Genomic DNA, 56,411 nt, shown 5'->3' on the forward strand with positions numbered 1-56,411 from the left:
GGAACCGAAGGCCGGGCTGGACGTGCCCGCTGTCTGTCAGCTGCAGAGGAATGGTTTCCCCGACAGCTTCATCGAATTTTTGGGAGGGATCTCCGTTGACTGAACTGGAAAAGAAATTGAAGGCCAAGATCCCTGGGGAGGATACTGGGATCGAGATCCGTCATTCCCTCTGCGCCATCTGTAGCCCCGGCCACCACTGTGGCGTGGACTGCTATGTGAAGGACGGGAAGATCGTCCGCGTGGAGGGCACGCCGGAGCACCCTTATAACCATGGCAAGCTCTGCACCAAGGGTTCCAGCCTGCGCAATTATATCTACCGGGAGGACCGGATCCGGACCCCGCTGCGCCGGGTAGGCGAGCGGGGCGAGGGCAAGTTCGAGCCCATCAGCTGGGACGAGGCCTATCGGATCATCGCGGAGGAGCTGAACAAGGTGAAGGAGCGGTATTCTCCCCATGCGGTGACCTTCACCAGCGGCTACTGCAAGTGGTACCGGCCGATCTTCCACCGCTTCGCCCATGTGTTCGGCAGCGTGAACTTCAGCACCGATGACTGTTGTTGCAGCGCCTCCAAGGTCATCGCGGACAAGGTCACCGCCGGCTGCGGCGCGGGTCCTGACATGGGGCACGCCAACACCTTCCTGGGGTGGAACTATGAGGGCTATTACTCCGGCCACCTGTCCGTGGGCGGCGTCCAGAAGCTGAAGGAGCGGGGCGGCAAGGTCATCATCATCGACATCCGCTACACGCCCGCCGCCAAGAACCTGGCGGACATCTATCTCCAGATCCGCCCCGGTACGGACGGCGCGCTGGCCCTCGGCATGGCGAAGCTGATCATCGACAACGGCTGGGCCGACATGGACTATGTGGAGAAGTACACCTATGGCTTCGAGCAGTACAAGGCTCTGGTGGACCAGTATCCTTTGGACAAGGTGAGCCAGATCACCGGTCTGGACCCGGACGATATCTATGCGGCCACCAAGCTCTATGCCACCAACGGTCCCGCCTGCTGCAACTATTCCGCCTCGGCTCTGGTCCACCATATCAACGGCTTCAACAGCCACCGGGCCATCCTGTGTCTCTCCGCTCTGACCGGCAACTTCGACCGGGCGGGCGGTAACGTGCCCAATCCCCCCAGCTACATCCATAAGCCCGCCGGCTTCAAGACCAAGGAGCATGAGTTCCGGTCCGAGCGCTATCCCGGCGGTCAGGAGCGGATCGGCGCCCGCCGCTTCCCCCTGTGGGACCAACAGTTCGACGAGTTCCAGGGCATGGACCTCCTGCGTCAGCTGGAGACCGACGATCCCTATCCCGTCCGGGCCATCTTCGGCATGGGCATGAACGCCAAGATGTATCCTCAGACGGACCGTCTGCTCAGAGCCATGAAGGAGAAGCTGGACTTCTTCGTGGAAGTGGATATGTTCATGACCTATACGGCCAAGTACGCCGACATCGTCCTGCCAGCCTGCTCCTCCCTGGAGCGGAGCGAGCTGAAGGCTTATCAGGGCGGCTATCTGGTCTACACCCAGCCTGCGATCCAGCCCCTCTATGAGTCCCGCTCCGATGTGGACATCCTCTGCGATCTGGCCCGGGTCATGGATCTGGACGACGCGTACCTGAAGGCCGGATATGAGGCCTGCATGGATCACATCATCGAGGGCTGCGGCCTCACTGTGGCGGACCTGAAGAAGAACGACAGCCTGCCCATGAAGGTCCCCACTGCCAAGTGGCCCGCCCAGCCCGGCGGCTGTCTGAAGAACGGCTTCAAGACCGCCACCGGCAAGTTCGAGTTCTACTCCACGGCCATCGCCAAGATCGACCCCAAGTATGGCCTGGACCCTCTGCCGAGCTACTACGACTCCCTGGCCGACCAGAACGACCCGGAGACCAAGGCGGCCTATCCCTTCTACCTGTGTACCGGTGCCCGTCTGGCCCACGCCCTCCATTCCCGCACCCATGAGACGCCCTGGCTCCGGAGCCTGTGCCCCGAGCCTCTGTGTGAGCTCAATGTGGAGGATGCCGCCCGTCTGGGCATCCAGGAGGGAAATCTGGTGGCGCTGTCCAGTCCTTATGGCGAGATCCACGCCAAGGCCACGCTGACCCACAAGACCCAGCCCGGCGTGGTGCTGATGCTCCACGGCTATACCAAGGCCAATGTGAACGAGCTCATCGGCATGGATCATCTGGATCCCTACTCCGGCTACCCCGGCTTCAAGGGGATGCGCTGTGCGGTCCGTAAATGTCAGGAGGTCCAGTGATGAAACATATCTTCGAATTCGATCCCAACAAATGCTGTGCCTGCTCGGCCTGCATGATCGGCTGTATGGATCAGAACGACATCGACCTGAGCGATGAGACCTGCTTCCGCAAGACCTTCCACAACGAGATCGAGCAGAAGGACGGAGACGTCTATTTCGCCTATCTCTCCGTGGCCTGTATGCACTGCGCCGACGCGCCCTGCATCGAGGCCTGTCCCGTGGGATGCATCCGCAAGGACCCGGAGACCGGCTTCACCATCTATGACAACACCAACTGCATCGGGTGCAGGAGCTGTGCCATGGCCTGCCCCTTCGGCGCGCCCCGTTACCGGAAGAGCGATGGCAAGATGGTCAAGTGCGACGGCTGCAACACCCGTGTGAAGAACGGGCTCCAGCCCGCCTGCGTCCGGGCCTGCTCCTTCGGAGCCCTCACCTGTGTCACCGAGGAGGAGTATCAGGCCAGCGGCAGCGATAAGGCGTGCAGTGCCCTGATCGACTCTCTGGGCCTGCGCCGGAAATAACGTCCAAGACCTGCAAAAAGGCCCCCGCCTGGGCGGGGGCCTTTTTGGATCGAGACGGCAAAGGAGGAACATCCATGACAGAGATCCGGGAGGAGCTCCTGCTCCTGAGCGAAGACGACGTACGGGCCTTGCTGACGCCGGCGGACGCGATCGCGGCGGCGGAGGACACCTTTTATCACATCGGCACCGGGGACATCACCGTGGGGCAGATGGCCCTCATGTATGCCGACCCCGCTGAGAAGAACAATTTCCACTCCATGCCGGCCATCCTCCACCACCGCGGGACGGCGGGGGTGAAGTGGATCGACACCTATTCCGCGCCTCTGCCGGGCTATCCGTTCAGCCATGGGAATCTGGTGGTCCTCAGCGACACGGACAGCGGCTCGCCGATCGCGATCGTGGGCGCGACCGCGATCACCACCATGCGCACCGCCGGAGGCCACGGGGTGGTCCAGGCCCAAAGACTGTGCCTGCCCGGGCCGGAGGTGCTGACGGTGATCGGATGCGGGGCCCAGGCTCAGGCGGGCATCCGGGGCTTTTTGACCGGCTTCCCCAGCCTGAAGCAGGTCCGGCTGTTCAGCCGAAGCCGGGAGCCCATGGAGCGGGTCCGGGCGGAGCACCGGGACCGGGCCGAGGTGGTCCTGTGCGGCAGTCCCGCCGAGGCCGTGGAGGGGAGCCGTCTGATCCTGATGGCCTCCGGCGCGCGGGAGCCGCTGGTGACCTGGGAGATGCTCCGGCCCGGTGCCACAGTGATCGGCATCGAGGGGTTCCGGGATCTGGACCCCGCGGTCGGCAAGCGGGCGGACAAGTGGTACCTAGGCTATAAGGACCCGGACGCCTATATCCTGAAGAGCCCCCGCTTGAACCCCGGCCACAGTCTGGGCTGGGACGATGTGTTCGGGGATATGACCGAGCTCCTCACCGACAGGATCCCAGGCCGGGAGCGGGAGGACGAGATCATCGTCTCCACCCACATGGGCATGGGGGCCCACGATGTGAGCTGTGCCCGGACCGTCTACGACCGGGCCAAAGCGGCCGGACGGGGGATCCGGTTCCGCTTGGCCTGACCTGAACATATCCCCGTCGAACAGAAGTGAGCCCGCCTCCTGATCGGAGGCGGGCTCACTGGCATATAGCTTGGATATCACTGGTCATCGACGGGCGCTTTGGGCCCGTGATAGCGCAGGTCCAGCATGGTGATGTCGTCGAACTGGGGCGCTTTGCCCACGAAGGCGTCGATGTCGGCCTTCATCAGAGGGAGCAGTTCCTCGGGAGCGGCGTCCGGGTGGCTGTTGAGGGCTTGGATCATCCGGTCGGTGCCGAAGAGCTCCTCGTGGGTGTCCGTGGCCTCGGCCACACCGTCGGTATAGACGAAGATCTCATCGCCGGGGGCCAGGTCCAGCTCATACTCCCGGTAGCGGCTGCCGTCCATGCCGGCCAGCACGAAGCCGTGCTTGTCCTTGAGGAGCTCATAGCCGCCGCCCGCCCGGCGGATGGCGGGGTACTCATGGCCGGCGTTGGCGCAGATCAGCTTGCCGGTGGAGAGCTCCAGGATGCCGATCCACACGGTGACGAACATATCCACCGGGTTGTTGGCGCAGAGCTGGCTGTTGACCTCCTCCAGCACCTCCTTGGGGGATCTGCCGGTCTGGGCGCTGTTCTTCAGCAGGACCTTGGCGATGACCATGAACAGAGCCGCCGGCACGCCCTTGCCGGACACGTCGGCGATGATCGTGGCCAGATGGTCGTCATCCACCAGGAAGAAGTCGTAGAAGTCGCCGCCCACCTCCTTGGCGGGGGTCATGGTGGCGTAGATGCTGAACTCCGGACGGTCGGGGTAGGGCGGGAAGATGCAGGGGAGCATACTGCTCTGGATTTCCGTGGCCACGGAGAGCTCGGCGCCGATACGCTCCTTCTCTGCCGTGATGGCCGTGATGTCGTCGATGTAGGCGCAGATATCCTGCTCCATCTGGCGGATGGACCGGTAGAGCCGCTCCACCTCGTCTCCGGTCTCCATGCCGGGGAGGTCCATGATGGCGTCCTCGGCGGGGAGGCCGTCCTGCTGGCGGCGGACGAAGGAGCCGGTGGCCTCGGCCAGACGGTCGATCGGCTTGACCAGCACCTGCCGGGCCGCCAGGATGGACAGGACCACCAGCACCATGGAGACGGCGGCCAGCAGGACGATCGACCGGAGCAGGAAGGCACGCTGCATCTGGATGATCTCGTTCATGGACATATCCACGTCCACATAGCCCCGCATATGGCCGTCCGCGTCCTTGATCGGGACCAGCGCGGACAGGAGCCAGCCGAACTCCTCGTTGCTGATGATGGGCGGGATCTCGCCGCCGGCCAGAAAGTCGGCTTTGTGGTCCAGGAAGGCGCCCTCGTAATAGGGGCCCAGATGACCCAGCTGGATGGCGTCCTCACTCTCATCGGTGTCGTAGATGTAATAGAAGCCCTCCTCTGTGGGCTTGGTGACCACCGCATAGACGATATCGTTGTTCTTCTGGATGGTCCGGAGCTGGGAGAGGGTCTCTTCATAGGCGGCGTCCCGCTCTCCGGTCTCCAGATAGTGGTCGATAGAGTCCGGGTCCACCTGAGCGGCCATGGTCTGGCCCACGTTGGTGGCAGTGTGGATCAGCTGTTCCTCCAGGCTGGCCTTATAGGTATGGTAGCTGAACGCCACCGCCGTGCCGCCAAGGATCAGCGCGATCAGCACGATGGCCAGAGCGGCCTTGGCCCCAAGGGAGCGGCAGACATTGGATATTTCCTTCAATGGGATCACCTCTTCAAAGTTTCACCACCAGGGTATTGAAGCCGAGACTGCGGCGGTACAGGAAGCTCCGGGCCTTCTTCTTGACGATGGAGATGCCCAGGACGTTGACCTCGCCCGCCTCGTCCTCCTGGATGGCGAAGGGATCGAATTCATAGGAATTGTCCCGCAGATGGAGGGTCAGGCCCTCGGGCCCCAGGATCACGGTGGATTTGATCAGCACGTCGGGGCGGCGCTCCCGGCGGGCGTCATCCAGGATCGCGGCGCAGAGCTCCTCCAGCACCAGCGTCCCATAGTAGGACTGCTGAGGGGAACAGCCCCAGCCGTCGCAGATCTCCTGGAACTCCGCCACCTGCTGGCCCAGGTCGCTGTCCGGATCGGTGAAGGCGGTATAGACCCGCTCGCTGGTCTGGGTCCAGTCCTCCCGGAGCCGGGCCCGGAGGCCCAGGAGCACATAGAGCAGACAGCCAAGCTCCGACAGCGGGAACACCAGCCAGAAGGCCTGGATGCCCGCCCGGGTCAGCAGAAGGGCCAGGGGGAGCCAGCACAGGAGCATCCGCAGGGACTCCGCCAGGAAGGCGCTCCGCTCCCGACCCGCCGACTGGTCGTAGTAGATCATGCACTGGTCCCAGCAGGCGGGGAGGATGCTCAGGGCATAGATCCGCAGGGCCAGGACGCCCAGCTGCCCGCTCTCACCGGACAGGCCGAACAGGGCGCACAGGGGCCCCGCGCCCAGGACGATCCCCGCTGTCGCCAGCAGGGCCAGGAGAGAGCTGTACCGGAAGGCCAGCCCCATGGTCCGCCGGACCGCGTTGGCGTCCCGCTCGGCCCGGTAGGTGCTGACCATGGGCTGGAGGGTCATGCCGATGCCGTCCGCCACGGCGGCGGTGAGGAGCGAGAAATTGTACACCACGTCGAAGACCGCCACGCCCACCGCGCCGCTCATGGACATCAGGAGCTGGTTGGCCGCCAGCACCGTGATGAACTGATAGATATACTGGACGGCGGAGGAGGCTCCGGTCCGGAAGCTCTCGGTCAGGTCCCGGCGGAGGAAGGGGGCGCGGGCGAAGCGCAGGGCCCCCCGGCGGCGGAGGATATGTTCTCCGCAGGACCCCAGACAGAAGAAGGCGCCGATCAGCGTAGACCAGACCGAGCCCTCCGCGCCCATGTCCATCCGGATCACAAAGACATAGTTGAGGAGGATGTCCACGGCGTTGGAGGTCACCAACGCGGCGGCGGCCCGTTTGGGGGCGTCGTCACAGTGGACGAAGTAATAGAAAGGTCCCTGACAGTACAGCACCGGGACACAGATCAGCTGGGCCCGCACATAGCGCTCCGCGATGGCGTATACCTCCGGGAAGGCGGGATCGGCGCCCAGCAGGGCCAGAAGCTGGGGCAGGAACAGGAGCCCCAGAGCCGCCGTCACCAGATAGACCGCCAGCAGGAAGCGGAGCACGTTGTTGAAGAGCCGTACGCCGTCCTCCACCCGGCCGTCGGCCAGCGCAGAGGCATAGTGGATGGAACCACCGATCGAGAAGCCGTAGCTGAGCACGTTGTAGAACAGGTAGACCGGGATGCCCAGCGAGATCGCAGAGAGCCCTGCCGCCCCCATCTTGGAGCCCACCACCAGACAGTCTACCATGCCGCCCAGAGCCAGACCGAGGCTGGACAGGAAGGCAGGGAGGAAGAAGCGCTGGAAGGACCGGTCCACGAAATAGCGCTCTTTCGCGCGGCTCATGGGGCGGCCGCCGCTGCCCCCGCTCATGCCCCGATGTCCAGCAGATCGGAGGAGCCGGTCACGTCAAAGACCTCCAGGATGGTCTCGTTGGGGCGGCGGACCATCATGTGTCCCAGCTCGTTCATCTGCTTTTGTCCGAAGAGGATCGCCCGCAGGCCGGTGGAGGACAGGCGCTCCAGATCGGTCCGATCCAGCACTAGCTCCGTCACGCCGGACAGAGAGCCTTTCAGGACCTCCTCCGGCTGAGTGGCGGTGATGGTGTCCGGACGGCCTGTCAGACGCGGGGGAAGGGGGGAGCCCTCCAGCGTTTTGCCGATGGTCATAGTATGATCCCTTTCCGGCCTCACTCGGCCTTTTTCATGATGGCGATGGAGAACTCGCTGGAGCGGAGGCCCACCTGGATATCGTCGGACAGGCAGCTGAGGACGGAGCGCTCCAGCTCGTCCCACTGCTGGGCCTTCTCTTCCCGCTGGAGGCCCTGGCGGTCTCCGCACTGCCGGACACGCCCTGGTAGAAGGCGCTGGTGTCGGCGGACGAAGATGGAGGGTCTGCTTTTTTCCGAGGTCCAAGAGGTCGCCAAAATACTCGGCTTCTTTGAGCGCGAGGGCCAGAGACTGCCGGGTGCCGTCCAGCGCGCATTCGACAGATCACATCGATCGGACCTGCGTTCTGTTCAGGATAGTGTCTTGCGGATGGTGAGGATGTTCTTCCCATCCTCATGGGCGTAGGTCGTCTGGTCCATGAGCCTTTTGACCAGATGGATGCCCAGACCGCCGATCCGCCGGGACTCGGCAGAGGCGGTCACATCCACCTCCGGACGGGCCAGAGGGTCGAAGGGCTTCCCGCTGTCCAGGAAGCGGATCGTGACCGAGGGGGGATCGCCGCCCGCCTCCACCTGGATCTCGGCTTCGCCGGTGCCGGGAGGATAGGCGTAGCTGGCGATGTTCACGAAGATCTCCTCCACGGCCAGCTCGATCTCCATCTGGGTCTTAGAGGAACAGCCATACTGCGCCAGTACGGCGCCGATGCTGTCGTTGATGCTGGAGAGCTGACCGGTCTCCGCGGGGACACGGATCGTTTTCATCCAAGGCTCCTTTCTGCGGCGGCCGATCAGCTGTTGCCAGTGGGGAGGAAGGGCTGGATCGAGGAGGCCACGCTGGAGATCGGCATGGTCTGGAGCCAGATCTTGCCGGGGCCGGTGAGGACGGTGTTGAAGAAGCCCTCACCGCCCAGGAGCTTGTTCTTCAGGCCCTTGACCTGCTGGATGTCGATGGAGACGGACTCCTCGAAGCCCAGCACGTTGCCGGTGTCGATCACCATCTGCTGGCCGGCGGCCAGGTCGTACTCCACCAGCTCGCCGTCCACCTCGGCGAAGGCGATGCCGGAGCCGGAGAGCTTCTGCATGATGAAGCCCTCGCCGCCAAAGAAGCCGGCGCCGGCCTTCTTATTGAAGTGGATGGACAGCTTCACGCCGGTCTCGGAGGCCAGGAAGGCAGTCTTTTGGAGGATGATCTCCCGGCCGGGCTGGATCTCCAGAGGGAGGATCCGGCCGGGAAAGCTGGAGCCGAACGCGATCATGCCGTCGCCCCTGGCGGTGTAGATGTTCTGGAACATGCTCTCACCGGAGAAGGCCTTGGAGAACATCTTTCCCAGGCCGCCGCCGGAGGTCCCCATCTCCATGTTGGGGGACATCCAGACCATGGAGCCCTTTTCCGTGACCATCTGCTCTCCATCGGTCAGCTGACAGACCACCACAGGGAACGCGCCGCCTTTGAGTTCGTATTTCATATCATCCATTCCTTTCCGGGGGACAGGCCCCCGCACAGACTGGTATCGTATCTCCATCATACCACAGGTTCGCGGGTCATGGAACCTCGAACAGAGGACTATATTGGCAAAATGCCGAAAAAATGTCTCCCCACAGGACCGAGGGGAGACATTACAGCGGATATGATGATGTGTTAGGATATGAAGTTCCGTGCGGAACGCATCGTCAAGGTGTATGGCGAACGGGAGCAGTCCCCGGAGGAGCGCCTGCGGGACAAGGACAAGCGCCGGGCCGCCTATCATCGCTTCTACACCAACATGAACATGAAGTGGGGCTACGCCCAGAACTATCACCTGACGCTGGACAGCGGCGTGTTGGGGATCGATAAGTGCGTGGATATCATCGCAGAACTGTTTTGACAGACTGGGAAATGGCCGGACGCGGAGAGCGTCCGGCCATTTCGGCTGTCTATGCGTTTTTGGGAGGATATGGCTCACTCCACCACTACCAGGCGGATCTTGCCGCCCTGCTCGGGGGACTGGTCGAACCAGACCGTCAGGCTGTCGGAGTAGGCCCGGACCTGCTCGAAGCGGTCATAGCCGGTCTCGCCGGTGAACCAGTGGCCGGTGGTCTTGTTGTAGCACCACACCTCCTGCGAGATCGGGAAGGTCTGGTCGCCCACCCGGAGGGTGTGGTCATCGGGGTCGTAGGCCGAGCGCTTCACGCCGGACGCCGACCGCAGGTCGGTGACGGATCCGGCCAGCTTATGGGCCCCGTCCAGCGTCTCGATGGAGGCGGCGATGCCGATCACCTGTCCGTTGCGGAAGGAGGAGCCGGTGACCAGCCGGTCCGCCGTGCCGGGCACGCCGGAGCCGTCCTTCACGGTGCGGCCGTTCTTCACGGCGATGGTGGCGTTGCTGTAGGACATGGAGTCCCCGTCGTCCTTGGCGGCGCTCACATAGAAGGCGTAGCCGTAGTCGTACTGGTCGCCGGTCACGTCATCGAAGACCAGGATATCATACTTGCCGGCATAGTCCTTCCGGGCGTAGAGGATCTTGGAGGCGGGCACGGTGGTCCGGGTGAGTTGGTCGAAGTCGATCTCCTTGGGCTCGCCATTGCCCACCCGCTCGAACATCCGCACGTTCTCGGACAGCGGCGTGCCGCCGATGGTCCGGCCGGCCACGTCCATGGAGCCGGAGACGCTGCTCCCGCCATTGACGGTCAGGCGGCTCAGGCTGATGCGGCCCTCCTTGCCGGAGGAGATCGTCACCAGCTGGCCCACCATCTTGGCGGCGGAGCTCTCGCTCAGGCCCGGGTCACCGGAGAAGGTGACCTTCTCGCCCTTGGCGTTGTAGAAGTCCAGGAGAGGCTTGATCTTCGCGCTCCCGGCAGAGCACGCCTCCACCACGCCTACAGTAGTGGACCTGGCCACGTCGGGGGACAGGGCCCCGGCCACCCGGCCATCGCTGGTGAAGAGGAGCGTGATCCGGTCGCCGGGTCGGAAGGAGGTCAGATCGTCGATCGCGCCGGGCAGGACGGTGAACTCCTGGCCCAGCACGGTGATCTTGGAGGGCGCCGTGGGATTGGGAGAGGCATTTTCGTAGATCGCGGTGAGCCGCAGGTCAGAGACCCGGATGATGTTGGCCCCGCTGTCGTAGGTAGCCACGTCGTACTGCCGCAGGTCGGAGACCGAGGCAGGCACGCCGTTCTTGTAGATCTGGTAGTCGGTGCGGCCCTTGGCCAGCGCCGCGAAGGGATCCGAGGTGCCGTTGGGCTTGGTCCGGGCCACCAGCACGTCGTCACTGGCCTCTGAGGCGGAGGAGAGGTACACATAGTCCAGATCGCCGGAAGGACCGTAGCACAACGTCACCGGCGCGCCGCTGTAGAGATAGGACCAGACCTTTTCGAAGGTGGTGGCCTCGCCGTCTTTCCATACTACCGTGTCGGGGTCCACCGTGATCTTCTCCCCGGAGGCGGTGATGTAGTTGGCGTCCACCGTGCCGGAGACCGTCACCCGGCGGATCGTGTCCTCCTCGTTGGGGCGCAGGGTCAGGAACTTGCCGTCCTTGTCCTGGACCATCTGGCCCCGGACGCCCAGCAGGGAGGTGGACAGGCCGCCGCGGCTGGTCTTGGGGGTGCGGGTGTCGGTGCCGCTGGCCACGGTGACGGTGTGGGTGCCGGACTTCTTGTTGCTGTCCAGACTGATCAGCACGGTGTCGTCGGTGAGGGTACCGCCCAGGTCACTCTCCAGATAGGTCTTGTCCCCGCCCTTCCGGTCGGTGAAAAGCAGGTTGCGGAAGAGCTCCGCCGCCTGTCCACGGGTGAGGGTGGCCTTCCCACCGAGGGAGAGGCCGTCCGTGAGGCCGCTCTGGGCGGCCACGGCCAGATAGCCGTCGTACCACTCGGCGCCGGCGGCCACGTCGCCGGTGGTCCAGCCCAGGATCCGGGTCAGGATGGCCACGGCCTCGCCGTAGGTGATGGGGCGGTCGGGCTCGAAGCAGCCGTTGCCCACGCCCATGATCAGCCGGTCGGCGGCCTTGTCGCCGCCGTTCTGATCCGAAGCACCGGAGGAGGTCCCCGCCAGCTCTCCGGTAGTGGTCAGAGAGGAGGCCAGGTTCACATAGCCCCGTGCCCAGTGCCGGGCGCCCACGTCCAGGAAGATCGTGCGGCCCCGCTGGGCGGGCTCCAGACCGCCCTTGTCCATGACGTCGACCGCCATCTTGCAGAACTCGGCCCGGGTCAGAGTGCCGTTGGGGCGGTAGGACATGCCGCCGGTGCCGTCCACCACGCCCAGCAGACGGAGGAGCTCAGCGGCCTCGGCGGTATCCGAGTCGCGGATGTCGGTGAAGGCGGAGCTCCCCGCCGCCGCGGAGGGCAGGACCAGCAGGCCCGCCAGGATGGCCGTGGACAGGGCCCCGGCCAGGATACGTTCCCGTTTCATTCATTTCTCTCCTTTTTCTTGGGTCACTCCGCCCGGAGGGCTTCCACCGGCTGGAGACCGCTGGCCTTGATGGCGGGATACATGCCGAACAGGACGCCCAGCACCACCGAGAACAGGAAAGCGCCCACGGCGATGGGGGTGCTGGGCAGGAGCATGGACTCGCCCAGCAGGAATTTTCCGGCGATCAGGGTACCGACGTACCCCATGCCGATGCCCAGCAGACCGCCGATGCCGCAGATGACCGCCGCTTCGATCAGGAACTGGGCGATGATGCTCCGCCGTTCGGCGCCGATGGCCTTGCGGATGCCGATCTCCCGGGTGCGCTCAGTGACGGTGACCAGCATGATGTTCATGATGCCGATGCCGCCGACCAGCAGGGAGATGGCGGCGATGCCGCCCAGGACCATGGCCTGCATGGTGTTCTGTTGTTGGATGTCGTTGGCGCTGGAGTTGTCGCTGCTCACGTTGGAGTAGCCGTTGTTGTCGTTGATGAAGCCCTTCAGATAGGCGTCCAGCCGGGTCATGGCCTCCACAGTGGCGGTAGCGCTCTTGGCCTTGACCACATAGGAGTCGATGGTGCTGTTGCTGTTCAGCGTCCGGTTGAAGGTGTAGGGCAGGAGGACGATGTTGTCCAGCTCCGGCCAGCCGTCCAGATCCTTGCGCTGATACCAGCCCACCACCTGGAAGGGACGGCCGTTGACGGTGATCTCCCGCCCCACCGGGTCGATGAAGTTGAAGAGCGTCTCTTTGATCTTGCCGCCCAGGATACAGACGTTGTTGGTGTCCTGGATGTCCAGATAGGACAGGTCACGGCCGCCGCCCAGCTCGTAGTTGTTGCACACGCCATACTGGTCGGAGCCCAGGACCACCTGGATCATGTCCTCCCAGTTGTCCCAGTTGTTGGTGGAGAGCGTCTGGGCGCCGTACTTGATGGTCATGTCCTGCCCCACCTGGATGTTGGGAGTCACGCCGTCCACCAGTTCGGGCATGCTCAGACAATAGTCATAGAGCAGGGTGGACACGTCCTGCCCGTTCCAGACATAGGCGGAGACGTTGATCTTATTGCTGCCCATCTTCTCGAAATACTCGAGATTTTTGGCGTTCTGCCCCTGGACCACCGAGACCATGATCACCACCGACGCCACGCCGATGATGATGCCGAGCATAGTGAGGAAGGAGCGCATCTTCTTGCAGGCGATGGACTTGAAGGCCATCTTGAAGGCTTGCAGCAGGTTCATTCCCAGTCCACCTCCTGTGCCGCGTCGGAGACGATCACGCCGTCGGAGAGGCGCACCACCCGCCGGGCCGTGGCGGCGATGCCGTCGTCATGGGTGATGAGGAGCACGGTGGTGCCCTCCCGGTAGAGCTCCCGCAGGATCTCCAGCACGTGCTTGCCAGTCCTGGAGTCCAGAGCGCCAGTGGGCTCGTCGGCCATGATGACCGGCGGCCGGGCCGCGATGGCCCGGGCGATGGCCACCCGCTGCTGCTGGCCGCCGGACATCTCGCTGGGACGGTGGTGGGCCCGCTCATCCATACCGACCCGGGCCAGAGCCTCCAGAGCCAGCTCCTCCCGCTCGTGGGCGGGGACGCCCCGGTAGATCAGGGGCAGGCACACGTTCTCCAACGCGTCCAGCTCCTGGATCAGATTGTAGCCCTGGAAGATGAACCCAATCTCCCGGTTGCGGATCCGGGCCAGCTGGCGGTCGTTGAGCGAGGTGATATCGGTGCCGTCCAGGAAGTACTCTCCATAGGTGGGCACGTCCAGACAACCCAGCACGTTCATGAGGGTGGACTTTCCGGAGCCGGACTGGCCCACGATGGCCACGAATTCCCCCTTGTCGATCTGGAGCGATACGCCATCCAGGGCCCGGACTTCGCTCTCCTTCCCCTCATTATAGATCTTATAGATATCTTTGATGTCGATCAGCATAGCGCCACCTCGTCAGTTGTAGCTGGAGTCGGTGACCGTATAGTTGACGAAGACCTCCTGACCGTCCTCCACGCCGGACTTGATCTCCACGTTGTTGGTGTCGGAGATGCCGATCTCCACCGGAACGGGCCAGTAGCCCTCGGCCTCGGTGGGGTAGGTGCGGCGCTCGCCCTCCTGGACCTCGGGCAGATCCAGGTCGATGGCGTTCTCCGGACGCTCGTCAGCGTGGACGAACACCACGGTCTGAGCATTGCCGTCGGTATCCATGACGCTCTTCACGGCGCTGCCGGGGATGAGCACGCAGTCGTCGGACTGACTGGTGACGAAGGAGTACTGGAGGTAGGAGCCCTCGATCAGCGAGCCGTCCATATTGTCCACCGTCAGGATCACCGGGTAGTTGGTCATGCCATTGTTGCTCTCGGCCTTGCTCATGTCGATGGAGGTGACAGTGCCCATGAACAGGTTGTCGTTGTAGTCGGTCAGGTCCACCATGTCGCCGGGCTTGATGAAGGAGATGTTCCGGTCGTCCACGTCGATTGTGACCAGCATGGTAGAGGTGTTGGAGATCATGATCACGGTGTCGCCGCTCTTGACCTCCTGGCCCTCCACCAAGTTGCAGGAGGTGACGGTGCCGTCGATGGGGGAGACGGCGTTGAAGTTGGCCAGAGCCTTCTGGGCGTCGGTCAGCGCGGACTGGGCGTCGGCGATCTCCTCCTGCTTGGCCTGGATGTCGTCGTTCAGGCTGTCAGACCCCAGCGTCACCAGGGGGGTGCCGGCGGTGACGTTGGCGTAGTTCAGCAGACTGGAGGACACGAGGGGGCCGCTGGCCTTGGTGGTGATGGTACGGGTCTCATAGTACTCCGTCTTGGCGGAGGCATAGGGATAGGCCGTGGAGCCGTCGGCCAGAGACACAGAGGCGGAGGCGTCCATCCCGGCGGTGAGAGTGCCGGGGTTGTCGAAGACCACCACCACCTCGAAGTGGACGGCACCCTCTGGGGAGATGTAGCTGACCTTGTTGATCTTCTCCACCTTGCCGGTGAAGTCCTTCATGACGGCGGGGATGCTGACGTTGACGGTCTGCCCCACGGAGATCTTGCCGTCATAGGCGTAGCTGAAATAGAGGGAGAGCTTCAGCTTGGTGTCGTTGACCAGGGTGCAGATCTCCGTGCCGCTGGACACGTCCTCGTCAGAGGTGAACTCCTTCACGTTGGTGAGCTTGCCGGAGAAGGGGGCCTTGACCACCAGGTCGGCCACCTGCTCCTGGAGCTTCCGCAGGTCCTTGTTCAGGCTGTCCACTTTGTCCCGGGCGGTGGTGACGGCCTTCTCAGCGGCCTCGCTGTAGATGGTGTAGAGGGGCTGTCCGGCGGTGACGGTCTCACCGGCGGAGACGAAGACCTCCCGCACCTCGCCGCCCTCGGTGAGGGTGATGGTGGCGGCCTCCTTGGCCTTGGCGTTGCCGCTGCCCTGGACGGTGCTCTGGATCGAGCCGATGTAGGCGGGCTGGGAGTAGATGTCCCCCTGGTCCACCGGCGCGGGGCTCAGGACGAACTTCCAAAGGGCCCAGCCGCCTCCGCCCAGGACGGCCAGGATGAGGACCAGGGCGAGGAGACTCTTCCAACGGCCCTTCTTCCGCTTCTTGATGGGCTTTTTGGCCGGACCGGCGGGCTTGGGAGCCTCCGGGGACGGCGTCATCTGGGGAGCGCTGTTCTCCTCCGGCACGAGCGCGGGGGCGTTCTGTTCCGTCATGTTCGTGTTCCTCCTATCGGCGGGATCGGTCCCGTACAGGTCTATGTCTACATTGTAGCATGGCGGACGGCAGGAAGTATTTGCAAAAGGATGACAGATCCTTAACGAAATCTTAAATCTCGACTTGCCGACGGCCTCTTTCTCTTTTAGACGCCCAAACGAGGAAAAAGTTCTCAGGACGGAGGATATTTTTTGCGGGGACCGACAGGCCGTCTGCACGGGCGGGAGGCGCTATGCTATAATGATGGCGGAGAAAACGCGCGCGGAGCGGGATGGAGGCATGAGAGATGGAGATCAAGAACCCGGAGTATATCCTGACGATCGCGGACGAGGGGAGCCTGACCCGGGCGGCAGAAAAACTTTATGTCACACAGTCGGCCCTGAGCCAGTACCTGCTGAAGATCGAGAACGATCTGGGGGTGACGCTTTTCCATCGGAGGAAGGGGCGATGGATCCCAACAGAGGCAGGGGAGGTCTATCTGCGGGGCGCGGAGGCGGTCTACCGCGCGCAGGCGGCCACAGAGGAGGAACTAGCCGCGCTGAGGGGATGTGAGACACTGCACCTGGCTGTGTCAGCCTGGGGGTCGGAACTGATGATCCATATCCTGCCGAGGCTGAAGGAACGTTTCCCTGGGATCACGCTGGATCTGGTGGAGCAGACCTATGATGAGATGCGTCCGATGATGCGGGAGGGAAGGGTCGATCTGGCCATCAGCGCCCTGACCGATGATGACGATCCGCCGGGACAGGGATATACCAGTCTGTATCAGGAACGGGCGGTACTGATCCTGCCGCCGGACCATCCGTATTGTGCGGCGCATCCGGAGGATGCGTCGATCGCGTGGAGGGAGATCGGCCGGGCCCTTCGGAACACGGGGTTCCTCTTTTCCGACCGGGGATCCACCATTCGGAAGATGGAGGAACGCCTCTTCCAGACGATCTTGTTTCGTCCGCAGGTGGTCTGTGAGCTGGACCGGAAAGACTATATGCGCCGGATGGTCTCGATCGGAGTAGGGGCCGCACTGGTGCCCGCGTCGGCAGCCGGAGAGGGAGGAGACGTACGGATCTTCGATTTGGACCCGCCGATGGTGCGCCGGGAACTGCTGATCGCCCGCCGGGATCTCCAGCGGACACCGGCCCATGCCTGCCTGGAGCGCCTCATCTGTGAAGAAGCCGCGAAAAGGACGGGACAGTGCTGAGACCGGAGCGGAACATGGGGAACGCCCCGGACCCGTGATGTCATCCACAGGGTCCGGGGCGTCCTTTTTATGCGTTTAGCTGTTGGTAAAGCTGCTGATAGGCTTGGATCAGAAGGAAAATGTCAGCGCCTGCGGCCACAGAGTCGAATCCCATATCGAGGAAGGACCGGGCGGTCTGAGCGTCTCCGGCAAAGATCATAGAGAGCTTCCCGCTGACTTTGCAGGCGGCGAGGATACGCGCGATGGCCTGCCGGACGACGGGGGCGTCCAGCTGGAGGGGACAGCCCAGGGAGATGGAGAGATCCATCGGCCCGACGAAGATCCCATCCACGCCCTCCAGGGCGGCGATCGTCTCGATCTGTGCCAGACACTCTGCCGTTTCACATTGAGGGAACAGCAGGGTCTTGCGGTTCGCCTCTGCCATATAGGCGGTGGGGGAAAAGTCGGCGGCGGTGCCCCATCGGCAGTCCCGTGTAGGCAGGTAGCCCCGGTCCCCCAGCGGTGCGAATTTCGCGTATCGGATCAGTGTCTGCACCTCATCTACTGTTTTGACGGCGGGTATGATCAGTCCGGCCGCCCCGGCATCCAGCGGATGGAGCACAGACCGGCGGGAGATCTCGCCGATCCGCACGAAGGGCGCCAGTCCGGCCCCCTCGGCGGCGGCGACAGCGGAGGTCATCAGGTCCGTGCCGATCTCCTGATGTTCGGAGTCGATGATTACGAAATCGAAGGGGACACAGGCGATGTTCTCGATGGCGGCAGTGCTCTTCAACTGTGTAAAGGTCCCATAGGCGGGGAGACCCTGCTGCCGCTTTGTTGATAAGATATCATCCATGGAGGAGCCTCTCTCCCTTATTCCAGTCCGCCGCCCTGCATAGCGCTCCGGGCGTGGGTGGTATACATCTTGTAAAAGCCTTTGCGGGGCTCACGGGGGATGATGCCTTTCTTGGAACGCTCCCCAAGGACCTTGGCGGCCTCTTCGATGGAGCAGGGCACGCCGTGGATGCCGGTCACGTTGATGGTGCGGTCCTTGACGCTGTAAGAGATCAGGTCGCCCTCTTCGATGAAGGCGATGGGGCCGCCGGCGGCCGCCTCAGGGGAGACGTGGCCGATGGCCGCGCCGCGGGTGGCGCCGGAGAACCGGCCGTCGGTGATCAGGGCCACAGAGCCGTTGATCCGCTCGTCACAGCAGATGGCCTCAGTGGTGGCGACCATCTCAGGCATGCCGCAGCCACGGGGACCCTCGTAGCGGATGATGATGACCTCGCCGGGCTCGATCCGTTTTTTGGCGACGGCATCGTAGGCGTCCTCCTCGCAGTTGAACACACGGGCCTTGGCGTTGATGACCTCGCGCTGGTCCTCTGCGCAGGCGGCGTATTTCAGAACGGAGCCCTCGGGCGCGAGATTTCCTTTCAGGATCGCGATAGAACCCTTCTCATGGGCCTTTTCTACGGGGAAGATGACCTGATCGCGCTCCAGGCCGTAGTTGTGCAGGTAGCCCAGGTTGCGCTCGAACCAGTTGTCCTTGTGCAGGTCCTCCAGGTTCTCGCCAAGGGTCTTGCCGGTGACGGTCATCACGTCCAGATCCAGCATGTCCCGCAGGCGCCACTGGACCATGGGGATGCCGCCGGCGAACCAGAAGGCCTCGGTCAACTGAGTTCCGGAAGGATAGACATTGCCGATATGCGGTACTTTGTGATTGATCTCATCGAAGAGCTCGATAGGAAGCTCGATGCCGGCTTCTCGGGCGATGGAGGGCAGATGGAGGGTGGCATTGGTGGAGCCGCCCATTGCAGAGTGGATGATGATCGCGTTCCGGAAAGCGGACTCGGTCAGGATCTGACTGGGCGTGATCCCGTTTTCGGCCAGCTCCATGATCTTTCGGCCAGCGTAGCGGGCATACTGGAGGATGTCACGCATGGTGGCGGGCACCAGAGCGGCGCCGGGCAGGGTCATGCCAAGAGCCTCTGCCAGACACTGCATGGTAGAGGCGGTGCCCAGGAAGGCGCAGGCGCCCACAGAGGGACAGCCGGTCAGCTTATAGTCCCGGATCTCCTGCTCGGTGATGGCGCCGTCACGCTTTTCACGCAGGGAGATGTCACCGGCAACGATAGAGGTGGTCATATTGGGACCGGGCCGCATGGAGCCGCCGGGCATGAAGATGGCGGGGATGTCCATCCGGGCGATGGCCTTCAGATGGGCGGGGATGGACTTGTCACAGCTGGAGGACAGGATCATGCCGTCCCAGGGGACGGCAGAGCCGTGGAGTTCGACCATGTTGGCGATGCCCTCGCGGGAGGCCAGGACGAAGTTCATGCCGTCGTGTCCCTCCGTACAGCCGTCGCAGATGTCGGTGGCGTAGTACTTCGCAGGCTTGCCGCCCTTCTCATACACACCATAGACAGCTTGTTCTACCAACTGGTTCAGATGGGCGGAGCCGGGGTGGGAGTCGCCATAGACGCTCTCGATCATGATCTGGGGCTTCACGATGTCGGTGTCGTCCCAGCCGGTCCCCATCTCCAACGCATCGAACTGTGCCCAGAATTTCCTCTGCGGAGCACTCTTTTGCTGCATAACAACGATCTCCTTTTCGTTTTTTTGCCATTGTAGCAGGTGATCGGACAAAAGGACAGACCGCATTTCTTATGGATGGATCACAAAAAATAATACTGGATCGGGAAGCGCTGAAAAAGGGACGACCGGTCGGAAAACAGGTGGAAAAATATGAAAAAATGGAAAGAATCTCCCACACCAGCCGGTGCGGGAGACCCTTGGAGCGCGGATATTGGAGCGCGGCAGTCAGGACGCGCTCAAAAAACCGGCGGCCACAGTGGCAGCGGTGGCGGCGTCCGGAGTATAGGCATCGGCGCCGATGTCGTTGCAGAAGCGCTCCGTGACGGGCGCGCCGCCCACCATGATCTTCACCTTGTCACGGATGCCGGCGGCCTTTGCGGCTTCTACCACCGCGCCCATGGAGGGCATGGAGGTGGTGAGCAGAGCGGAGCAGGCGATGATGGAGCAGTCCTTCTCGATGGCGGTCTGGACGAAGGTCTCAGGCGCCACGTCCACGCCAAGATCCACCACCTCGATGCCCTGGCCCTCGAACATCATGCGGACCAGGTTCTTGCCGATGTCGTGGAGGTCGCCCTTCACGGTGCCCAGACAGGCCCGGCCCAGAGGCTCGGAGTTCTCGCTGGTGAGGTGGGGCTTGAGGATCTCCGTGCCGGCGTTCATGCACTTGGCGGCCATCAGGACCTGCGGGACGAACATGGCGCCGGACTTGAATTTTTCACCGACCACGTTCATGCCGGCCAGAAGGCCGTCCTCCAGGATGGCGCGAGGGGCGATCCCCTCCTCCAGAGCCTTGGGGACAAGCTCTTTGACCAGCTTGGCGCGTCCCTTCTGGAGCGCCTCGGATATCTCGTTCAGTGTGCTCATAATGATCGGATCCCCCTCATAAAAATGCAGGATGCATGGATATTATGTATCATCATAGCAGAGAATGGACGAAATAGGAAGGGGCGGAGCGCAAAAAACTTCTTTTTGACAAAATGACAAAAACGACCTCCCTAAACAGGGGAAAGTGAGCCCTGTTGCATGAAGGGCATCCCTCCCATCCCAAAGGTGTCACCCATTGCCAGACCGGCGCGGGAGTGCGCGGCGGCATTCCGGCCATATTGGATAGTGCGCGGCGATCCCGCGCGGGACATGTTTCGATGTTTTTTTGACGGAAAGGGGGATGACAGATGCAGGGGACGCAGGAAGAGAAGCAGGGCCATCCGGCGTGGGCCGTCCGGCTCCTGACGGCGGCCGGCGCGCTGGTCCTGCTGTTCGCGCTGGCGGCAGGCCCCGCGCTGGCGGCAGGAGGACACACGGTGGGGCGCACGGTGATCCCGGTGGGCCGGGCCGTGGGGATCAAGCTCTTCTCGGACGGCGTGCTGGTGGTGGGCTTGTCCGGTGTGGAGACCGGCGGCGGGAGCGCAGATCCGGCCAAGGCCTGCGGTCTGAAGGAGGGCGACATCATCACGCACATCAACAGCGCGGAGGTGGATACGATCGAAGAGGTCCGTTCGATCCTCCAGGATCTGAGCGGGGAGAGGATGAGCCTGCGGGTCCGGCGGGACGGGAAGGAGGTCCAGATGACGGCCCAGGCGGTGAAGTGCGCCGCTGACGGCAGTTATAAGCTGGGGGCCTGGATCCGGGACTCGATGGCGGGGATCGGGACCATCACGTTCTACGACCCGGCCTCTGGAGTGTTCGGCGCTCTGGGACATGGGGTCAGCGATGTGGACACGGCCCAGCTCATGCCGCTCCAGTCCGGCTCGATCATGTACGCGGAGGTCAGCGATGTGCGCCGCGGGGCGGCCGGGACACCGGGTGAGCTCCACGGGACGTTCCAGGTGGAGCGGGACTTGGGGGAACTCTATGCCAACACGTCCAGTGGGCTGTTCGGCACCACGGACGGCTCCGGCCTGCTGGATGGGCAGGAGCCGGTGCCAGTGGCATCCCGGGCGCAGGTCAGGACCGGAAAGGCGACGATCCTCTCCAATGTGACCGGAGACCGGGTCGAGGAATATGAGATCGAGATCGTCCGGATCTATCCGGAAGGGGAGGGCCGGGACATGACGATCCGGGTGACGGATCCCCGCCTGCTGGAGCGCACCGGCGGGATCGTCCAGGGGATGTCCGGTAGTCCGATCCTCCAGGACGGCCGCCTGGCGGGAGCAGTCACCCATGTACTGGTGAACGATCCTGTCCAGGGCTATGGCATCCTGGCGGAACACATGACCGCGGCGGCGGAGTGAGCCATCCGTCCCCGGAGACGCGTGGGGGAGCGTCTCCGGGGAGACTTTTTGAGGACCTTCTGCGGCACAAGGCCTCCGGCGTGAGCGACAGGATCCGGCTTCGTATCTGTAAAAAACAGGAGATCTTGCGAAATGGATCGAATATGATCGAACAGTGTCGAAAGAAAGACAGGCAAAAAATGGTAAAAATCTCTTGCGTTCGCTGTCTGATCATGGTACATTAAGATCGATCGTAAGGATCGCCCTGGCCAGGCATCAAGCGTCACGGCGACAGGCCGTGTGAGAGGAGTCGACATGGATAAAAAGAAACGCATTTTGATCGCTGACGCCAGCGTAGAGTTTCGGAAGCTACTATGCGACGCCATCGAAGGGGAGACGGACCTGGAGTCCGTAGGTGCCACGGCCGATGGACAGGAGGCTGTACAGATGGTCCGGGATCTGGCGCCCGACGTACTCGTCATGGATCTGGTCCTCAAGACGGAGGACGGACTGGGCGTCCTCCGCCAGCTCAAGACCATGGAGCGCCGTCCCAAGATCCTGATCCTGTCCGCCTTCGTCCGGGGGAACACCGCGGACCTGGCGGCGCAGGAGGGAGCGGATTACTATTTGATGAAGCCCTGCCGCATGACGACGGTGCTGGAGCGGATCCGGGAGCTGGCGGTGCCATGCCTGGCCGGACTGGGGAAGGGCGAGTCCGTGGAGGATCTGGAGACCGTCGTCACCGGCATCATCCACGAGATCGGCGTCCCCGCCCACATCAAAGGCTACCAGTATCTGCGGGAGGCGATCGTCATCGCCGTGGGGGACATCGAAGTCATCAACGCGGTGACGAAGGTGCTGTACCCGGATGTGGCCAAGCGCTTCGGCACCACGCCCAGCCGGGTGGAGCGGGCCATCCGCCATGCCATCGAGGTAGCCTGGGACCGGGGCGACCTGGAGACCCTGCAAAAATACTTTGGCTATACTGTCAGCAATACCAAGGGCAAACCCACCAACAGCGAGTTCATCGCTATGATCGCCGACCGCCTCCAGCTCCAGAGACGGGGCGATGGGCATGAGAAGAAGTGAGGGGGAGCTTTGGCTGTGACAGGCTGATCTGCGCCGCTGTGCGGGGATGGCTGTTTGGAAGGACCGTGTGGGATAGGGAGGAGCTGGAGGTGATACCGGCTTCTTTGACCATGCGTGACCCGCCGTAAAAGTGCCTATTAGAACAGGGTCATACCCGAGCAGCACGTCATAGGCAAGCCACCGGCGGGGCCTCTGCAAGAGCATAGCGGCTGCATATCCAAGGTTTGCAGTATACGAGCATACATTAGTCTTCTAGGATGCAGATGCCAGGCGATGCTTGGCATCTGCTCTTATTATTCCGTGTCTTTAAGTCAGGAGCGTCGTTGATGTACCCGCTTGTCCTTAGACATCCAGAGCGGATCGCCCGATCATAGGGGCATGAGAAAAAATTTTGGAGAAAATGTGGACATCCTCTTGACGAACGAGCAAAAACGTGGTAAAGTATGACCTGTAAATAAGAATCATTACTGATTGAGTTTACAAATGTTTGGAGAACATAGTCAAGGATACGATATTAGGATATTTAGGAGGAAAGTCATTATGAAGAAGTTCGTTTGTTCTGTCTGTGGTTATGTCTACGAGGGCGAGTCTGCGCCCGACATCTGCCCCATCTGCAAGGCCCCGAAGGAGAAGTTCATCGAGCAGGGCGCCGACCGCACCTGGGCCGCCGAGCATGTGGTGGGCGTGGCCAAGGGCGCGCCTGAGGACATCATGGCGGACCTGCGCGCCAACTTCGAGGGCGAGTGCTCTGAGGTCGGTATGTATCTGGCCATGGCCCGTGTGGCCCATCGTGAGGGCTATCCCGAGATCGGCCTGTACTGGGAGAAGGCCGCCTATGAGGAGGCTGAGCACGCCGCGAAGTTCGCCGAGCTGCTGGGCGAGGTCGTGACCGACTCTACGGAGAAGAACCTGCAGATGCGGGTCGAGGCCGAGAACGGCGCCACCGCCGGCAAGTTCGACCTGGCCAAGCGCGCCAAGGCCCTGAATCTGGACGCGATCCACGATACCGTCCATGAGATGGCCCGTGACGAGGCCCGCCACGGCAAGGCTTTCGAGGGCCTGCTGAAGCGTTACTTCAACAAGTAAACTTTTCCGAAATAAGATCGGCGGGCCTTAGGGGCGGCTGGTGACACAGAGGCGATGCCGGACGGGAAAGCTCGTCCGGCATCGTCATAAACAGGGGAGGAGTCAGCATGGATAAAAAGGCGCTTCACCATATGACATATGGGATGTTCCTGCTCACTGCACGGGAAAACGAGCGGGACAACGGCTGTATCATCAACACTGCGCTCCAAGTGGCCAGCGAGCCTACACGCATTTCTATCTCGGTCATCCGGACGAATGAGACCTGTGATATGGTCCGGCGTACCGGCCTGTTCAACCTGTCCGCTCTGTCCATCGACGTGGAGTTCGGCCTCATCCGGCATTTCGGGATGCAGTCGGGGCGGGACGTTGATAAATTCGCGGACGCCGCAGACGTGGCCCGGAGCCGGAATGGACTTTACTATCTGACAAAGCAGGCCAATATGTACCTGTCCGCCAAAGTGGTGGAGGAGATGGATCTGGGAAGCCATATCCTGTTCATCGCCGAGGTGGTAGATGGGGTCCGCATGTCAGAGACGCCCTCCTGTACCTACAGCTACTACCAGAGCGACATCAAGCCCAAGCCTCAGAAGTCGGTCAGGAAGCAGTGGGTCTGTTCAGTCTGCGGCTATGTCTATGAAGGTGATACCGTACCGGATGACTTCATCTGTCCTCTGTGTAGCCATGGAAAAGAGGACTTTGTCCTGGCCGGCGGAGAGTCCGCTCCGGGAAAAACTCTGTCTTCTGTCCCGAAAGCGAAGCGTTGGGTCTGTTCGGTCTGCGGTCATGTCTACGAGGGCGAATCTGCGCCCGACATCTGCCCCATCTGCAAGGCCCCGAAGGAGAAGTTCATCGAGCAGGGCGCCGACCGCACCTGGGCCGCCGAGCATATGGTGGGCGTGGCCAAGGGTGCGCCTGAGGACATCATGGCGGACCTGCACGCCAACTTCGAGGGCGAGTGCTCTGAGGTCGGTATGTATCTGGCCATGGCCCGTGTGGCCCATCGTGAGGGCTATCCCGAGATTAGCCTGTACTGGGAGAAGGCCGCCTATGAGGAGGCTGAGCACGCCGCGAAGTTCGCCGAGTTGCTGGGCGAGGTCGTGACCGACTCTACGGAGAAGAACCTGCAGATGCGGGTCGAGGCTGAGAACGGTGCCACCGCCGGCAAGTTCGACCTGGCCAAGCGCGCCAAGGCCCTGAATCTGGACGCGATCCACGATACCGTCCATGAGATGGCCCGTGACGAGGCCCGTCACGGCAAGGCTTTCGAGGGCCTGCTGAAGCGCTACTTCAACAAGTAAAAAAGTCTGTATATCCGCGCTGGAGCCAGTCTCGGTAATGGCGAAAAGCCAGTGATCCCAGCGGTTTTCAGCACAAAAGATACGCAGTAACAGAAATGCGGTTCACAGTAAAGTGTGAGCCGCATTTTTGCGTCTATATGCTGGCTTGGGAAAATCCGTGAGCTGTTTGTGGGCTGTCCGCTCCGCTTAAGGGTATTTTCTGCCCACAGCCCACAAAAATGCCGAAAAAACCAGACGCCATGCGGGTTTGCGGGCGCTTCGCCTTGCTAAAATCTGTGGGCTGTTTTTTACCGTCCCTCTTTTAGGCTGTTATACTCTGCTTAGAAAACAATACAAAGGAGAGAAAACAGAATGAAAGGGGAAGATACCGTTAGAGTATCTACCTCTTTTTGCTTACTACTGATATGTAAATTTAGAAGTTGTTTTTTCTGTACTCAATAGGAGAAATTCCGTAAACCGCTTTAAATTTACGGCAAAAATAAGGCGCACTGTGAAAGCCGCATTGTTCTGATATAGCTGTAACCTTCATTTCCGTGGTTTCCAACAGTTTTGCGGCTTTTTCCAGCCTGTATTGTATCAGATAAGAAATGGGAGATCGGCGGATACCGTTCTTGAATATTTGCATACAAGTGTTCTTACTAACATGGGCAAAATCTGCGATGCCGTCAAGCTGGATCTGGTCGGCATAATGACTGTGAATAAAACTCATCATCATTTGAAGGCGAGACATATCACTGTTTCTTTTAACGGTTTGTCTTTGCAGAAACATGGATCCCATATTTCCGTACAGCAGCTCCCAAATGGATGTCAACGATCGTATGATCGTCAACTCCTTGAAATTTGCCTGCTCCTGTGCCTCAAATACTTGATTTAGTAAAGAAAGGATCTCCTTATGCCATTGAGTATACGGCTCAAAAACTAAAAAGCCAACATCTGAAGTAAGCACCGGCTTAATATATTGCTGATATATAAGACTCTCCTCTGAAGCCAGCAGTAAAGGGGAAAAAACAATATTGGGAACCAATGTGGGTCGTTTCGCTGCTAATTGATGGATCATTTTCGTATTGATAAATAAACCGCTGCCTGCCGGTAACGAGAAATTATCTTTTCCGATACAACATTGCACTTCGCCGCTTTGCACATATATAAATTCAATTTCCTGATGCCAATGCCAACCGATCGTGTGGAAGTCGAAGTCCCAGATATCCTCCAGATAATATTGAAACGGAAATGCTGATCGCCCGTGGGTTCGTTTTTCCATAAGAGTTTCATCTGTAATGATTTTTGATCCATTGGTGTCTGTCAATGATGCCACCTCCTTCTCCTTTGCATTGTGATATTGTACAATAAAAATGTGATAAAATCAATTGATACCTAAATAAAAATATGATATCCTTCAATGCAACTGCGAAAGGAGAGCTTTGTACGATGAAGAACTATAAAAAAACATTAAGAGCCTGTTATCTCGGATTTATCACGCAGGCAATTGCAGCTAATTTTGCGCCATTGCTTTTTTGGGTGTTTCATTCAGATTTCAACATCTCACTGGGACAGATCGCCTTGATTCCCGCAGTGTTCTATGTAACGCAATTGGGCGTAGATTTAATTTGTGCAAAATATGTAGATTCTATCGGATACCGAAAATCCATCGTGACTTCTCAGCTGTTTGCAGGTCTGGGGCTGATCGAACTTGCAGTTTTGCCCGATCTAATGTCTCCGTATATCGGGATCCTGATCGGGGTGTTTTTTTATGCCGTAGGAAGTGGTCTTGTTGAGGTGTTGTGTAGCCCTATTGTGGAAGCCTGTCCCTTTGAACATAAGGAAAAAGTGATGAGTCTGCTTCATTCTTTTTACTGCTGGGGCAGTGTGAGCGTGATTTTACTTTCTACACTTTTCTTTGCTATTTTTGGTATTGACAGCTGGAGAATTTTAGCCTATTTGTGGTCAATGATTCCTTTGTACAACATTTATAATTTTGCCACCTGCCCTATTGAGCGTCTGGTAGAGGGTGGCCAGGGAATGTCGTTTCGTCAATTACTGAAGACACCTATTTTCAAAGTTGCAATTATCCTAATGATTTGCGCTGGAGCTTCTGAAATGTCCATGGCTCAGTGGGCGTCGGCTTTTGCCGAATCCGCATTAGGACTAACCAAATCCGTTGGCGATTTGGCGGGTCCGTGTTTGTTTGCGATCACGATGGGGATCGCTCGTGTGCTGTACGGCAAATTTGGTGAGAAGATAGATTTGACAAAGTTCATGCTGGTATCGGGAGTTCTTTGTGTATTGAGCTACCTTTTGGCTGGTCTATCTACAATGCCGGTTTTGGGTTTGATCGGATGTATCATATGTGGCTTCTCAGTTGGTATTATGTGGCCCGGAAGCATCAGTATTGCCGCTCCGAGGATTCCAAAAGGAGGTACAGCCTTGTTTGCACTGTTGGCTGTAGCCGGAGATATGGGCGGTGCTTTGGGGCCGAGCATGGTGGGATATTTTTCGCAACAAGCAGGAGATGATCTTCAGGCGGGTTTGTTGATAGGATGCATATTCCCCTTGATCATGCTTGTAGCTTTGATCGCAATGCGAAAAATGGCAAGAAGAGATAGATACTAGGGTCACGCCAAGGCGATTTCACTGTAGGTAAGTTATACAAAGCAGTCTTTATGACCTTGTACAGAGCAGAATGGTGTTATAATATCGTAGATAGAATAAAGGGTGCTAGGGCTCGTCGCTTTATTGTTAGTTGGTGAAGAAAAAGACGGAAAAATGAGACAAACCACATAAAATGTATTATCATTCAGAAACGAAGTGAGAAACGCCTACGTCGTAGAACCTATTACTGACGCGTTGCTGAAGCCACCTCGGGAGAAGTCTGTTGCGGATATATCGTTTTGTGAACTGTGTGAGATCGCTAGTATTGGCAGGGCTCCCTTTTATCGGAATTTTGAGAGCAAAGAGGATATCCTGCGGGGATATATAAAAGAAATTTTCAAGGGGGAGATAGAGCAAGCGGAGAAAAAAGAAGGCAGGCCGATAAACGAACTGCACGAAATGTATAGACGGATACGAGATTTGCGGAAGGATACAACGCTCCAGCGTCGAAGAGCCGGACGCAGGGGGCGGGATGAGAAAGGCCCCGAAAAGCAGACCTGCTTTTCGGGGCCTCGTTCTGTCGCCCGGCCGGCCGCGGATCACTTCCGGCCGGTCTTGGGCTTGGCGTTCTTCTTGGCCTTGGGCTTGGCCCATCCGGCCTTGCGGTGCTTGGGGGACTCGTTGTGCTCCACCCGGAGGCCGGCCTGCTTGAGCTTGGGCTTGCTGCTGCGGCCGGAGCCGTTCTTCCGGTCCTGGCTGTCCCGCTCCGCGCCGCGGCCCCCGGGACCGCCCTTGGAACCGCTGGGACCGCCCTTTCGGCCGTCGCCGGAGCGCCGTCCGCTGTCCTTGTCGTCCCGCCTGCCCCACCAGCCGCCGTCGGCGGGGCGGCTGGGCCGGAGGAGACATTCCTTCCCATAGCCGATCAGGTCTTCCCGGCCCGCCTTGCGGAGGGCCTCCAATACCAGAGGCCGCTTGTCCGGCCGCTTCCACTGCATGAGGGCCCGCTGCATGGCCTTGTCGTGGGGATCGGTGGGGACATAGACCGGCTCCATGGTCCGGGGGTCGATGCCGGTGTAGTACATACAGGTGGACAGAGTGCCGGGGGTGGGATAGAAGTCCTGCACCTGCTCCGGCTGGCGGCCAGTCCGGTTGAGCCACTCTGCCAGCTTCACCGCGTCCTGGAGGGTACAGCCCGGGTGGGAGGACATGAGGTAGGGGACCAGATACTGCTCCTTGCCGTACTTCTGGTTCAGCCGGTCATACTTTTCCTTAAAGCGCTCATAGACCTCGATGTGGGGCTTGCCCATATAGTCCAGCACGCTGTTGACGCAGTGCTCCGGGGCCACCTTGAGCTGGCCGGAGATGTGGTATTTCACCAGGTCGGCGAAGAACTCGCCGCTCTTGTCCTGGAGCATATAGTCGAACCGGATGCCGGAACGGATGAAGATCTTCTTGATGCCGGGGATGGCCCGGAGCTCCCGCAGGAGCTTCAGATAGTCGCTGTGGTCCGCATCCATGTTGGGACAGGGCGTGGGTGCCAGACAGGCCCGGCCTTTGCACATGCCCTGCTTGAGCTGCTTCTGACAGGAGGGATGGCGGAAGTTGGCGGTGGGGCCGCCCACGTCGTGGATATAGCCCTTGAAGCCGGGATGCTGGGTGAGCATCTTGACCTCCCGGATCACGCTCTCATGACTGCGGCAGCTGATCGTCCGGCCCTGATGGAAGGCCAGAGAGCAGAAGTTGCAGGCGCCGAAGCACCCCCGGTTGTGGGCTACGGAGAAGCGGACCTCTTCGATTGCGGGCACGCCGCCCATGGAGTCATACATGGGGTGGGGCTCCCGCATATAGGGCAGCTCTGCCACCGCGTCCAGCTCCGGAGTGCTGAGGGGGAAGGCCGGAGGGTTGACTACCAGCAGCTTGTTCCCGTGGGGCTGGAGGATCGCCCGCCCCCGGAAAGCGTCGTGCTCGTCATACTCTACCTTGTTGGCCAAGGCATAGGCCCGCTTGTCCCGGGCGACCTCTTCGAAGGAGGCCACCTCCACCTTGGGGTAGGCGCAGGCCCCAGCGTCGTCTGCCAGGAAGCAGGTGCCCCGCACGTCCCGGATCTCCTTCACGGGGGTGCCGGAGGCCAGCCGGGCGGCGATCTCCCGGGTGGCCCGCTCGCCCATGCCGTAGGTGAGCAGGTCGGCCTGGCTGTCCAGCAGGATGGAGCGGCGGACCTTGTCCTCCCAGTAGTCATAGTGGGCGAACCGCCGGAGGGAGGCCTCCAGACCGCCGATGATCAGGGGGATGTCCCCGAACACCTCCCGGATGCGGTTGGAGTAGACGATGGTGGCCCGGTCCGGACGGAGACCGGCCTTGTTGCCGGGGGAGTAGGCGTCGTCGTGCCGGCGCCTCCGGGCGGCAGTGTAGTGGGCCACCATAGAGTCGATGTTGCCCGCGGAGAGCATCACGCCCAGACGGGGCCGGCCCAGAGCGGTGAAAGCGGCGGGGTCCCGCCAGTCCGGCTGGGCCAGGATGGCCACCCGGAAGCCCTCCGCCTCCAGCACCCGGGAGATGATCGCGGGACCGAAGGTAGGGTGGTCCACATAGGCGTCGCCAGTGATGATCAGGAAATCATACCACCACCAGCCGCGCTCTTCCATATCCTGCTTGGATACGGGCAAAAATCCTTCCATAAGACCTCCATGCGCCCAAAGGCGCGTATGTTCATGACACAGAATGATGACAGAGCGGACGCCTCATCTGGAACCAGAGAGGCGTCCGGAAAAGAGCGGGAGCATCCCCCCTCTTCACAGAGGATCGTGGGGCGGCTCGTGCTCCGGGTGATAGCCGATGTATTTCTCCAGCTGATGGAGCGGGCCCCAGCGGCCGGGGACGGTGCCGATGGGATAGAAGCCGTGGCGGCCATAGAACCGCAGGGCGGCCCCGTTCTCCGGGGAGCAGAGGAGCCGGAGCCGGTCCCGGCCCATAGGGCGGCAGACCGACACGGCCTGTCCCAGAAGCTGGGGGGCCAGCCCTCTGCCCCGGTACTCCGGAGCCAGAGCGAAGAAGCGGATGTGGCCCGCTTTCTGTGCCCGGTCCCGTTCCAGGTCCAGATGGACCATGCCCACAGGCGCGTCGCCCAGCATGGCCACGCTGACGGCCTGGCGGTCCTCCCGGACTTGCCGCAGAGCGTCCTGGAAAAAGGCGGCGTCGTCATAGGACGGATCGGCCCCGTAGAGGTCGGTCCAGGTGCCCCGGTGGAGGGCGCGGTAGAAGCCCTCATCCTCTGCGGTCAGGGGACGGAACCAGCAGTTGGCGTCAGCCATGGTGTTGCGGACCTCTTTCCACCAGCGCTGGCGGCCCATGGTGGACAGCTCCGGCGGCAGGTGGGAGGCATCGTTGCGGAACACCGGCTCGAAGCGGCCCTCTGTCACCCGGAAGCAGCTGACGCCGGTGTTGTCGCAGGGGGTCAGCTCGGTCATCTGCTCCACCGGGATGCCCAGGACCTCGGCGTGGAGACAGCGGATGATGTCCCCGTGGCAGAACACGGCCACGGTCTGGCCGGGATGATGGGCGGCGATGTCGCCCATGGCGGCCATGATCCGGACACGGGCCTCCTGCCGGGACTCGCCACCCCTGTTCTTCCAGTGGGGGTCGCAGGTGCTGTACCGCAGATACTGGGCGGGCTGGAAGCGGGCCACCTCGCCCCAGGTCCGGTCCTCCCACTCGCCCATGGACACCTCCCGCAGGTCGGGCCGGGCGGTGAGCGTGAGCCCGTGGGAGGGATAGACCGCCCGGGCGGTGGTCTTGGTCCGGAACAGGTCGCTGGAGTAGACCGCATCGATGTGGATCGGGCGGAAGCGTTCCTCCAGCGCGGCGATCTGCCGATAGCCGTTCTCGGTGATCAGCGCGTCATACCAGCCGTGGATCCGGCGGTAGAGGTTGCCCTCCGCCTCGGCGTGGCGGACGACGTAGAGCGTGGTGGTCTGTTCCATGGCGTCGTTTCGATCCCTTCTCTGTGTTCTCATTCGGTCCGGTATCCAGCGAGGGCGTCGCGGATCACATCCTCGAAGCGGTCGGCCGCGCCCCAGTCGAAGCGGAAAAAGCCCTCGCCGCCGCCTCCGCCCACGCAGTGGACCCGGGTGCGCCCCGGACCGGCGAAGTCGTCCAACGTCACCGTGAGGGTCAGCCGGTTTCCGGCCCGATAGTAGTGCTTTTCATAGACCAGCACCATGCACGCTCCACCCTGTGGATGAGAGAGGTCATAGCGGTCGATGAGCGTCCCAGTGAGACTGTCGGTGACGGCGTCGTGGACGGCCTGTTTACAGGCATCCAGGTCCAGAGAGACGAAGAATTCGGTCATGAGCGCGCTCCTTTCCGGCGGGGACGAGTCTTACCAGGGCTTCACGCCGCCGGTGAGCTGGGATACGGCGGAGAGGCCCTGCCGCAGGGCGATGGCCTCCAGACCATCCCGGACCTTCAGGGGCGCGAAGGGGTCGGCGAAGCAGGCAGTGCCCACCGCCACGGCGGCGGCGCCGGCCAGCATCATCTGGGCCGCGTCCTCGCCCTTGGAGACACCGCCCATGCCCAGCACGGGGATCTTCACGGCGTTGGAGACCTCCCACACCATGCGCACCGCCACGGGGAGCACGGCAGGGCCGGACAGGCCGCCGGTGTTCATCTTCAGGATGGGACGGCGGCTGTCGATGTCGATCCGCATGCCGCGGAGGGTATTGATCAGAGAGAGGGCGTCGGCCCCGGCGGACTCCACCGCCCGGGCGATCTCTGTGATATCGGTGACGTTGGGGGAGAGCTTCACCATCACGGGGACGGGACCGGAGTGCACCTTGGCCACCTCGGTGACCTCGGCGGCCAGCTCGGGCCGGGTGCCGTAGGCCAGACCGCCGGCCTTCACGTTGGGGCAGGAGATGTTCACTTCGATCATGTCCACCCCGGCCCCGGCCAGCTTCTCGCACATGACGCCGTACTCCTCCGGGGAATTGCCGGAGATATTGGCGATGACCTTCGTGTCATACTGCCGCAGGAAGGGCAGCTCGTGGGCGATGAAGGCATCCACGCCCGGGTTCTGGAGGCCCACGGAGTTCAGGATGCCCATGGGGGTCTCAGCGATCCGGGGACCGGGATTGCCCTCCCGGCCGTGGAGGGTCAGGCCTTTGGCACAGATGCCTCCCAGCTCGGACAGGTCGTAGAACTCACTGTACTCCCGACCGAAGCCGAAGGTGCCGGAGGCCACCACCACCGGGTTCTTCATGGTCATCCCGGCCAGACAGACCGACATATCCAGATCACGCATCCCAATCCACCTCCTTGGAGTCGAACACCGGGCCATCCTTGCAGGCGTGCTTCCGGGTGCCGTCCTTCATGTCGCAGGTACACACAAGACAGGCGCCCACGCCGCACCCCATCCGCTCCTCCATGGAGACCTGACAGGGCACGCCGGCCGCCTCGGCCACCCGGGCCACGGAGCGGAGCATGGGCTTGGGGCCGCAGCACAGCACGGATGTGAAGCCGCCCTCCGCCAGCTTCTCCCGGGCCACGGCGTCTACGAAGCCGTGATAGCCCAGCGAGCCGTCATCGCTGGCCACGGAGACGCTCTTGCAGACGGCCGTGAACGTGTCCAGCAGCATGGCCCGGTCGGCAGAGCGGAAGCCCAGCACCGCGTGGACCTCTCCGGCGGCCTTTTTGGCGGTGTAGAGCATGGGGGGCACGCCGATGCCGCCGCCCACCACCAGGATCTTGGCGGAGCTGGCGTCGAAGCCGTGGCCCAGAGGGCCCAGCACATCCAATGTGGCACCGGGGCGGCGGTGGGAGAGCCACTCGGTGCCCTCGCCCCGGACCTCGAACACGATCTTCAGGCGGGTGCCGTCCACATCACAGATGGAGATGGGGCGGCGCAGGAGGCGGCTGTGGCCGCACTTGATATGGACGAACTGGCCGCATCGGGCCTGTTCCGCCATGGGCCCGGCCTCCAGGGTCAGGGCGCAGGCATAGGGGTTCAGACGTTCTGCCGCCACCACGGGGCAGAGCTGCTGCATAGGCATAGATCCATTCCTCCAAACAGGTGTTGTCTCAGTCTCAGGCGCATCTCCGGGCGGACATCCGCCGGAGCATCAGTCGAAGTGGACGAAGCGGGCGATATCGTCCCGCATGGCGATGGCGGCGTTCCGGGCGGCTTCCTGGTAGTCCTGGCCGTCCCTGCCGGTCTTTTTCCAGGCGCAGATGATGCCGCGGGAGGAATTGACGATGGCGCCCCGGCCGCCCTCGTGGAAGGCATGCTGGACGTCCTCGGCGGTGCCGCCCTGGGCGCCATAGCCGGGCACCAGCAGGAAGGTGTGGGGCATCCGGGCCCGGAGCTCCTCCAGCTCCTTGGGATAAGTGGCGCCGGTGACCGCGCCCACCCGGCTGTAGCCCTGAGCGCCCACATCGTCCGCGCCCCACCGCTCGATGAGGTCGGCCATCAGGCCATAGACCGTGCTGCCCTCGCCGGCGGGGACGTTCTGAAGCTCGCCGGAGCCGGGGTTGGAGGTCTTGACCAGCACGAAGCAGGACTTGTCCCGCGCCTTGCAGGTGTCCAGGAAGGGGAACACGCTGTCAGAACCCATGTAACCGTTCAGAGTCACGCAGTCGGCCCCGAAGATCTCATGGGACTGCTCCCCCACCTGGGTGGCGCCCAGCCAGGCATCGCTGTAAGCGGAGGCGGTGGAGCCGATGTCGCCGCGTTTGATGTCGGCGATCACATAGAGGCCCTTCTCGTGGGCGTAGCGGATGGTCTTTTCCATCAGCTCCATGCCGCGCCAGCCCAGACGCTCATAGTAGGCGCTCTGGGGCTTGACGGCGGGGACGATGTCGCACAGGGCGTCGATGAGGCCCTTGTTGAACTGCCAGATGGCCTCTGCGGCCCCGGCCAGCGTCTCGCCATGGGCGGCGTAGGCCGCCTTGCGGATGTGCTCGGGCACATACTCGGGCTTGGGGTCCAGCCCCGCCACGGTGGGGTTCTTCATGGAAAGGATCTTTTTCTGGAGTACGTCGAAAGACATGATGAGCCGCTCCTTTTTCTCAGTCGTCAGTAGGATCGGACGAGGAGGATCAGTCCCCGTCCCGGTAGATGATCGCGCCGTTGGCGATGGTATATTTCACTTTGCCCTTGAGCTTCCTCCCGGCGAAGGGAGTGTTGCGCCCCTTGGAGGCGAATTTGGCGGGATCCACGGTCCACTCCTCGTCGGGATCGAAGATCACGATGTCCGCGTCGCCGCCGATGGCCAGCCGTCCCTTATTGATCCGCAGGATGCAGGCCGGGTTCAGGGTCATCTTCCGCAGGATGTCAGAGAGAGCCATGTGCCTGCCGTGGTAGAGGTAGGTCAGGGTCACGCCCAGAGAGGTCTCCAGACCCACCATCCCGCTGGGGGCCTCCTCCAGCGGCCGGGCCTTCTCTTCGGCGGAGTGGGGAGCATGGTCGGTGACGATGGCGTCGATCGTGCCGTCCTTGAGGCCCTCGATGATGGCGTCCACATCGGCCTGGGTCCGCAGAGGAGGGTTCACCCGGGCCATGGAGCCCTGAGTGAGGATCTCGTCCTCAGTGAGGGAGAAGTATTGGGGGCAGGTCTCACAGGTGATGTGGACGCCCTTCTTCTTATAGCGCCGCACCAGGGCCACGGCTTTGGCGGTGCTGATGTGGCAGATGTGGACGGCGCCGCCGGTCTCCTCGGCCAGCATGGCGTCCCGGGCCACCATGATCTCCTCGGCGATGGCCGGCCGGCCGGGGAGCCGGAGCTGGCGGGAGATCCGTCCCTCGTTGACGGCGTAGTTCTTCACCATCTCGGCGTCCTCGCAGTGGGAGAGGACGGTCAGGTCCTGCCGGTGGGCCAGGATCAGGGCGTCCCGCATGAGATTGGCGTTCTGGACGGGCATCCCGTCGTCGGACAGGGCCACAACGCCCGCCTTCTTGAGCGCTTCGAAGTCGGTCAACTCCTGACCGCGCTCGCCCACGCTCACCGCGCCGATGGGCCACACATGGACGCCGCAGGCGTCAGCGGCCTTCCGATACACATATTCGACCTGTTCGGGGCAGTCGACCGCCGGCTTGGTATTGGGCATACAGGCCACCGAGGTGAAGCCTCCGTGGGCCGCCGCCGCCGCGCCGGTCCCGATCGTCTCCTTATATTCCAGTCCGGGATCCCGGAAATGCACGTGCATATCCACCAGTCCGGCACACACCGTCAGCCCTGAGGCGTCCAGCACCTGGGCGTCCGGATACATGAGGTCGCTGCCCAAGACGGCGATCTTGCCGTCCTCGATCAGGACGTCCATGATGCCGCCGATGCCGCTCACCGGGTCCACCAGACGGCCCTGTTTGATCAGAAGTTTCACATCATCGCTCCTTCCATGTCATCGCTCCGGCGTGGGGCTGGAGCTTGGAGATCGCATAAAAAAGGGGACCAGGTCCATCCCCCGCCCCTAACACTGAGACGCCCCGCGGGGGCGCTCCATATCATTTTGTACATGACTGCATGGACCCGTCCCGGATCGGGGGACGCGCCCGGTGCGCTTCAGCGCCTTTTATTATAGCGTGGATATCAGAAATTAGCAACGGATTTTTGGCCGGATCGGGGAAGAATGGAGATGTACCGGAAGGAGGTGCATCCACATGACTCAGCATCCGTTCCTCAAGGGCATGGGACTGGGCGTCCTGGCGGGCGCGGCGGTCAGCGCGGTGGTGGTGCCCAAGAAGAAGCAGATCGAGCGCACGGCGAAGAAGGCCATGCGCACGGTGGGCGGTCTGGCCGAGGACCTGACCGACAGCATGGGCTTCTGACCCAGGACCGAAGGGCGGCTCCTCCGAGAGAGCCGCCCGTACATTTTTTAGCTTGACAAAGGGAAGAAGCTATGATATCATAACACTCGCACTATGAGTCGTCGGACGTGGAGAGATGTCCGAGTGGTTTAAGGAGCCGGTCTTGAAAACCGGTGACTCGCAAGAGCCGTGGGTTCGAATCCCACTCTCTCCGCCACTTTTTTCATAGAAGCGGATATCGTTTGCAGAAGTACCCAAGTGGCCGAAGGGGCTCCCCTGCTAAGGGAGTAGTGTGGGAAACCGCAGCGAGGGTTCAAATCCCTCCTTCTGCGCCAAGTAAAAGCATCGCGTTGCGGTGCTTTTATTTTTTGCCTCTTCCGCTGGAGAAAAGAGACTGTACAAGATCCACCGGCTGGAATGGGCGCACGGGGAAAGATCGAAGATCAGGCACGAGAAAAATGCCGCGATGGGCCCAAAAACGCGGATATCTGAAACATCTTGGGAGCCAGATCGACATAAAATCGATGTTTGACAAGACGGAAACAATGTGTTACAATTTGGTTACAACTTTTTCAGTGAAATCAGGAGGTATGGAATGGCGAACGAGAAATTCCCGCTGGTCTATAAGGGCCGCCCCCTTCGTCGGAAGGACAATCTGATCTACTACGGCAGCATGGCCGACAAATATATCATCATGATGCAGGTCATGGCCACCAAGAAGGTCAAAGATCTGGACGTGGCCAGCAAGGTCATCGTGCAGCTCCAGTTGACCGATCCCGACCTGAAGAGCCGGGACCGCGTGGTCAAGAAGAGCGAGAAGGATAGTCTGTACGCCGCCATGGACGTGGCTTCCGTGTGGCTGGAGCGTGCCCTCTCCAATAAGTGAGCGACGAACGATGACAGACTGAGACGGGGCCTCAGGGCCCCTCTCCGACAGCAGAACGAAACGACGTGACATCCACTTGCGATATCGGACTGAAATGGAGGAACATGCCAATGATAAAGCCTGTGAAATTCCTGCGTACCGTTGCCATCACCGCTGCCGTTTCCTGTGCCTGCCTGGTGAGTGCTGCCGCTGCGAGCGTCAGCGTCGGCACTGTCCAGGCCGACGCCCTCCGGCTCCGCGCTTCCGCTGACACCAGTGCCGCCATCCTGGCCACCGCCGCCAAGGGCGATGCCGTGGTCGTGCTGGAGGATGCCGGAAACAACTGGTATAAGGTCGATTACGGCTCTGTGCAGGGGTATATGTCCGGCGAGTACCTGACGATCTCCGAGAAGGCGGATGCCTCCATCGGCTACGGTAAGGTCACCACCGGCGGTTCCAGCCTGAACGTGCGGACCGCGCCCTCCGCCGCTGCCTCCAAGGTCACCGCCCTGAGCGACGGCACTGTGGTGAAGATCACCGGTGTGGACAGCGGCTGGTATAAGATCGACCACAACGGCACCACCGGCTATGTGAGCAGCGACTACATGACCACCACCAAGGAGACCACCTCCCGCGGCGCGGAGACCACCGCTGCCTCCACCTCCTCCATGGGATCCCAGATCGTGGCCTACGCCAAGCAGTTCCTGGGCACTCCCTATGTCTACGGCGGCAACGGCCCCCGTAGCTTCGACTGCTCCGGCTTCACCAAGTATGTGTATGCGCATTTCGGCGTGACTCTGAACCGCACCGCCACTGACCAGTTGGCCAACGGCGCCGCTGTCTCCAAGAGCCAGCTCCAGCCCGGCGATCTGGTGTTCTTCCGGGCCAACACCACCAAGCCGGTCTCTCATGTGGGCATCTATATCGGCGGCGGCCAGTTCATCCACGCCTCCACCAATACATATTCGGTCAAGATCGACAACCTGAGCACCGGCTACTATAACGGTGTGTATGTCTACGGCCGCCACATCATGTGATCGCCCCCTCGTGACAGACGAATATCGCAAAAAATACAGACCGCTTTCCGAACTCCATCGGAAAGCGGTCTGTTTTCTAGCCGGACCATTTGGATCAGGCCGGCCTTATTCCTCGGGCCCCTGCTCCTCACAGCCTTCGGGCGACTGTCCCTGCTCGGGAGAAGCAGGGGACACAGGCTCTTCCGGAGGGACCTCCGTCTCCACCACAGGAGGGACCTCTGTGTCGGAGATATGGCCCTCTTCCTTCAGAGCGGCGATGCGGGCCTTGTTCTCCTCGATATCGATCTTAGCGGCGGTGATCTTCTCGCACAGGGCGCTGTAGGCCGTCTCCGGGGCCATGCCGCGCTCCGCATAGTAGAGCTTGCCAATCTCGATATAGGCCTTGCGGATGGCGTCCTCCTGCGCTCCATTGTCCAGGCTCAGGCGAGCAATCTCCGCCAACTGCTTGGACTTTGCCATACCGGCCTGGGTCAGTTCCGTGGCCTTGGCCTTCAGATCATCGAAAAATGCCATGTCAGATGACCTCCTTTATCCCTTGATCTGCCCTCATTGTATACTCTTTGCTTCGGCGGCGCAAGTATCCGGCCGATGATTTCACGGAATTTTAAGGAAGCCTCCAGCCGCCGCAGACACCGGGCACGCGGTGAGGGCATAGGATAGCCCGGAGGTCATGCCTGATGAATATCTACCAGAACCGGGACTTCCCGCTGGGAGGTCCCGACCCCGGACGGCGGCCCTTCCCGCCCTGTCCGCCCTGTCCGCCCGGTCCCGCCTGCTGCCCCCGGCCCCAGGAGCCCTGTACGGTGAGCATCGTCCCAATCCCCGGTCCGACGGGTCCTGCCGGACCGATGGGCCCCGCTGGTCCGATCGGACCTCAGGGACCCATGGGCTCCCCGGGGATTCCGGGAGCCGTCGGCCCTCAGGGACCGGCCGGTCCCGCGGGCGTACAGGGCCCCATCGGTCCCACCGGCCCCGAAGGCCCTGCCGGAGCGGCAGGCGCGCAGGGCCCCGTCGGCCCCACCGGCCCCGAAGGCCCCGCCGGAGCGGCGGGCGCGCAGGGCCCTGTCGGTCCCACCGGCCCCGAAGGCCCCGCCGGAGCGGCAGGCGCGCAGGGCCCTGTCGGTCCCACCGGCCCCGAAGGTCCTACCGGAGCGGCGGGCGCGCAGGGCCCCGTCGGCCCCACCGGCCCCGAAGGCCCCGCCGGAGCGGCGGGTGCGCAGGGCCCAGTCGGTCCCACCGGCCCCGAAGGCCCCGCCGGAGCGGCGGGCGCACAGGGCCCAGTCGGTCCCACCGGTCCCGAAGGTCCTGCCGGAGCGGCGGGTGCGCAGGGCCCCATCGGTCCCACCGGTCCCACTGGTCCTGCCGGGGAAGCTCCGGCGGTCAGTGCCCTTTATACGGTGGCACCGGACGGGCAGACGCCCGCGGCGGCGGGGGCGGCATTGGTGTTCCCCACGGACCAGGTCCTGCTGGGCACGTCTGTCAGCCATGCGGCAGGCACCGGAGCAGTCACGCTGAACGACGCGGGCACCTATGAGGTCCTCTACACGTCGGACGCGGCGGCCGCCAACGGGACGACTCCGCCGGTGGTGGCCAGCCTCCAGCTCAACAGCAACGGGACGCAGGTGCCCGGCTCGCTGTCCACTGCCACGGCGGAAACGGCAGAGCAGACGGTGCCGCTCTCCAATTCCGCACTGATCACGGTCACCGGTGCCACGACGCTGGAGCTGGTGGCCAACAACACCGATGCCACGTTCTCCAACGCCTCTCTCATGGTCCGCCGGATCAGCTGAGGGGCAGGAAGAGACGAGGAAACAGGAAAATGCCGCGGCGAAAGTCGCGGCATTTTCGATCGACCTCAGTGGGGGGACGCTCCATCAGACCCCCACACCGCCAGATAGAGCAGGAACAGGTCCCGGAACCGGCGGGGATCGCGGCCGGTGCGCTGGGCGAAGCGGTCCAGCCGATATTGGAAGGTGTTGCGGTGGACGAACGTCTCCTCCGCACAGCGCCGCAGATCGCCGTCGTACTTGAAATAGGTCTGGAGCATCTGCCGGGCCGCCGGTTCCTCTGCTTCGGAGAAGCCGGCGAACACGGCCTGGCGTACGTCCCGTATCAGCTCCCGGGGGATGCTCTGGAGGATGAGGTCCAGAGACAGTCCGTCGTACGGGACCAGAGCCTGACCGCTCCGGATGGCCGCTGTGAGCGCGGTCCGGGCCTCCCGATAACAGCGTCGGATATCCATGGCATCCCGGGAGACCGAGCTGATCCCGGCCTGCACCTGCACGGGGTAGAAGGACTGGATGTCTGTGCAGATCTGCCGGAGGTCGTCACGAAGCTCCGCCTGGGGACGTTCCCAGAAGAGCAGGAGCAGCTGGTCATGGACGGCGGCACAAAAGTCCTGCGGACGGCCCCGCATCCGCTGTTGGATCAGCCGCAGGATCTGGGGCCGCTGCATCTCCTGGAGGTCCTCTACCCGGTGGGCCTGTCCCTGGACGGCGGTGGTCTGGAGGAGGACCACGGTCCGCGGGACGGACAGGTCGAAGCCCAGCAGGCCGCCGCGGATCTCCAGCTCCTCCTGCCGGACGTCTTCTGAGAAGAGCCAGTGCTCCACGAACAGGTCTCGGGCCCGGTCGATCAGCTCGTCCTTTTCCTGCCGCTGGCGGTCGATCAGCATGATCTCGGCCATCTTTTTGATGATGTCGGCGGAGGTGCGGATCTCCTCCGGCGGACCGGTGACGCCGATCACGCCCACGGTCTCTCCGGCCAGACTGATCGGCAGATTGATGCCCTCTCGGGTCCCGACCGGCGCGTCCTCCTTGTGCAGGATCAGCACGTCCCCGCCGGTGCGCAGGAGCCGGAGCGCTCCCTCATGGATCTGACCGGTCCGGGCGGGGTCCGTACTGGCGAGGATGGTGCCGTCCCGGTCGATCAGGTTGATATGGTGATGGATGGTGGCGCGCATCTCATCTACGATCATCTGTGCGCTGTGGGCTGATATGAACATGGTGTCCCTCCCTGCCCGGATCGTCTCTTTTTACAAAAGTATAGCTTATTTTTGGAAAGATCACAAGGCGGGACGGTGTAAAATAAAAAAGAACGGTCGGATGACCGAACATCGAAGGAGGCAGAGCATCATGAAGATCGTGATCCTGGACGGATATACGGAGAACCCGGGCGACCTGAGCTGGGAGGGCATCGCCCAGTTCGGCGACCTGACGGTCTATGACCGCACGTCCCTGACGGATGAGGAGGAGATCCTGGCCCGCATCGGCGACGCCGAGGTGGTCTACACCAACAAGACGCCCCTCTCCGGCAGCGTGATCCGGCAGTGTCCGGATCTGAAGCTGATCAGTGTGCTGGCCACCGGCTACAACGTGGTGGATGTGGCCGCCGCCAGGGAACGGAGCATCGTAGTGTCCAACGTGCCGACCTATGGCACCGACGCCGTGGGACAGTTCGCCATCGCCATGCTGCTGGAGATCTGCCACCATGTGGGCCATCACGACCGGGCGGTCCATGAGGGACGGTGGGAACACTGCGCGGACTGGTGCTTCTGGGACTACCCGCTGATCGAGCTGGCGGGCAAGACCATGGGCATCATCGGCTTCGGCCGCATCGGACAGGCCACCGGCCGGATCGCCAAGGCGCTTGGCATGGAGGTCATCGCCTATGACAGCCATGCCACAGAGAGCGGGCGGGTCATCGCCGACTATGTGGAGCTGGACGAGCTCCTGTCCCGGTCCGACGTGATCGCTCTCCACTGCCCGCTGTTCCCGGAGACCAGAGGCATCATCAATAAGGACACCATCGCGAAGATGAAGGACGGAGTCATCCTGCTGAACAACAGCCGAGGCCCGCTGGTGGTGGAGCAGGACCTGGCCGACGCCCTCAACAGCGGGAAGGTCTACGCCGCCGGTGTGGACGTGGTGGCAGCCGAGCCGATCCGGGGGGACGACCCCCTGCTGACGGCGAAGAACTGCATCATCACGCCCCATATCAGCTGGGCCCCCAAGGAGAGCCGCCAGCGCCTGATGGACATCGCCGTGGAGAACCTGCGGTCCTATGTGGCGGGCGCGCCGACCAATGTGGTGAGCTGAGATGGAACAGTGCATCGTCATCTCTGACTCGTTCAAGGGGACTCTGTCCAGCATCGACATCTGCCGCATCGCGAAGGAGACGATCCCCCGGATCTTCCCGGAGTGCCGGGTGCGGACCTTCCCGGTGGCGGACGGCGGCGAGGGCACCGTGGCCTGCTTCCTGGAGGCAGTGGAAGAGTCTGATCCCGTGACCGTGACGGTCACTGGGCCTTTCGGCGCGCCGGTGGAGGCCGTCTATGCCCGCTGGGGGGACCACGCCGTCATCGAGATGGCGGCGGCCGCCGGCCTGCCCCTGGCAGGGGACCGGGGCGATCCGGAGCGCACCACCACTTATGGCGTGGGAGAGATGATTCGCCACGCGGTGGAACACGGATGCCGCCATATCCTGCTGGGCATCGGCGGAAGCGCCACCAACGACGGCGGATGCGGCTGTGCCGCGGCGCTGGGCGCGGAGTTCCGGGATGCCGCCGGACGGGCCTTCGTGCCCGTCGGCGGCGATCTGGACCAGATCGCCCACATCGACACCGCCGCCGTGGAACAGCGGCTGGAGGGAGTCCGGATCACCGTCATGTGCGACGTGGAGAACCCGCTCTTCGGCGAGAACGGGGCCGCCTATGTGTTCGGCCCCCAGAAGGGGGCGGATCCGGCCATGGTCCGCCGTCTGGACGCGGGCCTGCGGGCGCTGGACCGGCGGATCCGGGAGGACCTGGGCCGTTCGGTGGCGGATCAGGCGGGGGCCGGGGCCTCCGGCGGTCTGGGCGCGGGCGCGGTGGCCTTCCTGAGGGCCGAACTGCGCTCCGGCATCGACGCGGTGCTGGATATGCTGGGCTTCGACCGCCAGCTGGAGGGCACGGATCTGGTCATCACCGGGGAGGGCCGCATCGACGCCCAGAGCGTCCAGGGCAAGGTGATCTCCGGCGTGGCCCGGCGGACCAGACCGAAAGGCATCCCGCTGGTGGCCATCGTAGGCTCCGCGGACGACAGTAGTGATGCCGCTTATGATCTGGGCGTCACCGCGATCTTCCCCACGGACCGAACTGCGGTGGGCTATCCCAAGCTCTGCGGCCGCTGTGAGGAGGACTATCGGCGCACCCTGCTGGACGTCCTGCGCCTCTACCGCTGTGCGGAACAGTCCTGAGCTGATTGCGGAAAAAAGTTTCGCATAATGGTGATGATATGGAGAACCATGAAAATAATTTTCTAAAATGCTTGAAATAAACTTTGATCTGCGGTATGATAGAGACCGAGGTGTTGAGATGGAACAGACAGGCGCGATGCCGGAGCAGACGGGCGCTTCCTTTCTGATGCGGTGCCACGCGGTGCCGCTGACGGCGAAGGAGCAGACGATCCGGGACTATATCAAGGCCAACAGCGGCGAGATCATCCATATGTCCATCGGGGAGGTAGCGGAGCAGTGCGGCGTCAGTGAGGCCTCTCTGGTGCGCTTCTCCAAGAAACTGGGTTTCAAAGGCTTCCAGGCACTGAAGATCTTCGTGGCACAGGACACGATCGCTCCGGCCCTCCAGTTCTATGAGGAGATGAGCCCCGACGATACGGCGGACAGCATCGCGCGGAAGGTGTTCCGTTCCTACGCGAACACGCTGAACGAGACTCTGGCGGTCCTGGACCCCCAGAAGGCGGAGGCCGCCGCGGAGCTGATCGCCAGCGCCCGGAGGGTGGTCTTTTTCGCTCTGGGTGGTTCAGAGAACGTGGCGGAGGACGCGGTGAACAAGTTCCTGCGCATCGGGATCCCGGCCTATGCCTACACAGACGCCAATATGCAGCGCATGGCGGCGGCTATGATGGGAGAGGGGGACACGGCGGTCGCCATCTCCCATTCCGGCGCTACCCTGTCCACGATCGAATCTCTGGCCATCGCCAAACAGAACGGGGCGCGCACGGTCGTCATCACCAACCACAGCCGTTCCCCCATTTTAGAGTACGGCGACGTGTGCCTGTTCACTTCGGCCCGTGAGACCCTCTACCGGGGCGAATCCTTCGCCTCCCGCATCGCCCAGCTGACGATCCTGGACACCCTGCTGACCATGATCTTCCGGGAGCACGACGCGGAATGCTATGAGAACCTGCAGAAGACGCGGCGCTCTCTGGACGCCACGAAGGTATGAACGATGGGGCCGAACGGCCCGACACAGATAAGGAGTGTTTGAAATGAGTTATTTGGGAAAAGACATCCGACTGAGCCGTCTGCTGAACGATAAGTCCGGTCATCTGCTGGCCATCACCGTGGACCACAGCATCTCCCGCGGCATCTTCGAGAACCTGATGCCGATCGACGATGTGATCGCCAAGATCGTGGCCGGCAAGCCGGACTCGCTCACCATGCATAAGGGCATCGCGCAGAACTGCTTCGCCCCCTTCGCCGGAAAGACCTCCCTCATCCTGAAGGCCTCCTCCTTCTCCCCCTATCAGCCCACCATGGACACCCAGACCGCCGATGTGGAAGAGGCGGTGCGCCTGGGCGCCGACGCCGTGTCCATGGGCCTGATCCTGGGCGGCGAGTTCCAGCCGCAGCAGGTCTACGCGCTGGGCAAGCTGACCAAGGAGGCTGAGCGCTGGGGCATGCCCGTGGTGGCCCACATCTACCCCAAGGGTGAGTTCATCCCCACCGATAAGCGCACCTCCTATGAGAACCTGCGCTACTGTGTCCGCCTGGGCGCCGAGCTGGGCGTGGACGTGATCAAGACCTCCTACTCCGGCAGTGCGGAGACCTTCGCCAAGGTGGTCGAGGCCTGTCCCACCCGGGTGGTGGCCGCCGGCGGCGACAACTTCGCCGATCCTAAGGCGTTCCTCCAGCAGACCCGGGACCTGATGGATGCCGGCGCCGCCGGCGTCACCTACGGCCGCGGCGTCTGGGAGTACAAAGATCCCACCCGCATGGTCATGGCCCTCAACTGCATCGTGAACGATGACGGTACGGTGGAGGACGCCATGACGGTCCTCAACGGCTGATGAGCCATGGGGTACTTTGCCGGACTTGATGTTGGTACCAGCGGCGTCAAAGCCATGGCGTTCGATGCCGCTGGCAAGACCATCAGCTATGCCTATCAGAGCTATCCCCTGCTGACGCCCCGGGACGGCTGGTGCGAGCTGGACGCGGAACAGATCTGGAGCGCCTGCTGCGCGGTCCTTCAGACGCTGGCGGCCGAGACCGATGGTCAGCTCCTCACGGTGGCGGTATCCTCTCCGGCACAGGCCGTGGTGCCGCTGGCCGCGGACGGGACGGCCCTCTACCATTTCATCACCACGGTGGACAGCCGGACCCTGCCCCAGCTCCGCTGGTGGCAGGAGCACGGGGACGAGGAGACCTTCCAGTGCCGCACCGGCCTGCCCTTCTCCTCCATCTATGCGGTGAACAAGATCATGTGGCTCCAGGAGCACGAGCCGGAGCTGTGTGCCCGGGTCTGGAAATACCTGTGCATCGGGGACTTCATCACCTGGAAGCTGACGGGCCGGACGATGATCGACCGGTCTCTGGCCGGACGGGGCATGATGATGAACGTCCACGACTTCGACTGGGACCCGCTGGTGCTGGACTATGCTGGCATCCGGCGGGAGCGCCTGCCGGAGATCGTGCCCAGCGGCACGGCGGCGGGCACGGTGCGCCCCGCTCTGGCCCGGGAGCTGGGCCTTCCGGCGGAGCTGAACGTGGTGGTGGGCGCCCACGACCAGACCTGCGGCACGATCGGGTGCGGCATCTCCCGGGTAGGGCAGGTGATGAACGCTACCGGCACCGTAGAGGTGCTGGATGCGCTGGCCCCGGAGGTCCCCTCCCGGGAGAAGCTCCTGCGCTATCACTACCCCTGCTCTCCCTACATCGCCGCCGACGGACATCTGGTCATGTCCATCAACCAGAGCGGCGGGCTCCTCCTGAAATGGTACAAGGAGGCATTCTGCCAGTGGGAGTGCGCCTGTGCCGCGCGGGAGGGCGTCGATCCCTATACCTACATCATCGATCACAGCGCCGATACCATCTCCGATATCTATGTCCTGCCCCATCTGAACGGTGCGGAGACGCCGATACAGGACGCGGCGGCGGCAGGAGCGTTCCTGCATCTGCGCTCCTGTCACACCAAGGCGGACATCACCCGGGGCCTGCTGGACAGCCTGGCCTATGAACTGCGGGCCAATGTGGAGGCACTGCGGGACGCCGGGTGCGCGGTCGATGAGATCCGCGCCATCGGCGGCGGGGCCCGGACGCCCAAGTTCCTCCAGATCAAGGCGGACGTCTGTCAGGTGCCCGTGTACGCCATGCAGGTCTCCGAGGCCGCGGCGCTGGGCGCGGCCATCGTGGGCGCGGTGGGCGGCGGATATTTCGGCTCCTATGCCGAGGCCATCGCCGCCATGGTCCAAGTCGGCCGGCTCTATACGCCGGACAGCCGGAACAAGGACGAGTATGACGCCCACTTCCGGGAGTATACGCAGTTCTATCCCGCCTTGAGAGACATCCATCATCAGATCGCCGGCCGGCTGGACCGCCGGCATTGACGGACGAAATGGAACGACCGCCGCCGGATACAGGCCTTGTATCCGGCGGCGGTCGTCTCGTCTTGCGCCTCAGGTCCTCAGGGTGGCCCGCAGGCGGTCGGGGCTCAGGAGGAGCTCCAGCGCGTCCTCTGGGGCAGTGACCAGCACGTCCGCGTGACCGATCAGGGCGGCACAGATGCCCTCCCGCTCCATCACGGCCAGACGGAGGTCCGCCGCGTCGAACATGGGGATGTCGTTGAAGCCGTTGCCCACGGCGCACACGCCGCCGCCCAGGCCACGGACGATCTCCTCCTTGCAGGCGGCTGCGCCCGCCTTGGGGAAGGTGCGCACCGTCACGCCGAGCCCGGCGCACTGGGCCTCTACGGTGCCGTAGGTATCGGCGGTGAGGACATAGACCGGGATCAGGGGAGTCAGGCGGCGGATGGCCTCCGCCGCGCCGGGGAGGAGGGCGCCGTCCCGGGCGATGGTGCCGTTGTAGTCCAGCACTACATGGCGGATCTCCAGGCTGGGACGGCCGGGGATGTCGATCTGGAGCATGACCAGACCTCCTTCATCAGGATGGGATGGGGGCTCCGGCGGCGGTTCAGCCGAACTCACCGGAGAGGAAGGCGCGGGCCTCCTCCTGCTGAGGGGCGGCGAAGAAGCTGGGACCGTCGCCGGTCTCTACCAGGCGGCCGTCGTTGAGGAACACGACCTGGTCGGCGATCCGGCGGGCCTGAGCCAGATTGTGGGTGACGATCACGATGGTGTACTGCTCCCGGAGCCGGAGCAGGAGGGACTCGATGACCTGGATGCTCTTCACGTCCAGCGCGGAACAGGGCTCATCCAGCAGGAGGACCTCCGGCCGGGCCGTCAGGGCCCGGGCGATGCACAGCCGCTGCTGTTGGCCGCCGGAGAGCTTCCGGGCGCTCTTCTGCAGGTCGTCCTTCACCTCGTCGTAGAGGCCCACCGTCTCCAGCGTCTCCCGGACCAGAGCATCCAGTGCCTTCTTGTCCCGGATGCCGTAGTACTGGGGAGCGTAGGTCAGGTTGCGGTAGATGGAGAAGGGGAAGGGCGTGGGGGTCTGGAACACCAGTCCGACCCTCCGGCGCAGGTCCTCCCGCCGGAGGGAACGGATGTCCGTGCCGTCCAGCCGGATGTCACCGGAGACGCTGGTGTCCGGCTCCTCCAAAAGGAGCCCGTCCATACAGCGCAGGAGGGTGCTCTTGCCGCACCCGGAGGGGCCGATGATGGCGGTGATCTGCCGCTCCGGGATATCCAGGTCGATGCCCGTCAGGGCGGGCGTTCCGTCATAGGCGGCGCTGACGCCGCGCAGGGTGAGGATGGGATCCATGTCGTTCGCTCCTTCCGGTGAAAAGGGTGGCCAGCAGATTGCTGACCAGGATCAGCGCCATCATGACGAAGGCGGTGCCGTAAGCCGTCCCCAGCGAGGTGGCCCCCTGGGCCACCAGCAGATACAGGTGGAGGGGCAGGGCCATGGCGGGCTGGAGCAGGCTGGTGGGGGCGGAGGCATAGGCCACCGCTCCCGTGAAGATCAGGGGCGCTGTGGCCCCCATGGCGTAACAGGCCCCCAGGATCACGCCGGAGACCAGCTCTCCCCGGCAGGCGGGGAGCACCACGTGCCAGATGGTATAGGACCGGGCGCATCCCAGCGCGTAGGAGGACTGGATCGTCTGGGGCGGGAGCTCCCGGAAGGCCTTTTCGGCCCGGACCTCGATGAAGGGCAGGATCATCACCGCCAGAGCGATGCCTCCGGAGAGGATGCACCGGCCCAGACCCAGATCCCGGACGAAAAAGCTGTAGGAGAAGAGGCCCAGCACGATGGAGGGGATCCCGGCGATGCACTGGATGACGGCTCGGATCAGGGACTGGAGCTTTTTATGACGGCAGTAGAACACCATGTACAAGGCGGCCGCCACAGCGGGGATGCCCCCTAGGAGCACAGCGGTGAGCGTGAAGCAGAAGCTGCCCGCGATGGCGGGCCAGATGCCGCCCTCCATGCCCAGTACCGCACCTTTCGGAGCGGTGGTGACGAACTCCAGGCTGATGCTCCCGGCGCCCTTCCAGAACACGAAGCCGAAGAGGAACAGGACCATGCCGATCGTCAGCAGGATGCCGGCCCAGGCCCAGAGCCGGGCCAGTATGGAACGGATGCGCATGGATCAGACCTCCTCTCTCAGGAACCGGCGCCGCAGGAGTCCGATCGCGCTGTTGATCAGGAAGAGCATCAGCATCAGCACCAGTCCGGCGGCATAGAGTGCATGGTAGTGGGTGCTCCCAGCCACGGCAGTGCCCATCTCCAGGGCGATGACCGAGGCGATGGTCTCGCCCTTGCCCAGCAGAGTGGGGAAGAGGTTGGCGTTGCCCATGACCATCATGACGGCCATGGTCTCCCCCATGGCCCGGCCGATCGCCAGGATCATGGAGAGGAGGATACTGCGGAAGGAGGCTGGGAGGACCACCGTGGCGGCGAAGTGCCACCGGTCGATGCCCAGCGCGTCCGCCGCCCCCTCATAGCGGCACTTGACCTTGAGCATGGTCTCACTGCAAGAGGAGACCAGATAGGGCAGGAGCATGACGGCCAGCACGATCGCCGCCGCCAGGACGCAGGAGCCAGTGTGGACGCCGGCCTTCAGGAAGAGCTTCACCAGCACCATCAGGCCCACGAAGCCGTACACCACCGAGGGGATGCCCGCCAGCAGGTCGATGAAGGGATAGAGGATCTGCCGGGTCCGGGCCCCCACGGCGCAGGACAGGAAGAGGGAGGCCCCCAGACTCACGGCCAGCGCCAGCAGCATGGCCAGAGCGGAGACATAGAGCGTGCCCAGGATGAAGTGGAAGATCCCGAAGGACGTGGAGCCGGTGTAGTCGATCGGCATCCAGCGGCTGCCGAACAGGAAGTCCCTCAACGGGACCTCCCGGAAGGTGGGCAGGGCCTCCCGGACGATGAAGTAGATGACGAAGGCCAGAGCCAGCACGGCCAGAGCGGTCAGCAGGACCACGGCGGCGGACCAGATCCGGTCGATCCATTTGCGCATGGAGCGCCCTCCTTTCAGAATGGGATACAAGCAAAAAATGCCGCCCGGCGGCGGCATTTTTTGCTGTGTCAGCAGTCTGATCAGGCAGCGGGGGTGAAGGCGGGGATGTAGCCGTTGGCCTCCACCACGTCATAGCCGGTCTGAGAGAACACATAGTCGATGAACTTCTGCTCGGGCTCGGTGATCGCGTCGCCGGTGACGAACATGACGGGACGCTGGACGGTGTAGTCGCCGCTGATGATGTTCTCGGCGGTGGGCTCCACGCCGTCCACCTTCATGGCGAAGAGGACCTGACTGTCCGCATTGGCCTTGTTGTAGGCGCCGAAGCCGGCATAGCCGATGCCCCAGGGGTCGTTGGCGATGTTGGTGGCCAGCTCGGTCATAGAGGCGGACTGAGTAGCGGAGGCAGTGACCTCGCTGTCGCCCATGATGGCCTTCTGGAACACCTCATAGGCGCCGCCGGACAGGTCACGGATGTACACGTTGATGGCCTCGGCGGGCAGGGAGCTGTCCACCTGGTCCCAGGTGGCGATGGTGCCGTCGAAGATACCGCGGATGGTGTCGGTGTCCATGTCATCCATGATGTCACAGATGGGGTTTTGGGCGTTGACGGAGACGGTCAGGGCGTCACGGGCCACGACATACTCGGAGTAGTTGGCGCCCAGGGCCTCCTTCTCGGAATCCTTGATGTCACGGGCCAGCATGCCGAAGTCGGCGGTGTGGTCCACCGCGGCGCTGACGCCCACGCCGGAGCCGCCGGGGGCCACGTAGATAGAGATGTTCTCCTCGGGGAAGGAGGGGTCCACCTTGTCCCAGGTCACATACTCCTCAGTGAAGGAGGAGGCCAGGGAGGACATGATGGGATACAGGGAGGTGGAGCCGCAGAACAGGATGTCGGACTTGAAGCCTTCCTCCTGTGCGGCGGGGGTAGACTCGGGAGCCGCGGCGCTGGCGGCGGGCGTGCTGGAAGGAGCGGAGCTGCTGCCGCAGGAGGCCAGGCTCAGGAGCATGGCCGCGGACATCAGAGAAGCGGTGAGCTTTTTCATGGGGGTATTCCTCTTTTCTATCTTTTTTTGATGCTTGATCGTAACGTATATTTTACATAGGAGGACTGAAAAGTACAAGATAGGACAAACGATAAATACGGCTTGCATTTATTGATGAAACGAATGAAGTGATAGGAAAGGTGAAAAACGGCCGGAAGTGATATAAAGAGATGATGAAATGTTTGCATCAGGTGGACAAAATCTGAGCAAAGCAGGGATGGATTCCCCTGTGATATATATGGTATAAGGGCATGCGCCATATGTTTTTGAGAGACGATGGAACAAGATCCGTACTCGGCCTAAGAACATATCGATGCGGAGGACCACTTGACAGAATGAACGGTCCAAGACATCAGTTGATATAAGCAGTCGGAAAACTGTATATAAATGGTAAAAAAGTTGGAGAGGATGTCCATTGACCATCTGGATAAAGATATGGTAAAGTATTCCAAACAAAAGGCAAAGGTGCCGGAGAAGTCCATCAGGACCACTCTGTATACCCTTGCCTTTTCGCATATCGTATAAAGATGGCTAGAACGGAGATGGTCAGTCTTCTTTCACTGGCTCCTCACTGGTATAGGAGCGGATGGTGTACATGATCTGATGGAAGCACAGATCGAAATACTGCTCCAGATCAAAGTTGGGCTCCAGCAGGAACTGCATGGCGGCCCCCTTCATCATGGACATCATGGACCGGGCGAGCAGACTGGCCTGCGCTTCGGTCAGGGACGGTCGGCATTTCCGGAACACGCTGGCCATATGCGCATGCCACTCCTGAAAGTTCTGACGAAAGACCGTGCGGATCGCCTCATCCGATTGGCTCGTGACCCAAAAGTCGAACTCCACCCGGTCGTAATCTGGTTTTTCCAGGATCTGCTGTTTCTTGTTTTGAAAAAAAGCACGGAGCTGGGCCTCCAGATCGTCGCCGCAGGCCGACACCGCATCCAAACGCCAGCGGGCATAGGCACCCTGGACCTCATGCGTGAGAGCCGTGAGCAGACGCTCTTTTGTGGCGAAATGGTAGTGGAGATTGGCCTGGGACATATCGGCCTCTTGGGCGATCAGCTGCATCCGAGTGCCGTTGATGGAGCGCTTGGCGACGACAGAGAGAGCTGCGTCGAGTATCCGTTGTTTCGACTCTTTGTCACGCATAGGGATGACCTCCGGCGATTCGTTATGAGAACATTATAACCGATCAGTCGATCAGTTTCAAGCCATTGATCTACCATGATCACAAAATGTGGATAGTGTATATTACACAGACATATGATGAGATACATGGTCAAAATATGTATTTACTTTACAAGAACGGTCCGGTAGAATAAAGTACATAGTTGACTGACTGATTGAGTAGTCAATCAAAGAGAAGCAGAGAAGAGGAGGCGTGAGATGAAATCGCAGATACTGAGCCAGATCGGTCGGGCGGCATTCCGGATAGTTGATCGGAGCGGCAGAGAGCCGAGAGCTGGCTGATTTGCCCTTTCCCCCATCATGATATCTTCTCTCGTGGAGTATCATGGCGCCCTCGGTCCGCTAGAGATGCGGATGAGAAAACTCGCGCCGGCAATACCTCCGATATGGCGCTCGGAAAACACGGGAAATACATTCGCAGTTTGTTGAGGAGTCATTTATGGATGCAGATATTTCTTTCCGAAAAGCCAATTTGGGCAACATGCTGATGCCGATCCTGGCCATCGTGTTCGCTCTGTTGGTCGGTGCTATCCTGATCGTCGTCATGGGTCTGGATGTCACTACGGCATACCCCGCCCTGCTCCAGGGCGCGTTCGGGTCCAAAAACGCCATCGGCGAGACCATCGTAAAAACCACCCCGCTGATCTTCACGGCCCTGAGCTATGCACTGGCCAAACGGTGCGGCATGGTCAACTTGGGCGCGGAAGGACAGATCTATATCGGCGGCCTATGCAGTGCCATAGTCGGCCTGTACTTTCCACTCCCCGCTGTGATCCACATCCCTCTGGCGGTGATCGCCGGCTTTGTGGGCGGCGGCCTGTGGGGGATGCTGGCGGGTGCGTTGAAGATCAAGTTCGGCGCCAGCGAGATGATCACGACGATCATGCTCAACTATCTGGCCAATTACTTCGTCAACTACATGGTAGGCAACGTGATCAAAGAGCCAGGCGATCTGCCTCAGTCCGCTAAGATCCTGTCTACGGCACAGATGCCCCGTCTGGTCTCTGGTACCCGTATCCATCTCGGCATCGTGATCGCGCTGCTGTGTGTGGTGCTCTACTATGTATTCCTGTGGCGTACGCGTCAGGGCTTTGAGACACGAGTCGTAGGTCTGAACCCTGAGGCCGCCCGTTACGCTGGCTTCAATACGGACCGCCGCTCTCTGGGAGCCATGTTCATGGCTGGCGGTCTGGCCGGTCTGGCTGGCCTTGTGGAGATCTTGGGCATCCAGCTCCGTGTGTAAACTTTTCTCCCGGCTATGGCTGGGATGGCATCGCCGCCGCTCTGCTGGGCCGAAACTCTCCCATCGGGATCGTTCTGGCATCGACCCTGTTCGGCGCGCTCCGTTCCGGCTCGAATCAGATGCAGATCGACGCCAACGTCCCCTCCGCTTTGATCTATATCCTCCAGGCCTTGGTCATCATGTTCGTCATCGGCAGCAACTATTTCATCAAGCTGAGAAAGAAGCATCAGGTCAAACTCAGAGCGAAGGAAGATAAGTGATATGGAAGCTATTATCGATTTCATCAATACTGATATCCGAATGATGATGCCGATGCTCATCGCGGCCATGGGTCTGGTCTATGGTGAACGGGCCGGCATCCTGAACATCGGAGCTGAGGGCATCATGCTCATCGGTGCTTTCGCCGGATATACCGGCGCCGTATTCTCCGGGAGTCCCTGGATCGGCATCTTGGCCGCTATGCTCAGCGGCGGACTGGTGGGTGTGCTCTTCGCTTTCCTAGTCATCACGCTCCAGGCGGATCAGACTGTGGTGGGCGCCGCGCTGAACATCTTTGGCTTGGGCCTCTCCACCACGCTCAACCGCGTGGTATTCGGTGTGAATTCTAATATGCCTCAGGCCAGATCCTTCAGCACCTTGCATATCCCTGTACTCAGTGACATCCCAGTCTTGGGGACTCTGTTCTTCAAGTATAATATCTTGGCCTATCTGGCGGTCATCCTGCTGATCATCCTGCATATCATCCTGTTCCGGACGAAGCTGGGCTTGAAGATACGGGCTGTAGGCGAGAATCCGCGGGCTTGCGATACTCTGGGCATCAACGTATACCGGGTCCGTTATGGCGCAGTCATCTTCAGCACGATGCTCTGCGGCATCGCCGGCGCTTATCTCTCTATCGCGCAGTTGTCCATGTTCGCGGAGAACATGGTGGCCGGCCGTGGCTACATTGCCCTGTCCGCAGTCGTTTTTGGCAAGTATTCTCCTCTGGGCACGCTGGTGGCTGGCCTTGTGTTCGGCGGCGGTCAGGCCCTCCAGGCCAAGATGGCTGCCATGCAGACCAACTTCCCCGACGAACTGTTGCAGGCCATCCCCTATCTGCTGACCATCTTCGCGCTGGTCGGTGTGGTCGGCAAGTCTGTCAGCCCTGCGGCTGAGACCGTCCCCTATGACAAGGACTGAGGTCCGAACCCATCTAATTAGAGACTGGTAGGTTTGATATCATGGCTAATGCGCTTGAAATGAAAAAGATCTGCAAGTACTTCTCCGGCGTTCGGGCGAATTACAATGTAGATCTGACCGTGAGACAGGGTGAGGTACACGCCCTCTTGGGTGAGAACGGAGCGGGCAAGTCCACGCTGATGAACATCCTGTATGGACTCTATTCCCCCACCTCTGGCGAGGTCTATCTGGAGGGACAGAAGGTCAACATCACCTCTCCGGAGAAGGCCATCAAGCTGGGCGTCGGCATGGTGCATCAGCACTTCATGCTGATCCCCGCCCTGACCGCTATCGAAAACGTAGTCCTCGGCATGGACGAGGACAAGAGTCCGATGCTGGATCTGACTACAGCGGCCAAGAAACTGACGGAGCTGGCGGCCCAGTACAACATGGAGCTGGATCCCAATGCCAAGGTCTCTCAGCTCACTGTGGGCCAACAGCAGCGTCTTGAGATCTTGAAGGCCCTCTATCGCGGCGCCAAACTCTTCATCTTCGATGAACCGACCGCAGTCCTCACGCCTCAGGAGGTAGAAGAACTCTTCAATATGTTCAAGCTCCTGACCAGTGAGGGAAAGACGATCATTTTCATCACCCATAAACTCCAAGAGGTCATGAGCATCTGTGACCGCTGTACGGTCCTCCGTCTCGGTGAGGTAGCGGCCACTGTGGATATCGCTGATACGAACAAGCAGGATCTGGCTACCCTCATGGTGGGCAAGCCGGTCAGCATGGTGTATGAGAAGGCGGACATCGACCCAGCGGCTCAGCAGACGATCCTTCAGATGGAAAATGTGGTGGCTAAGGGCACTGAACATGGCGGCTTGAAAGGGATCGACCTGACCATCAGGAGCGGTGAGATCCTGGGTATCGCCGGCGTGGACGGAAATGGCCAGTCCGAACTGGTGGACTGCATCACCGGACTCATGAAAGTCGAAAGTGGAAAGGTCAGCATCAATGGACAGGATATGACCAATGCAGCCCCCAAGGCGGTGTTGGAGTCCGGGGTCTCCCACATTCCTGCCGACCGCCTGGCCCGCGGCGTGATCATGCCGATGAACCTGAGTGAGAACGTCCTGCTGATGAACACCCGAAAGAAAGATTTCCTGAAGGGGATGTTCCTCCAGTGGAACAAGATCAACCAGTACACCGATGGGATCATCAAAAAGTACAAGGTCAAGACTCCGTCCAGGAACGAACTGATCCAGAACCTGTCCGGCGGCAACCAGCAGAAAGTGGTCTTGGGCCGTGAGATCGAACGGAACCCCAAGCTCCTGATCGCCATGCACCCGGACCGCGGCCTGGACATTGGCGCTACCAGCTTCGTCCAGCAGAGCATCGTGGACGAGCGGGACCGCGGTGCGGCTGTCCTCCTGGTCTCCACCGAACTGGAGGAGATCCAGACTCTGTCCGACCGGGTGGCCGTCATGTATGAGGGCCAGATCATGGGCATCGTCCCCCCGGATACCCCCATCCACGAGATCAGCATGATGATGGCGGGCATCCGCTATGAGGACATCGTGAAGGAGAAAGAGGCGTCCGGCGTCGGTGCCTGATCCACCAAACGTCACTTTACTTCAGGAACAGCGTGTCAAATCAAACGGCACGTTTTGGGCGTTCTCCCAATAATGAGGGAGGCCCCCCGTCGCTCCCGTCCGA

Annotated in this window: 54 protein-coding genes, 2 tRNA genes and 1 pseudogene (1 of these 57 cut by a window edge); 27 read left to right on the plus strand and 30 right to left on the minus strand. The window is 61.9% G+C overall.

Annotated elements, in window-relative coordinates; genetic code table 11:
* The 4 genes from KQI12_RS00275 to KQI12_RS00290 form a co-directional block, all read left to right on the plus strand.
* Positions 1-103 carry the end of an NAD(P)/FAD-dependent oxidoreductase gene (locus tag KQI12_RS00275; RefSeq protein WP_216569785.1) on the plus strand. 1,175 nt of this gene lie to the left of the window's left edge, so only the last 103 of its 1,278 coding nucleotides appear in the window; its start codon lies beyond the left edge, outside the window; the stop codon is at positions 101-103.
* Positions 96-2,255: a molybdopterin-dependent oxidoreductase gene (locus KQI12_RS00280; RefSeq protein ID WP_216569787.1), complete on the plus strand. Its 2,160-nt coding sequence runs from the start codon at positions 96-98 to the stop codon at positions 2,253-2,255. Before KQI12_RS00275 ends, KQI12_RS00280 begins: the two co-directional genes overlap by 8 nt.
* Positions 2,255-2,776, plus strand: coding sequence for a 4Fe-4S dicluster domain-containing protein (locus KQI12_RS00285; protein WP_216569788.1), 522 nt, complete (start codon positions 2,255-2,257; stop codon positions 2,774-2,776). The genes KQI12_RS00280 and KQI12_RS00285 overlap by 1 nt, the downstream gene beginning before the upstream one ends.
* A 74-nt stretch (positions 2,777-2,850) precedes the next feature.
* Positions 2,851-3,843 (plus strand): ornithine cyclodeaminase family protein, encoded by a 993-nt coding sequence (locus KQI12_RS00290; protein WP_216569789.1) that lies wholly within the window; start codon positions 2,851-2,853, stop codon positions 3,841-3,843.
* Between the two features lie 77 nt (positions 3,844-3,920).
* On the opposite strand, the gene KQI12_RS00295 is transcribed toward KQI12_RS00290, so the two are convergent.
* The 6 genes from KQI12_RS00295 to KQI12_RS00320 all read right to left on the minus strand — a co-directional run bounded on the left by KQI12_RS00295 (position 3,921) and on the right by KQI12_RS00320 (position 9,075).
* Entirely contained in the window at positions 3,921-5,552 is a 1,632-nt protein-coding gene (locus KQI12_RS00295) for a PP2C family protein-serine/threonine phosphatase (RefSeq protein WP_216569790.1), read from the minus strand.
* 13 nt (positions 5,553-5,565) lie between these two features.
* Positions 5,566-7,287 (minus strand): MATE family efflux transporter, encoded by a 1,722-nt coding sequence (locus tag KQI12_RS00300; RefSeq protein ID WP_216569791.1) that lies wholly within the window; start codon positions 7,285-7,287, stop codon positions 5,566-5,568.
* Between the two features lie 23 nt (positions 7,288-7,310).
* A complete protein-coding gene (locus tag KQI12_RS00305; protein ID WP_216569792.1) occupies positions 7,311-7,610 on the minus strand; it encodes an STAS domain-containing protein in 300 nt (99 codons plus the stop codon).
* 20 nt (positions 7,611-7,630) lie between these two features.
* The gene (locus KQI12_RS00310; RefSeq protein WP_216569793.1) at positions 7,631-7,867 is read right to left on the minus strand and encodes a hypothetical protein; all 237 of its coding nucleotides are present in this window, start codon (positions 7,865-7,867) and stop codon (positions 7,631-7,633) included.
* Positions 7,868-7,960: 93 nt separating this feature from the next.
* A complete protein-coding gene (locus tag KQI12_RS00315) occupies positions 7,961-8,371 on the minus strand; it encodes an ATP-binding protein (protein ID WP_216569794.1) in 411 nt (136 codons plus the stop codon).
* A 26-nt stretch (positions 8,372-8,397) separates the two neighbouring features.
* Positions 8,398-9,075 (minus strand): TIGR00266 family protein, encoded by a 678-nt coding sequence (locus tag KQI12_RS00320; protein WP_216569795.1) that lies wholly within the window; start codon positions 9,073-9,075, stop codon positions 8,398-8,400.
* 180 nt (positions 9,076-9,255) lie between these two features.
* Here KQI12_RS00320 and KQI12_RS00325 point away from each other — a divergent pair, with 180 nt between their 5' ends.
* Positions 9,256-9,474 (plus strand): AAA family ATPase, encoded by a 219-nt coding sequence (locus KQI12_RS00325; RefSeq protein WP_253290747.1) that lies wholly within the window; start codon positions 9,256-9,258, stop codon positions 9,472-9,474.
* A 74-nt stretch (positions 9,475-9,548) separates the two neighbouring features.
* Here KQI12_RS00325 and KQI12_RS00330 read toward each other — a convergent pair whose 3' ends face one another.
* Genes KQI12_RS00330 through KQI12_RS12665 form a run of 4 tightly spaced genes read right to left on the minus strand, consistent with a single transcriptional unit; the run spans position 9,549 to position 15,672 of the window.
* A complete protein-coding gene (locus KQI12_RS00330) occupies positions 9,549-11,996 on the minus strand; it encodes an S-layer homology domain-containing protein (protein WP_216569796.1) in 2,448 nt (815 codons plus the stop codon).
* Positions 11,997-12,019: 23 nt separating this feature from the next.
* Positions 12,020-13,234 carry an ABC transporter permease gene (locus KQI12_RS00335; protein WP_216569797.1) on the minus strand — a complete coding sequence of 405 codons (1,215 nt, stop codon included), beginning with the start codon at positions 13,232-13,234 and terminating at the stop codon, positions 12,020-12,022.
* Positions 13,231-13,926 carry an ABC transporter ATP-binding protein gene (locus tag KQI12_RS00340; protein ID WP_305849778.1) on the minus strand — a complete coding sequence of 232 codons (696 nt, stop codon included), beginning with the start codon at positions 13,924-13,926 and terminating at the stop codon, positions 13,231-13,233. The genes KQI12_RS00335 and KQI12_RS00340 overlap by 4 nt, the downstream gene beginning before the upstream one ends.
* A gap of 12 nt (positions 13,927-13,938) precedes the next feature.
* Positions 13,939-15,672 (minus strand): efflux RND transporter periplasmic adaptor subunit, encoded by a 1,734-nt coding sequence (locus tag KQI12_RS12665; RefSeq protein ID WP_216569798.1) that lies wholly within the window; start codon positions 15,670-15,672, stop codon positions 13,939-13,941.
* 287 nt (positions 15,673-15,959) lie between these two features.
* On the opposite strand from KQI12_RS12665, the gene KQI12_RS00350 reads away from it, so the two are divergent.
* Positions 15,960-16,871: a LysR family transcriptional regulator gene (locus tag KQI12_RS00350; protein ID WP_216569799.1), complete on the plus strand. Its 912-nt coding sequence runs from the start codon at positions 15,960-15,962 to the stop codon at positions 16,869-16,871.
* Between the two features lie 67 nt (positions 16,872-16,938).
* Here KQI12_RS00350 and KQI12_RS00355 read toward each other — a convergent pair whose 3' ends face one another.
* The 3 genes from KQI12_RS00355 to KQI12_RS00365 all read right to left on the minus strand — a co-directional run bounded on the left by KQI12_RS00355 (position 16,939) and on the right by KQI12_RS00365 (position 20,309).
* Positions 16,939-17,706: an HpcH/HpaI aldolase/citrate lyase family protein gene (locus tag KQI12_RS00355; protein ID WP_216569800.1), complete on the minus strand. Its 768-nt coding sequence runs from the start codon at positions 17,704-17,706 to the stop codon at positions 16,939-16,941.
* 17 nt (positions 17,707-17,723) lie between these two features.
* Entirely contained in the window at positions 17,724-19,445 is a 1,722-nt protein-coding gene (ilvD, locus tag KQI12_RS00360; protein ID WP_216569802.1) for a dihydroxy-acid dehydratase, read from the minus strand.
* A 225-nt stretch (positions 19,446-19,670) separates the two neighbouring features.
* Complete coding sequence (locus tag KQI12_RS00365; protein ID WP_216569805.1) at positions 19,671-20,309, minus strand: corrinoid protein; 639 nt, start codon at positions 20,307-20,309, stop codon at positions 19,671-19,673.
* A 308-nt stretch (positions 20,310-20,617) separates the two neighbouring features.
* Here KQI12_RS00365 and spoIVB point away from each other — a divergent pair, with 308 nt between their 5' ends.
* The 5 genes and pseudogenes from spoIVB to KQI12_RS12390 all read left to right on the plus strand — a co-directional run bounded on the left by spoIVB (position 20,618) and on the right by KQI12_RS12390 (position 25,128).
* On the plus strand, positions 20,618-21,676 hold the full coding sequence (gene spoIVB / locus KQI12_RS00370) for a SpoIVB peptidase (protein WP_216569807.1): 1,059 nt from the start codon (positions 20,618-20,620) through the stop codon (positions 21,674-21,676).
* A gap of 294 nt (positions 21,677-21,970) precedes the next feature.
* Positions 21,971-22,744 (plus strand): sporulation transcription factor Spo0A, encoded by a 774-nt coding sequence (gene spo0A, locus KQI12_RS00375; protein WP_216569808.1) that lies wholly within the window; start codon positions 21,971-21,973, stop codon positions 22,742-22,744.
* A gap of 540 nt (positions 22,745-23,284) precedes the next feature.
* Positions 23,285-23,830, plus strand: coding sequence for an NADH peroxidase (locus tag KQI12_RS00380; protein ID WP_216569810.1), 546 nt, complete (start codon positions 23,285-23,287; stop codon positions 23,828-23,830).
* Positions 23,831-23,961: 131 nt separating this feature from the next.
* A pseudogene (locus tag KQI12_RS12385) lies at positions 23,962-24,516 on the plus strand (flavin reductase); the annotation flags it as partial.
* A 48-nt stretch (positions 24,517-24,564) separates the two neighbouring features.
* Positions 24,565-25,128 (plus strand): NADH peroxidase, encoded by a 564-nt coding sequence (locus KQI12_RS12390; protein ID WP_253290822.1) that lies wholly within the window; start codon positions 24,565-24,567, stop codon positions 25,126-25,128.
* Positions 25,129-25,540: 412 nt separating this feature from the next.
* Here KQI12_RS12390 and KQI12_RS00390 read toward each other — a convergent pair whose 3' ends face one another.
* Positions 25,541-26,434, minus strand: coding sequence for an AraC family transcriptional regulator (locus KQI12_RS00390; RefSeq protein WP_216569814.1), 894 nt, complete (start codon positions 26,432-26,434; stop codon positions 25,541-25,543).
* A gap of 122 nt (positions 26,435-26,556) precedes the next feature.
* Here KQI12_RS00390 and KQI12_RS00395 point away from each other — a divergent pair, with 122 nt between their 5' ends.
* Complete coding sequence (locus tag KQI12_RS00395; protein WP_216569816.1) at positions 26,557-27,738, plus strand: sugar MFS transporter; 1,182 nt, start codon at positions 26,557-26,559, stop codon at positions 27,736-27,738.
* A gap of 578 nt (positions 27,739-28,316) precedes the next feature.
* Here the strand turns inward: KQI12_RS00395 and KQI12_RS00400 are convergent.
* The 7 genes from KQI12_RS00400 to KQI12_RS00430 form a co-directional block, all read right to left on the minus strand.
* Positions 28,317-30,395: a YgiQ family radical SAM protein gene (locus KQI12_RS00400; RefSeq protein WP_216569818.1), complete on the minus strand. Its 2,079-nt coding sequence runs from the start codon at positions 30,393-30,395 to the stop codon at positions 28,317-28,319.
* 114 nt (positions 30,396-30,509) lie between these two features.
* Complete coding sequence (locus tag KQI12_RS00405; protein ID WP_216569820.1) at positions 30,510-31,697, minus strand: bifunctional histidine phosphatase family protein/GNAT family N-acetyltransferase; 1,188 nt, start codon at positions 31,695-31,697, stop codon at positions 30,510-30,512.
* Positions 31,698-31,726: 29 nt separating this feature from the next.
* Positions 31,727-32,065: a DUF6054 family protein gene (locus KQI12_RS00410; RefSeq protein WP_216569822.1), complete on the minus strand. Its 339-nt coding sequence runs from the start codon at positions 32,063-32,065 to the stop codon at positions 31,727-31,729.
* Between the two features lie 30 nt (positions 32,066-32,095).
* Positions 32,096-33,016, minus strand: a complete 921-nt coding sequence (locus KQI12_RS00415; protein WP_216569824.1) for a dihydroorotate dehydrogenase — start codon at positions 33,014-33,016, stop codon at positions 32,096-32,098.
* Entirely contained in the window at positions 33,009-33,764 is a 756-nt protein-coding gene (locus KQI12_RS00420; protein ID WP_216569826.1) for a dihydroorotate dehydrogenase electron transfer subunit, read from the minus strand. Before KQI12_RS00420 ends, KQI12_RS00415 begins: the two co-directional genes overlap by 8 nt.
* Before the next feature lie 69 nt (positions 33,765-33,833).
* Entirely contained in the window at positions 33,834-34,760 is a 927-nt protein-coding gene (gene pyrF / locus KQI12_RS00425; protein WP_216569828.1) for an orotidine-5'-phosphate decarboxylase, read from the minus strand.
* A gap of 49 nt (positions 34,761-34,809) precedes the next feature.
* Positions 34,810-36,090 (minus strand): dihydroorotase, encoded by a 1,281-nt coding sequence (locus KQI12_RS00430; protein ID WP_216569830.1) that lies wholly within the window; start codon positions 36,088-36,090, stop codon positions 34,810-34,812.
* A gap of 277 nt (positions 36,091-36,367) precedes the next feature.
* Between KQI12_RS00430 and KQI12_RS00435 the strand changes: the two genes are divergently transcribed.
* From KQI12_RS00435 to KQI12_RS00455, 5 genes are all read left to right on the plus strand, one after another.
* On the plus strand, positions 36,368-36,535 hold the full coding sequence (locus KQI12_RS00435; protein WP_216569832.1) for a hypothetical protein: 168 nt from the start codon (positions 36,368-36,370) through the stop codon (positions 36,533-36,535).
* 109 nt (positions 36,536-36,644) lie between these two features.
* A tRNA-Ser gene (locus KQI12_RS00440) sits at positions 36,645-36,731 on the plus strand.
* A 27-nt stretch (positions 36,732-36,758) separates the two neighbouring features.
* Positions 36,759-36,849: transfer RNA gene (locus tag KQI12_RS00445), tRNA-Ser, on the plus strand.
* A gap of 260 nt (positions 36,850-37,109) precedes the next feature.
* Positions 37,110-37,400, plus strand: a complete 291-nt coding sequence (locus KQI12_RS00450; protein WP_216569834.1) for a hypothetical protein — start codon at positions 37,110-37,112, stop codon at positions 37,398-37,400.
* 110 nt (positions 37,401-37,510) lie between these two features.
* Positions 37,511-38,416 carry an SH3 domain-containing C40 family peptidase gene (locus KQI12_RS00455; RefSeq protein ID WP_216569836.1) on the plus strand — a complete coding sequence of 302 codons (906 nt, stop codon included), beginning with the start codon at positions 37,511-37,513 and terminating at the stop codon, positions 38,414-38,416.
* 105 nt (positions 38,417-38,521) lie between these two features.
* Here the strand turns inward: KQI12_RS00455 and KQI12_RS00460 are convergent, their stop codons facing one another.
* Together KQI12_RS00460 and KQI12_RS12670 are read right to left on the minus strand one after the other, a co-directional pair.
* Positions 38,522-38,929, minus strand: coding sequence for a serine proteinase (locus KQI12_RS00460; RefSeq protein ID WP_253290748.1), 408 nt, complete (start codon positions 38,927-38,929; stop codon positions 38,522-38,524).
* 155 nt (positions 38,930-39,084) lie between these two features.
* Positions 39,085-39,903 (minus strand): hypothetical protein, encoded by an 819-nt coding sequence (locus KQI12_RS12670; protein WP_216569838.1) that lies wholly within the window; start codon positions 39,901-39,903, stop codon positions 39,085-39,087.
* Here KQI12_RS12670 and KQI12_RS12675 point away from each other — a divergent pair.
* The gene (locus KQI12_RS12675) at positions 39,859-40,206 is read left to right on the plus strand and encodes a hypothetical protein (RefSeq protein WP_216569839.1); all 348 of its coding nucleotides are present in this window, start codon (positions 39,859-39,861) and stop codon (positions 40,204-40,206) included. The two genes, KQI12_RS12670 and KQI12_RS12675, sit on opposite strands and share 45 nt — an antisense overlap.
* Before the next feature lie 65 nt (positions 40,207-40,271).
* On the opposite strand, the gene KQI12_RS00475 is transcribed toward KQI12_RS12675, so the two are convergent.
* On the minus strand, positions 40,272-41,420 hold the full coding sequence (locus KQI12_RS00475) for a sugar diacid recognition domain-containing protein (RefSeq protein ID WP_216569840.1): 1,149 nt from the start codon (positions 41,418-41,420) through the stop codon (positions 40,272-40,274).
* A gap of 130 nt (positions 41,421-41,550) precedes the next feature.
* Between KQI12_RS00475 and KQI12_RS00480 the strand changes: the two genes are divergently transcribed.
* The 5 genes from KQI12_RS00480 to KQI12_RS00500 all read left to right on the plus strand — a co-directional run bounded on the left by KQI12_RS00480 (position 41,551) and on the right by KQI12_RS00500 (position 47,019).
* A complete protein-coding gene (locus KQI12_RS00480) occupies positions 41,551-42,513 on the plus strand; it encodes a D-2-hydroxyacid dehydrogenase (RefSeq protein ID WP_216569841.1) in 963 nt (320 codons plus the stop codon).
* A gap of 1 nt (position 42,514) precedes the next feature.
* Positions 42,515-43,651: a glycerate kinase gene (locus KQI12_RS00485; RefSeq protein WP_216569842.1), complete on the plus strand. Its 1,137-nt coding sequence runs from the start codon at positions 42,515-42,517 to the stop codon at positions 43,649-43,651.
* A 118-nt stretch (positions 43,652-43,769) separates the two neighbouring features.
* The gene (locus KQI12_RS00490) at positions 43,770-44,639 is read left to right on the plus strand and encodes a MurR/RpiR family transcriptional regulator (RefSeq protein ID WP_216569844.1); all 870 of its coding nucleotides are present in this window, start codon (positions 43,770-43,772) and stop codon (positions 44,637-44,639) included.
* A 43-nt stretch (positions 44,640-44,682) separates the two neighbouring features.
* Positions 44,683-45,483 (plus strand): class I fructose-bisphosphate aldolase, encoded by an 801-nt coding sequence (locus KQI12_RS00495; protein ID WP_216569845.1) that lies wholly within the window; start codon positions 44,683-44,685, stop codon positions 45,481-45,483.
* A gap of 6 nt (positions 45,484-45,489) precedes the next feature.
* Entirely contained in the window at positions 45,490-47,019 is a 1,530-nt protein-coding gene (locus tag KQI12_RS00500; RefSeq protein WP_216569847.1) for an L-fuculokinase, read from the plus strand.
* A 69-nt stretch (positions 47,020-47,088) separates the two neighbouring features.
* Here KQI12_RS00500 and KQI12_RS00505 read toward each other — a convergent pair whose 3' ends face one another.
* From KQI12_RS00505 to KQI12_RS00530, 6 genes are all read right to left on the minus strand, one after another.
* Positions 47,089-47,556, minus strand: coding sequence for an HAD family hydrolase (locus tag KQI12_RS00505; RefSeq protein ID WP_216569849.1), 468 nt, complete (start codon positions 47,554-47,556; stop codon positions 47,089-47,091).
* Between the two features lie 46 nt (positions 47,557-47,602).
* On the minus strand, positions 47,603-48,352 hold the full coding sequence (locus KQI12_RS00510) for a phosphate ABC transporter ATP-binding protein (RefSeq protein WP_216569851.1): 750 nt from the start codon (positions 48,350-48,352) through the stop codon (positions 47,603-47,605).
* A complete protein-coding gene (locus KQI12_RS00515) occupies positions 48,309-49,178 on the minus strand; it encodes a PstA family ABC transporter permease (RefSeq protein WP_216569853.1) in 870 nt (289 codons plus the stop codon). Before KQI12_RS00515 ends, KQI12_RS00510 begins: the two co-directional genes overlap by 44 nt.
* A 3-nt stretch (positions 49,179-49,181) precedes the next feature.
* Positions 49,182-50,057, minus strand: coding sequence for a phosphate ABC transporter permease subunit PstC (gene pstC / locus KQI12_RS00520; RefSeq protein ID WP_216569855.1), 876 nt, complete (start codon positions 50,055-50,057; stop codon positions 49,182-49,184).
* A gap of 80 nt (positions 50,058-50,137) precedes the next feature.
* Positions 50,138-51,103, minus strand: coding sequence for a phosphate ABC transporter substrate-binding protein (locus KQI12_RS00525; protein ID WP_216569857.1), 966 nt, complete (start codon positions 51,101-51,103; stop codon positions 50,138-50,140).
* A gap of 546 nt (positions 51,104-51,649) precedes the next feature.
* Positions 51,650-52,255, minus strand: a complete 606-nt coding sequence (locus KQI12_RS00530) for a TetR/AcrR family transcriptional regulator (protein ID WP_216569859.1) — start codon at positions 52,253-52,255, stop codon at positions 51,650-51,652.
* Positions 52,256-52,775: 520 nt separating this feature from the next.
* Between KQI12_RS00530 and KQI12_RS00535 the strand changes: the two genes are divergently transcribed.
* From KQI12_RS00535 to KQI12_RS00550, 4 genes are read left to right on the plus strand one after another with little or no spacing between them, the layout of a single operon-like run.
* Positions 52,776-53,537 (plus strand): ABC transporter permease, encoded by a 762-nt coding sequence (locus tag KQI12_RS00535; RefSeq protein ID WP_216569860.1) that lies wholly within the window; start codon positions 52,776-52,778, stop codon positions 53,535-53,537.
* Between the two features lie 44 nt (positions 53,538-53,581).
* Positions 53,582-53,797, plus strand: coding sequence for a hypothetical protein (locus KQI12_RS00540; RefSeq protein ID WP_253290824.1), 216 nt, complete (start codon positions 53,582-53,584; stop codon positions 53,795-53,797).
* A gap of 1 nt (position 53,798) precedes the next feature.
* Positions 53,799-54,716, plus strand: a complete 918-nt coding sequence (locus KQI12_RS00545) for an ABC transporter permease (RefSeq protein WP_216569861.1) — start codon at positions 53,799-53,801, stop codon at positions 54,714-54,716.
* Positions 54,717-54,757: 41 nt separating this feature from the next.
* Entirely contained in the window at positions 54,758-56,308 is a 1,551-nt protein-coding gene (locus tag KQI12_RS00550; RefSeq protein ID WP_216569862.1) for an ABC transporter ATP-binding protein, read from the plus strand.
* Positions 56,309-56,411: the final 103 nt, after the last annotated feature.

Origin of the sequence: Pseudoflavonifractor sp. MSJ-37 (genome assembly GCF_018917965.1) — a bacterium.
GTDB lineage: Bacteria > Bacillota > Clostridia > Oscillospirales > Oscillospiraceae > Pseudoflavonifractor_A.

Excerpts from the sequence above, each read along its gene's own strand:
- KQI12_RS00475 (WP_216569840.1), bottom strand. The coding sequence starts at position 41,420 with ATGTTCATATCAGCCCACAGCGCACAGATGATCGTAGATGAGATGCGC.
- KQI12_RS00545 (WP_216569861.1), top strand. The coding sequence starts at position 53,799 with ATGGAAGCTATTATCGATTTCATCAATACTGATATCCGAATGATGATG.
- KQI12_RS12665 (WP_216569798.1), bottom strand. The coding sequence starts at position 15,672 with ATGACGGAACAGAACGCCCCCGCGCTCGTGCCGGAGGAGAACAGCGCT.
- KQI12_RS00395 (WP_216569816.1), top strand. The coding sequence starts at position 26,557 with ATGAAGAACTATAAAAAAACATTAAGAGCCTGTTATCTCGGATTTATC.
- ilvD (WP_216569802.1), bottom strand. The coding sequence starts at position 19,445 with ATGCAGCAAAAGAGTGCTCCGCAGAGGAAATTCTGGGCACAGTTCGAT.
- KQI12_RS00460 (WP_253290748.1), bottom strand. The coding sequence starts at position 38,929 with ATGGCATTTTTCGATGATCTGAAGGCCAAGGCCACGGAACTGACCCAG.
- KQI12_RS00380 (WP_216569810.1), top strand. The coding sequence starts at position 23,285 with ATGAAGAAGTTCGTTTGTTCTGTCTGTGGTTATGTCTACGAGGGCGAG.
- KQI12_RS00365 (WP_216569805.1), bottom strand. The coding sequence starts at position 20,309 with ATGAGCACACTGAACGAGATATCCGAGGCGCTCCAGAAGGGACGCGCC.
- pyrF (WP_216569828.1), bottom strand. The coding sequence starts at position 34,760 with ATGTCTTTCGACGTACTCCAGAAAAAGATCCTTTCCATGAAGAACCCC.
- pstC (WP_216569855.1), bottom strand. The coding sequence starts at position 50,057 with ATGCGCAAATGGATCGACCGGATCTGGTCCGCCGCCGTGGTCCTGCTG.
- KQI12_RS00350 (WP_216569799.1), top strand. The coding sequence starts at position 15,960 with ATGGAGATCAAGAACCCGGAGTATATCCTGACGATCGCGGACGAGGGG.
- KQI12_RS00480 (WP_216569841.1), top strand. The coding sequence starts at position 41,551 with ATGAAGATCGTGATCCTGGACGGATATACGGAGAACCCGGGCGACCTG.
- KQI12_RS00300 (WP_216569791.1), bottom strand. The coding sequence starts at position 7,287 with ATGAGCCGCGCGAAAGAGCGCTATTTCGTGGACCGGTCCTTCCAGCGC.
- KQI12_RS00410 (WP_216569822.1), bottom strand. The coding sequence starts at position 32,065 with ATGACCGAATTCTTCGTCTCTCTGGACCTGGATGCCTGTAAACAGGCC.
- KQI12_RS00535 (WP_216569860.1), top strand. The coding sequence starts at position 52,776 with ATGCTGATGCCGATCCTGGCCATCGTGTTCGCTCTGTTGGTCGGTGCT.
- KQI12_RS00335 (WP_216569797.1), bottom strand. The coding sequence starts at position 13,234 with ATGAACCTGCTGCAAGCCTTCAAGATGGCCTTCAAGTCCATCGCCTGC.
- KQI12_RS00490 (WP_216569844.1), top strand. The coding sequence starts at position 43,770 with ATGGAACAGACAGGCGCGATGCCGGAGCAGACGGGCGCTTCCTTTCTG.
- KQI12_RS00455 (WP_216569836.1), top strand. The coding sequence starts at position 37,511 with ATGATAAAGCCTGTGAAATTCCTGCGTACCGTTGCCATCACCGCTGCC.
- spoIVB (WP_216569807.1), top strand. The coding sequence starts at position 20,618 with ATGCAGGGGACGCAGGAAGAGAAGCAGGGCCATCCGGCGTGGGCCGTC.
- KQI12_RS00550 (WP_216569862.1), top strand. The coding sequence starts at position 54,758 with ATGGCTAATGCGCTTGAAATGAAAAAGATCTGCAAGTACTTCTCCGGC.
- KQI12_RS12670 (WP_216569838.1), bottom strand. The coding sequence starts at position 39,903 with ATGGCTGACAGACGTGCCCAGCAGGACCTGGTCCGTGGGGAACACCAA.
- KQI12_RS00495 (WP_216569845.1), top strand. The coding sequence starts at position 44,683 with ATGAGTTATTTGGGAAAAGACATCCGACTGAGCCGTCTGCTGAACGAT.
- KQI12_RS00330 (WP_216569796.1), bottom strand. The coding sequence starts at position 11,996 with ATGAAACGGGAACGTATCCTGGCCGGGGCCCTGTCCACGGCCATCCTG.
- KQI12_RS00405 (WP_216569820.1), bottom strand. The coding sequence starts at position 31,697 with ATGGAACAGACCACCACGCTCTACGTCGTCCGCCACGCCGAGGCGGAG.
- KQI12_RS00325 (WP_253290747.1), top strand. The coding sequence starts at position 9,256 with ATGAAGTTCCGTGCGGAACGCATCGTCAAGGTGTATGGCGAACGGGAG.
- KQI12_RS00450 (WP_216569834.1), top strand. The coding sequence starts at position 37,110 with ATGGCGAACGAGAAATTCCCGCTGGTCTATAAGGGCCGCCCCCTTCGT.
- KQI12_RS00510 (WP_216569851.1), bottom strand. The coding sequence starts at position 48,352 with ATGGATCCCATCCTCACCCTGCGCGGCGTCAGCGCCGCCTATGACGGA.
- KQI12_RS00485 (WP_216569842.1), top strand. The coding sequence starts at position 42,515 with ATGGAACAGTGCATCGTCATCTCTGACTCGTTCAAGGGGACTCTGTCC.
- spo0A (WP_216569808.1), top strand. The coding sequence starts at position 21,971 with ATGGATAAAAAGAAACGCATTTTGATCGCTGACGCCAGCGTAGAGTTT.
- KQI12_RS00340 (WP_305849778.1), bottom strand. The coding sequence starts at position 13,926 with ATGCTGATCGACATCAAAGATATCTATAAGATCTATAATGAGGGGAAG.
- KQI12_RS00400 (WP_216569818.1), bottom strand. The coding sequence starts at position 30,395 with ATGGAAGGATTTTTGCCCGTATCCAAGCAGGATATGGAAGAGCGCGGC.
- KQI12_RS00530 (WP_216569859.1), bottom strand. The coding sequence starts at position 52,255 with ATGCGTGACAAAGAGTCGAAACAACGGATACTCGACGCAGCTCTCTCT.
- KQI12_RS00525 (WP_216569857.1), bottom strand. The coding sequence starts at position 51,103 with ATGAAAAAGCTCACCGCTTCTCTGATGTCCGCGGCCATGCTCCTGAGC.
- KQI12_RS00420 (WP_216569826.1), bottom strand. The coding sequence starts at position 33,764 with ATGCCTATGCAGCAGCTCTGCCCCGTGGTGGCGGCAGAACGTCTGAAC.
- KQI12_RS00415 (WP_216569824.1), bottom strand. The coding sequence starts at position 33,016 with ATGCGTGATCTGGATATGTCGGTCTGTCTGGCCGGGATGACCATGAAG.
- KQI12_RS00320 (WP_216569795.1), bottom strand. The coding sequence starts at position 9,075 with ATGAAATACGAACTCAAAGGCGGCGCGTTCCCTGTGGTGGTCTGTCAG.
- KQI12_RS00435 (WP_216569832.1), top strand. The coding sequence starts at position 36,368 with ATGACTCAGCATCCGTTCCTCAAGGGCATGGGACTGGGCGTCCTGGCG.
- KQI12_RS00315 (WP_216569794.1), bottom strand. The coding sequence starts at position 8,371 with ATGAAAACGATCCGTGTCCCCGCGGAGACCGGTCAGCTCTCCAGCATC.
- KQI12_RS00515 (WP_216569853.1), bottom strand. The coding sequence starts at position 49,178 with ATGCGCATCCGTTCCATACTGGCCCGGCTCTGGGCCTGGGCCGGCATC.
- KQI12_RS00505 (WP_216569849.1), bottom strand. The coding sequence starts at position 47,556 with ATGCTCCAGATCGACATCCCCGGCCGTCCCAGCCTGGAGATCCGCCAT.
- KQI12_RS00285 (WP_216569788.1), top strand. The coding sequence starts at position 2,255 with ATGAAACATATCTTCGAATTCGATCCCAACAAATGCTGTGCCTGCTCG.
- KQI12_RS00500 (WP_216569847.1), top strand. The coding sequence starts at position 45,490 with ATGGGGTACTTTGCCGGACTTGATGTTGGTACCAGCGGCGTCAAAGCC.
- KQI12_RS00355 (WP_216569800.1), bottom strand. The coding sequence starts at position 17,706 with ATGGATGATATCTTATCAACAAAGCGGCAGCAGGGTCTCCCCGCCTAT.
- KQI12_RS00290 (WP_216569789.1), top strand. The coding sequence starts at position 2,851 with ATGACAGAGATCCGGGAGGAGCTCCTGCTCCTGAGCGAAGACGACGTA.
- KQI12_RS00305 (WP_216569792.1), bottom strand. The coding sequence starts at position 7,610 with ATGACCATCGGCAAAACGCTGGAGGGCTCCCCCCTTCCCCCGCGTCTG.